The organism is Phaeovulum veldkampii DSM 11550, from assembly GCF_003034995.1.
Classification (GTDB): Bacteria; Pseudomonadota; Alphaproteobacteria; order Rhodobacterales; family Rhodobacteraceae; genus Phaeovulum; species Phaeovulum veldkampii.
In genome coordinates this window covers 1-53521 of sequence record NZ_PZKF01000013.1, presented here as the reverse complement: position 1 = coordinate 53521, position 53521 = coordinate 1, and the positions used below count along the sequence as shown (strand labels likewise).

Annotated in this window: 59 protein-coding genes, 1 tRNA gene and 2 pseudogenes (1 of these 62 cut by a window edge); 27 read left to right on the top strand and 35 right to left on the bottom strand. The window is 66.9% G+C overall.

From position 1 onward, the window contains the following. The 3 genes in view from fdhF to C5F46_RS07325 are tightly spaced (each overlapping or abutting the next) and all read right to left on the bottom strand, a layout consistent with a single transcriptional unit that may run on beyond the window. Positions 1-280, bottom strand: the 5' portion of a protein-coding gene (gene fdhF / locus C5F46_RS07335) for a formate dehydrogenase subunit alpha (protein WP_107324708.1). It extends 2561 nt beyond the left edge of the window; the window shows 280 of its 2841 coding nt (coding positions 1-280); the start codon lies at positions 278-280; its stop codon lies beyond the left edge, outside the window. Then, positions 277-1803 carry a formate dehydrogenase beta subunit gene (locus tag C5F46_RS07330; RefSeq protein WP_107324707.1) on the bottom strand — a complete coding sequence of 509 codons (1527 nt, stop codon included), beginning with the start codon at positions 1801-1803 and terminating at the stop codon, positions 277-279. Before C5F46_RS07330 ends, fdhF begins: the two co-directional genes overlap by 4 nt. Next, entirely contained in the window at positions 1800-2267 is a 468-nt protein-coding gene (locus C5F46_RS07325; protein ID WP_107324706.1) for a formate dehydrogenase subunit gamma, read from the bottom strand. The genes C5F46_RS07330 and C5F46_RS07325 overlap by 4 nt, the downstream gene beginning before the upstream one ends. Positions 2268-2436: 169 nt before the next feature. Between C5F46_RS07325 and C5F46_RS07320 the strand changes: the two genes are divergently transcribed. From C5F46_RS07320 to C5F46_RS07280, 8 genes are all read left to right on the top strand, one after another. Continuing rightward, positions 2437-3240, top strand: a complete 804-nt coding sequence (locus C5F46_RS07320) for a S49 family peptidase (protein ID WP_168796778.1) — start codon at positions 2437-2439, stop codon at positions 3238-3240. Positions 3241-3420: 180 nt separating this feature from the next. After that, the gene (locus tag C5F46_RS07310) at positions 3421-4383 is read left to right on the top strand and encodes a calcium/sodium antiporter (protein WP_107324703.1); all 963 of its coding nucleotides are present in this window, start codon (positions 3421-3423) and stop codon (positions 4381-4383) included. Then, positions 4380-5162 carry an SDR family oxidoreductase gene (locus C5F46_RS07305; protein ID WP_168796773.1) on the top strand — a complete coding sequence of 261 codons (783 nt, stop codon included), beginning with the start codon at positions 4380-4382 and terminating at the stop codon, positions 5160-5162. The genes C5F46_RS07310 and C5F46_RS07305 overlap by 4 nt, the downstream gene beginning before the upstream one ends. Before the next feature lie 310 nt (positions 5163-5472). Next, entirely contained in the window at positions 5473-7359 is a 1887-nt protein-coding gene (gene uvrC, locus C5F46_RS07300) for an excinuclease ABC subunit UvrC (protein ID WP_107324702.1), read from the top strand. A gap of 3 nt (positions 7360-7362) precedes the next feature. Next, positions 7363-7806, top strand: coding sequence for a GNAT family N-acetyltransferase (locus C5F46_RS07295; RefSeq protein ID WP_107324701.1), 444 nt, complete (start codon positions 7363-7365; stop codon positions 7804-7806). A gap of 79 nt (positions 7807-7885) precedes the next feature. Beyond that, positions 7886-8512 carry a CDP-diacylglycerol--glycerol-3-phosphate 3-phosphatidyltransferase gene (pgsA, locus tag C5F46_RS07290; protein WP_107324700.1) on the top strand — a complete coding sequence of 209 codons (627 nt, stop codon included), beginning with the start codon at positions 7886-7888 and terminating at the stop codon, positions 8510-8512. Continuing rightward, on the top strand, positions 8512-8757 hold the full coding sequence (moaD, locus tag C5F46_RS07285; protein WP_107324755.1) for a molybdopterin converting factor subunit 1: 246 nt from the start codon (positions 8512-8514) through the stop codon (positions 8755-8757). Before pgsA ends, moaD begins: the two co-directional genes overlap by 1 nt. Before the next feature lies 1 nt (position 8758). Beyond that, positions 8759-9211, top strand: coding sequence for a molybdenum cofactor biosynthesis protein MoaE (locus C5F46_RS07280; protein WP_107324699.1), 453 nt, complete (start codon positions 8759-8761; stop codon positions 9209-9211). A 75-nt stretch (positions 9212-9286) separates the two neighbouring features. On the opposite strand, the gene C5F46_RS07275 is transcribed toward C5F46_RS07280, so the two are convergent. From C5F46_RS07275 to ubiA, 3 genes are all read right to left on the bottom strand, one after another. Then, on the bottom strand, positions 9287-9616 hold the full coding sequence (locus C5F46_RS07275) for a hypothetical protein (protein ID WP_107324698.1): 330 nt from the start codon (positions 9614-9616) through the stop codon (positions 9287-9289). A 17-nt stretch (positions 9617-9633) separates the two neighbouring features. Then, positions 9634-11880: an OmpA family protein gene (locus C5F46_RS07270; protein WP_107324697.1), complete on the bottom strand. Its 2247-nt coding sequence runs from the start codon at positions 11878-11880 to the stop codon at positions 9634-9636. Between the two features lie 61 nt (positions 11881-11941). Further along, on the bottom strand, positions 11942-12913 hold the full coding sequence (gene ubiA, locus C5F46_RS07265) for a 4-hydroxybenzoate octaprenyltransferase (protein WP_107324696.1): 972 nt from the start codon (positions 12911-12913) through the stop codon (positions 11942-11944). Positions 12914-12925: 12 nt separating this feature from the next. On the opposite strand from ubiA, the gene C5F46_RS07260 reads away from it, so the two are divergent. Genes C5F46_RS07260 through C5F46_RS07250 form a run of 3 tightly spaced genes read left to right on the top strand, consistent with a single transcriptional unit; the run spans position 12926 to position 15573 of the window. After that, positions 12926-13651 carry a 16S rRNA (uracil(1498)-N(3))-methyltransferase gene (locus C5F46_RS07260; protein ID WP_107324695.1) on the top strand — a complete coding sequence of 242 codons (726 nt, stop codon included), beginning with the start codon at positions 12926-12928 and terminating at the stop codon, positions 13649-13651. Continuing rightward, positions 13648-14172, top strand: a complete 525-nt coding sequence (locus tag C5F46_RS07255) for a hypothetical protein (protein ID WP_235820112.1) — start codon at positions 13648-13650, stop codon at positions 14170-14172. The genes C5F46_RS07260 and C5F46_RS07255 overlap by 4 nt, the downstream gene beginning before the upstream one ends. 54 nt (positions 14173-14226) lie before the next feature. Next, positions 14227-15573 carry a glutamate--cysteine ligase gene (locus C5F46_RS07250; protein ID WP_107324694.1) on the top strand — a complete coding sequence of 449 codons (1347 nt, stop codon included), beginning with the start codon at positions 14227-14229 and terminating at the stop codon, positions 15571-15573. 87 nt (positions 15574-15660) lie between these two features. Here C5F46_RS07250 and plsY read toward each other — a convergent pair whose 3' ends face one another. The 4 genes from plsY to C5F46_RS07230 are packed head-to-tail and all read right to left on the bottom strand — an operon-like array spanning position 15661 to position 18993. Then, positions 15661-16269 carry a glycerol-3-phosphate 1-O-acyltransferase PlsY gene (gene plsY / locus C5F46_RS07245; RefSeq protein WP_107324693.1) on the bottom strand — a complete coding sequence of 203 codons (609 nt, stop codon included), beginning with the start codon at positions 16267-16269 and terminating at the stop codon, positions 15661-15663. A 12-nt stretch (positions 16270-16281) separates the two neighbouring features. After that, the gene (gene pyrC, locus C5F46_RS07240; RefSeq protein WP_107324692.1) at positions 16282-17550 is read right to left on the bottom strand and encodes a dihydroorotase; all 1269 of its coding nucleotides are present in this window, start codon (positions 17548-17550) and stop codon (positions 16282-16284) included. Beyond that, complete coding sequence (locus tag C5F46_RS07235; protein ID WP_107324691.1) at positions 17547-18035, bottom strand: hypothetical protein; 489 nt, start codon at positions 18033-18035, stop codon at positions 17547-17549. Before C5F46_RS07235 ends, pyrC begins: the two co-directional genes overlap by 4 nt. After that, entirely contained in the window at positions 18028-18993 is a 966-nt protein-coding gene (locus C5F46_RS07230) for an aspartate carbamoyltransferase catalytic subunit (RefSeq protein WP_107324690.1), read from the bottom strand. The genes C5F46_RS07235 and C5F46_RS07230 overlap by 8 nt, the downstream gene beginning before the upstream one ends. 103 nt (positions 18994-19096) lie before the next feature. On the opposite strand from C5F46_RS07230, the gene C5F46_RS07225 reads away from it, so the two are divergent. The 3 genes from C5F46_RS07225 (at position 19097) to C5F46_RS07215 (ending at position 24859) form a co-directional block, all read left to right on the top strand. Beyond that, positions 19097-19891: a uracil-DNA glycosylase gene (locus C5F46_RS07225; protein ID WP_107324689.1), complete on the top strand. Its 795-nt coding sequence runs from the start codon at positions 19097-19099 to the stop codon at positions 19889-19891. Between the two features lie 138 nt (positions 19892-20029). Further along, a complete protein-coding gene (locus C5F46_RS07220) occupies positions 20030-21502 on the top strand; it encodes an efflux RND transporter periplasmic adaptor subunit (protein WP_107324688.1) in 1473 nt (490 codons plus the stop codon). A 3-nt stretch (positions 21503-21505) separates the two neighbouring features. Continuing rightward, positions 21506-24859: an efflux RND transporter permease subunit gene (locus C5F46_RS07215; protein WP_107324687.1), complete on the top strand. Its 3354-nt coding sequence runs from the start codon at positions 21506-21508 to the stop codon at positions 24857-24859. Here C5F46_RS07215 and C5F46_RS07210 read toward each other — a convergent pair. Next, positions 24840-25643, bottom strand: a complete 804-nt coding sequence (locus tag C5F46_RS07210) for a protein-disulfide reductase DsbD domain-containing protein (RefSeq protein ID WP_107324686.1) — start codon at positions 25641-25643, stop codon at positions 24840-24842. The two genes, C5F46_RS07215 and C5F46_RS07210, sit on opposite strands and share 20 nt — an antisense overlap. Positions 25644-25781: 138 nt before the next feature. On the opposite strand from C5F46_RS07210, the gene C5F46_RS07205 reads away from it, so the two are divergent. Further along, positions 25782-26336, top strand: coding sequence for a YqgE/AlgH family protein (locus C5F46_RS07205; RefSeq protein ID WP_107324685.1), 555 nt, complete (start codon positions 25782-25784; stop codon positions 26334-26336). Between the two features lie 3 nt (positions 26337-26339). On the opposite strand, the gene C5F46_RS07200 is transcribed toward C5F46_RS07205, so the two are convergent. Then, on the bottom strand, positions 26340-27296 hold the full coding sequence (locus tag C5F46_RS07200) for an L-threonylcarbamoyladenylate synthase (RefSeq protein ID WP_107324684.1): 957 nt from the start codon (positions 27294-27296) through the stop codon (positions 26340-26342). 116 nt (positions 27297-27412) lie between these two features. On the opposite strand from C5F46_RS07200, the gene C5F46_RS07195 reads away from it, so the two are divergent. The 3 genes from C5F46_RS07195 (at position 27413) to C5F46_RS07185 (ending at position 30936) form a co-directional block, all read left to right on the top strand. Then, the gene (locus C5F46_RS07195) at positions 27413-29104 is read left to right on the top strand and encodes an acyl-CoA dehydrogenase (RefSeq protein WP_107324683.1); all 1692 of its coding nucleotides are present in this window, start codon (positions 27413-27415) and stop codon (positions 29102-29104) included. After that, positions 29101-30132, top strand: a complete 1032-nt coding sequence (locus C5F46_RS07190) for an MBL fold metallo-hydrolase (RefSeq protein WP_407947326.1) — start codon at positions 29101-29103, stop codon at positions 30130-30132. Before C5F46_RS07195 ends, C5F46_RS07190 begins: the two co-directional genes overlap by 4 nt. Positions 30133-30288: 156 nt before the next feature. Continuing rightward, positions 30289-30936 (top strand): hypothetical protein, encoded by a 648-nt coding sequence (locus C5F46_RS07185; RefSeq protein WP_235820111.1) that lies wholly within the window; start codon positions 30289-30291, stop codon positions 30934-30936. On the opposite strand, the gene C5F46_RS07180 is transcribed toward C5F46_RS07185, so the two are convergent. Together C5F46_RS07180 and C5F46_RS07175 are read right to left on the bottom strand one after the other, a co-directional pair. After that, the gene (locus C5F46_RS07180) at positions 30923-31252 is read right to left on the bottom strand and encodes an AzlD domain-containing protein (RefSeq protein WP_107324682.1); all 330 of its coding nucleotides are present in this window, start codon (positions 31250-31252) and stop codon (positions 30923-30925) included. The two genes, C5F46_RS07185 and C5F46_RS07180, sit on opposite strands and share 14 nt — an antisense overlap. Further along, entirely contained in the window at positions 31249-31959 is a 711-nt protein-coding gene (locus C5F46_RS07175) for an AzlC family ABC transporter permease (RefSeq protein WP_107324681.1), read from the bottom strand. The genes C5F46_RS07180 and C5F46_RS07175 overlap by 4 nt, the downstream gene beginning before the upstream one ends. 81 nt (positions 31960-32040) lie before the next feature. Here C5F46_RS07175 and mobA point away from each other — a divergent pair, with 81 nt between their 5' ends. Both mobA and C5F46_RS07165 read left to right on the top strand, forming a co-directional pair. Continuing rightward, on the top strand, positions 32041-32625 hold the full coding sequence (mobA, locus tag C5F46_RS07170; RefSeq protein ID WP_107324680.1) for a molybdenum cofactor guanylyltransferase MobA: 585 nt from the start codon (positions 32041-32043) through the stop codon (positions 32623-32625). Further along, positions 32619-33200 (top strand): GNAT family N-acetyltransferase, encoded by a 582-nt coding sequence (locus C5F46_RS07165; RefSeq protein WP_235820110.1) that lies wholly within the window; start codon positions 32619-32621, stop codon positions 33198-33200. Before mobA ends, C5F46_RS07165 begins: the two co-directional genes overlap by 7 nt. On the opposite strand, the gene C5F46_RS07160 is transcribed toward C5F46_RS07165, so the two are convergent. Further along, positions 33197-34189, bottom strand: a complete 993-nt coding sequence (locus C5F46_RS07160; RefSeq protein ID WP_107324679.1) for an adenosine kinase — start codon at positions 34187-34189, stop codon at positions 33197-33199. The two genes, C5F46_RS07165 and C5F46_RS07160, sit on opposite strands and share 4 nt — an antisense overlap. Further along, positions 34186-34830: an endonuclease III gene (gene nth / locus C5F46_RS07155; RefSeq protein WP_107324678.1), complete on the bottom strand. Its 645-nt coding sequence runs from the start codon at positions 34828-34830 to the stop codon at positions 34186-34188. The genes C5F46_RS07160 and nth overlap by 4 nt, the downstream gene beginning before the upstream one ends. A 120-nt stretch (positions 34831-34950) precedes the next feature. Here nth and C5F46_RS07150 point away from each other — a divergent pair, with 120 nt between their 5' ends. The 3 genes from C5F46_RS07150 to C5F46_RS07140 all read left to right on the top strand — a co-directional run bounded on the left by C5F46_RS07150 (position 34951) and on the right by C5F46_RS07140 (position 37457). Further along, positions 34951-35796, top strand: coding sequence for a methylated-DNA--[protein]-cysteine S-methyltransferase (locus C5F46_RS07150; RefSeq protein WP_107324677.1), 846 nt, complete (start codon positions 34951-34953; stop codon positions 35794-35796). Between the two features lie 107 nt (positions 35797-35903). After that, positions 35904-36578: an OmpA family protein gene (locus C5F46_RS07145; RefSeq protein WP_107324676.1), complete on the top strand. Its 675-nt coding sequence runs from the start codon at positions 35904-35906 to the stop codon at positions 36576-36578. A gap of 108 nt (positions 36579-36686) precedes the next feature. Continuing rightward, a complete protein-coding gene (locus tag C5F46_RS07140) occupies positions 36687-37457 on the top strand; it encodes a FadR/GntR family transcriptional regulator (RefSeq protein ID WP_107324675.1) in 771 nt (256 codons plus the stop codon). A 49-nt stretch (positions 37458-37506) separates the two neighbouring features. On the opposite strand, the gene C5F46_RS07135 is transcribed toward C5F46_RS07140, so the two are convergent. The 5 genes from C5F46_RS07135 to C5F46_RS07115 all read right to left on the bottom strand — a co-directional run bounded on the left by C5F46_RS07135 (position 37507) and on the right by C5F46_RS07115 (position 40076). Next, entirely contained in the window at positions 37507-38061 is a 555-nt protein-coding gene (locus tag C5F46_RS07135; RefSeq protein ID WP_107324674.1) for a F0F1 ATP synthase subunit B, read from the bottom strand. A gap of 4 nt (positions 38062-38065) precedes the next feature. Further along, positions 38066-38620 carry a F0F1 ATP synthase subunit B' gene (locus C5F46_RS07130; RefSeq protein ID WP_107324673.1) on the bottom strand — a complete coding sequence of 185 codons (555 nt, stop codon included), beginning with the start codon at positions 38618-38620 and terminating at the stop codon, positions 38066-38068. A gap of 74 nt (positions 38621-38694) precedes the next feature. Next, positions 38695-38931 (bottom strand): F0F1 ATP synthase subunit C, encoded by a 237-nt coding sequence (locus C5F46_RS07125; protein WP_107324672.1) that lies wholly within the window; start codon positions 38929-38931, stop codon positions 38695-38697. 51 nt (positions 38932-38982) lie between these two features. Continuing rightward, on the bottom strand, positions 38983-39690 hold the full coding sequence (locus C5F46_RS07120) for a F0F1 ATP synthase subunit A (RefSeq protein WP_107324671.1): 708 nt from the start codon (positions 39688-39690) through the stop codon (positions 38983-38985). Between the two features lie 44 nt (positions 39691-39734). Beyond that, positions 39735-40076 (bottom strand): AtpZ/AtpI family protein, encoded by a 342-nt coding sequence (locus tag C5F46_RS07115; RefSeq protein WP_107324670.1) that lies wholly within the window; start codon positions 40074-40076, stop codon positions 39735-39737. A gap of 227 nt (positions 40077-40303) precedes the next feature. Between C5F46_RS07115 and C5F46_RS07110 the strand changes: the two genes are divergently transcribed. Continuing rightward, positions 40304-40666 (top strand): ArsR/SmtB family transcription factor, encoded by a 363-nt coding sequence (locus C5F46_RS07110; RefSeq protein ID WP_107324751.1) that lies wholly within the window; start codon positions 40304-40306, stop codon positions 40664-40666. A 61-nt stretch (positions 40667-40727) separates the two neighbouring features. On the opposite strand, the gene C5F46_RS07105 is transcribed toward C5F46_RS07110, so the two are convergent. After that, positions 40728-41786, bottom strand: coding sequence for a quinone-dependent dihydroorotate dehydrogenase (locus C5F46_RS07105; RefSeq protein WP_107324669.1), 1059 nt, complete (start codon positions 41784-41786; stop codon positions 40728-40730). Beyond that, positions 41783-42121: a DUF952 domain-containing protein gene (locus tag C5F46_RS07100; protein ID WP_107324668.1), complete on the bottom strand. Its 339-nt coding sequence runs from the start codon at positions 42119-42121 to the stop codon at positions 41783-41785. The genes C5F46_RS07105 and C5F46_RS07100 overlap by 4 nt, the downstream gene beginning before the upstream one ends. 118 nt (positions 42122-42239) lie before the next feature. Between C5F46_RS07100 and C5F46_RS07095 the strand changes: the two genes are divergently transcribed. Then, positions 42240-43841 (top strand): bifunctional metallophosphatase/5'-nucleotidase, encoded by a 1602-nt coding sequence (locus C5F46_RS07095; RefSeq protein ID WP_107324667.1) that lies wholly within the window; start codon positions 42240-42242, stop codon positions 43839-43841. A 3-nt stretch (positions 43842-43844) separates the two neighbouring features. Here C5F46_RS07095 and C5F46_RS07090 read toward each other — a convergent pair whose 3' ends face one another. The 10 genes from C5F46_RS07090 to C5F46_RS07045 all read right to left on the bottom strand — a co-directional run bounded on the left by C5F46_RS07090 (position 43845) and on the right by C5F46_RS07045 (position 51850). Further along, a complete protein-coding gene (locus C5F46_RS07090; protein WP_107324666.1) occupies positions 43845-44681 on the bottom strand; it encodes a ChuX/HutX family heme-like substrate-binding protein in 837 nt (278 codons plus the stop codon). A gap of 56 nt (positions 44682-44737) precedes the next feature. After that, on the bottom strand, positions 44738-44959 hold the full coding sequence (locus C5F46_RS07085; protein ID WP_107324665.1) for a FeoB-associated Cys-rich membrane protein: 222 nt from the start codon (positions 44957-44959) through the stop codon (positions 44738-44740). Further along, positions 44956-47487, bottom strand: coding sequence for a ferrous iron transport protein B (gene feoB / locus C5F46_RS07080; protein WP_107324664.1), 2532 nt, complete (start codon positions 47485-47487; stop codon positions 44956-44958). The genes C5F46_RS07085 and feoB overlap by 4 nt, the downstream gene beginning before the upstream one ends. Then, positions 47474-47884 (bottom strand): FeoA family protein, encoded by a 411-nt coding sequence (locus C5F46_RS16875; protein WP_210202995.1) that lies wholly within the window; start codon positions 47882-47884, stop codon positions 47474-47476. Before C5F46_RS16875 ends, feoB begins: the two co-directional genes overlap by 14 nt. Before the next feature lie 63 nt (positions 47885-47947). After that, on the bottom strand, positions 47948-48733 hold the full coding sequence (locus C5F46_RS07070) for a DUF4198 domain-containing protein (RefSeq protein WP_107324663.1): 786 nt from the start codon (positions 48731-48733) through the stop codon (positions 47948-47950). Positions 48734-48743: 10 nt separating this feature from the next. Further along, the gene (locus C5F46_RS07065) at positions 48744-49079 is read right to left on the bottom strand and encodes a hypothetical protein (protein WP_201161550.1); all 336 of its coding nucleotides are present in this window, start codon (positions 49077-49079) and stop codon (positions 48744-48746) included. Between the two features lie 245 nt (positions 49080-49324). Beyond that, entirely contained in the window at positions 49325-49828 is a 504-nt protein-coding gene (locus C5F46_RS07060) for a rhodanese-like domain-containing protein (protein WP_107324662.1), read from the bottom strand. A gap of 67 nt (positions 49829-49895) precedes the next feature. Further along, complete coding sequence (locus tag C5F46_RS07055; RefSeq protein ID WP_107324661.1) at positions 49896-50369, bottom strand: DUF2948 family protein; 474 nt, start codon at positions 50367-50369, stop codon at positions 49896-49898. Continuing rightward, positions 50366-51634 carry a UDP-N-acetylglucosamine 1-carboxyvinyltransferase gene (murA, locus tag C5F46_RS07050; RefSeq protein WP_107324660.1) on the bottom strand — a complete coding sequence of 423 codons (1269 nt, stop codon included), beginning with the start codon at positions 51632-51634 and terminating at the stop codon, positions 50366-50368. The genes C5F46_RS07055 and murA overlap by 4 nt, the downstream gene beginning before the upstream one ends. A gap of 9 nt (positions 51635-51643) precedes the next feature. Then, positions 51644-51850 carry a hypothetical protein gene (locus C5F46_RS07045; RefSeq protein ID WP_107324659.1) on the bottom strand — a complete coding sequence of 69 codons (207 nt, stop codon included), beginning with the start codon at positions 51848-51850 and terminating at the stop codon, positions 51644-51646. Between the two features lie 101 nt (positions 51851-51951). On the opposite strand from C5F46_RS07045, the gene C5F46_RS07040 reads away from it, so the two are divergent. Both C5F46_RS07040 and C5F46_RS16870 read left to right on the top strand, forming a co-directional pair. Beyond that, a tRNA-Thr gene (locus C5F46_RS07040) sits at positions 51952-52026 on the top strand. 263 nt (positions 52027-52289) lie between these two features. Further along, positions 52290-52598, top strand: a complete 309-nt coding sequence (locus C5F46_RS16870; protein ID WP_201161551.1) for a hypothetical protein — start codon at positions 52290-52292, stop codon at positions 52596-52598. On the opposite strand, the pseudogene C5F46_RS17060 reads toward C5F46_RS16870, so the two are convergent. Further along, positions 52565-52804: pseudogene (locus C5F46_RS17060) on the bottom strand (DUF2793 domain-containing protein); the annotation flags it as partial. The gene C5F46_RS16870 and the pseudogene C5F46_RS17060 sit on opposite strands and share 34 nt — an antisense overlap. Before the next feature lie 57 nt (positions 52805-52861). Continuing rightward, a pseudogene (locus tag C5F46_RS07025) lies at positions 52862-53365 on the bottom strand (transposase); the annotation flags it as partial. Between the last annotated feature and the right edge of the window lie 156 nt (positions 53366-53521).

Here is a 53521-nt window from a genome sequence, read left to right as displayed (position 1 = left end):
TCTGGGTTCGCACCACCATACCGGGGGTGACGGGCGTGGTGCACGAGGCGGGCGTGCCCCGCATCCCCTCGATTTCCACCAGACACAGCCGACAGGCGCCGACCGCCTCCAACATGTCGGTGGCGCAGAGTTTGGGGATCGCGATCCCCGCCTCGGCCGCGGCGCGCAAGACCGAGGTGCCTGCGGGCACAGTCACGGGCAGGCCGTCGATGGTCAGGCTGACCGGGGCGCCGGTGGCTGCGGGGGTGCCCTTGTCGGTCGGCAGGATGAAATCCCTCACGCTGCGGCCTCCGTGTTCAGGCCGAAATCGGCCGGGAAATGGGTCAGCGCCGACAAGACCGGATAGGGCGCAAAGCCCCCCAGCGCACAGAGCGAGCCAAGCCGCATCGTCTGGCACAGATCGCGCAGCAGTGGCAGCGCGGCAGCCTCGCCTGCGGCTATCCGGTCCAGCGTTTCTACCGCGCGGACGGCGCCGATTCGGCAGGGGGTGCATTTGCCGCAGGATTCGACGGCGCAAAATTCCATCGCAAAGCGGGCATAGGCGGCCATGTCGGCGGTGTCATCCAGCACGACAAAGCCGGCATGGCCCACCAGCCCCTCTTTCGCGCCGAATTCCTCGTAGCACAGCGGCGTGTCAAACAGCGCGGGCGGGAACCACGCGCCCAGCGGGCCGCCCACCTGCACCGCCTTGACCGGGCGCCCGCTGGCAGTTCCGCCGCCGATCTCGGTTACGATCTCGCCCAGCGTGATGCCAAAGGCGGTTTCGAACAGCCCGCCGTGGCGCACGTTGCCGGCTATTTGCAACGGCATCGTGCCGCGCGACCGGCCGATGCCGAAATCGCGGTAAAAAGCCGCCCCGCGTGACAGGATGATCGGGATGGTGGCAAGGCTGAGCACGTTGTTCACCACCGTCGGGCAGCCGAACAGGCCCTGCAACGCGGGCAGCGGGGGCTTGGCGCGCACGGTGCCGCGCCGCCCCTCGATCGCATTCAGCAGCGCGGTTTCCTCGCCGCAGACATAGGCCCCGGCGCCCACGCGAATCTCGATGTCAAACGCTTGGCCGGTGTCCAGAACCGACCGCCCCAGAACCCCCGCATCGCGGGCGATGGCCACCGCAGCGGTCATGGTGGTGATGGCGTCGGGGTATTCCGACCGGATGAAGCAATAGCCCTGCGCAGCGCCGGTGGCGAGGGCCGCAATCGTCATCCCCTCGATCAGGCAGAACGGGTCGCCCTCCATCAGCATCCGGTCGGCAAAGGTGCCGCTGTCGCCCTCGTCGGCGTTGCAGACGATGTATTTTCGCGGCCCTGGCGCGCGCGCGACGGTGGCCCATTTCACTCCGGTCGGAAAGCCCGCCCCGCCGCGCCCGCGCAGGCCGCTATCGGTGACTTCGGTCACGATATCGGGCGGGCTCAGCCCCAGCGCGCGACGCAGCCCTGCAAGCCCGCCCTGTGTCTCATACTCGGCCAGGTCAAGCGGGTCGATCAGCCCGACACGGGCAAAGGTCAGCCGGGTCTGACGTTTGAAAAAGGGGATCTCCTCGGTCAGGCCCAGTGCCTTGGGGTGGGTTTCAGGGCTGTCGAACAACGCCGGCACATCCTCGGGTGTCAGCGGGCCAAAGGCCGTGCGCCCGGCGCTGGTATAGATCTCTGCCAGCGGTTCCAGCCAGATCATGCCACGGCTGCCTGTGCGGACCAGATCAAGCCGCACCCCGCGACGGGCGGCCTCGGAGATCAGGGCTGTCGCAACGGCATCGGCGCCAAGGGCGCGGGCCGCGGCATCGCGGGGCAGCCAGACCTTCATGGCAACAGGCCCGCCAGCAGCCTCTCCAGCCGCTCGGGGTCAAGTTTGGCGTGCAACTCGCCATTCACCATCGCTCCCGGCCCACAGGCACACAGGCCCAGGCAATAGGACGGCTCCAGCGTCACCGCGCCGTCGGGCGTGGTTTCATGCCAGTCCACCCCCAGCCGCGCCTTGGCGGCTTCGATCAGCGCCTGCCCGCCGCGGGCCTGGCAGGCTTCTGACCGGCACAGCTTCAGCACATGGCGCCCTGCGGGGGTGGCGCGAAAATCGGGGTAAAAGGTCACGAGGCCCCGCAATTCGGCCTGCGTCAGCCCCAGCGCGGGCGCGATCAGCGCCATCGCCGCCTCGGGGATGTGGCCAAAGGCGTGCTGAACCGCATGCAGGACCGGCAGCGCCGCCCCCTCGCCCCCCGCGTGATCGCGCAAGATCACCTCCACCTGCGTGGCCAGCGCCGTATCTGTCATGGATGCCCTCCCAAGCTGGGAAAAGGCTACGCCCGAAGTCGCGCCCTTGCAACGCCCGCGCCCGACCTTGCGCGGCGGCTTTGCGACCGGGCCGGGCGCGCCCTGCTGCGGATTTTTCCAGTCGCCGCTTGTTCCGGCGCAGGACGCAGCCTAGATCGAGGACATGGACATCAAACACCTCATTCCCTTTGTCAGCAAACCCGCAAGCGTGGCGCTGATCCGGCTGGAGGGCGCCATTGGCGCTGTTCGGCCCGGTTCTGCCGGCCTGTCGGATGCGGCGCTGGCGCCGCTGATCGAACGCGCGTTCAGGCCGGGCCGCCATGCGGCGGTGGCGCTGATCGTCAATTCGCCGGGCGGTTCGCCGGTGCAATCCTCGCTGATCGCGGCACGGGTGCGGCGGCTGGCCGAGGAACACGGCACCCCGGTGCATGCATTTGTCGAGGATGTGGCCGCCTCAGGCGGCTATTGGCTGGCCACCGCCGCCGATGACATCTGGGCCGATGTCACCTCGGTTGTCGGCTCGATCGGCGTGATTTCGGCAGGGTTCGGCTTTGCCGGGCTGATCGAACGCTATGGGATCGAGCGGCGGGTGCATACCGCGGGCACGTCAAAAAGCTTCATGGACCCGTTCCGCCCCGAAAAACCCGAGGATGTGGAGCGTCTGCACCGCCTGTTGGAGCCGATGCACGCGGCCTTCAAGGCCCATGTCCGCGCCCGGCGCGGCGCAAAGTTGGCCGGGGGGCGCGATCTGTTCACCGGCGATGTCTGGCTGGGGGCCGAGGCGACCGATCTGGGGCTGATCGACGGGCTGGCCCATCCGGTGCCCAAGCTCAAGGCGCTGTATGGTGACAAGGTGAAACTGGTGCCCTATGGCCTTCGCAAATCGTGGTTTCGCCGCCTTGGCGCCAGCGCCGCGGGTGCGCTGATCGAGGCTGCCGACGAGCGCGCGCTTTGGGCGCGTTACGGGCTGTGACATGTTGCTGAAGATTGTTTCGCTGTTTCTTGTGGTGATGGCTGTTCTGGCGATCTTCGGGAAATTGCGTCTGCCGCCGCTTGTTGGCATGACCCGGCGCGGGAAATGCCCTGACTGCGGGCGCCCGATGATTGGGCGCGGGCCATGCAGCTGTGGTGGCCCTGACAGGAGAAATCGATCTTGACATCGGATCTGCTTCACATCGTCGGCGGGCTGGCTCTGCTGGTCGTCGCCGGCGATTTTCTGGTGCGCGGCGCTGTCGGCTTGGCGCGGCGGCTGGGGATACCTGCGCTGATCGTGGGCCTGACGGTGGTGGCCTTCGGCACCTCGGCGCCCGAATTGATGGTGTCGGTTGCGGCCGCGCTGGAAGGGCAGGCAGGCATTGCGCTGGGCAATGTGGTGGGCTCGAACACGGCCAACATCCTGCTGGTGCTGGGCCTGCCGGCGCTGATCGCCACGATTCGCACTGACCAAGATGATCTGCGCAAAAGCTATCTGGTGATGCTGGCTACCGCGGTGCTGTTCATCGTGATTTCTTTTCTTGGACCGATCGGGTGGCCCCATGCGCTGGTGCTTCTGGCGGGGTTGGCGCTGATGCTGGGCGATCAGATCCGCGACGCGCTGGCCCATCGCGCGGCGCAAAGTGCCGCCGCGACCGGATCTGATGTGCCGGTGTTCGAGGACCAGATGCCCTGGGCCAAGATCCTGATCTTTCTGGCTCTGGGGCTGGTGGGGCTGCCGATCGGCGCCGATCTGCTGGTGGACGGTGCCAGCAATATCGCCCGCGCCTTTGGCGTCAGCGAAACGGTGATCGGGCTGACGCTGGTGGCGGTCGGAACCTCGCTGCCCGAGCTGTCTGCTTCGGTGATGGCGGCGATCAAGGGGCGGGCCGATGTGGCGATGGGCAATGTGCTCGGTTCCAACGTGTTCAACCTGCTGGGAATCATTGGTGTTGCGGGGCTGATCAGCCCCATGGCGGTGCCCGCGCAGATGCTGCGCTTTGACCTGTGGGTGATGCTGGGGATCACGCTGTTGTTGGGGCCGATCATCTTTCGGCGCTGGTCGATTGGGCGGGCGACCGGGCTGGCCTTTGTGGCGCTTTATGCCTTGTATGTTGGCGTTCTGATGGTGGGTTTTACATGATGCAGCGTGCGGCCCTTGTCACCGGTGGCGCGCGGCGGCTGGGCCGGGAGATGGCGCTGTATCTGGCGGGGCGCGGGCATGACGTGGCCATACACTATGCCAGTTCCGACGTGGAGGCCGAGGCCGTGGCCGCCGAGGCCCGCGCGCTGGGGGTGCAAGCGGTTACCGTGCAGGCCGATCTGCTGGACGAGGCGCAGACCGCAACGCTGGTGGCGCGCGCCGCCGCGGCGCTGGGCCATCCGCTGACGGTGCTGGTCAATAACGCCTCGATCTTTGAATACGACACGATCCACACCGCCACCCGCACCAGTTGGGATCGGCACATTGAATCGAACCTTCGGGCGCCATTCGTGCTGACGCAGGCCTTTGCCGCGCAGGCGCCCAAGGCCGCCCATCACGGGGGCGAACCGGTGGCGCGCGCGCTGGTGGTCAACCTGATCGACCAGCGGGTGCTGAAGCTGACCCCCGAATTCATGACCTATACGCTGGCCAAGATGGGGCTGTGGGCGCTGACGCGCACCGCGGCACAGGCGCTGGCGCCCGATATCCGGGTCAATGCCATCGGCCCCGGCCCGACGCTGCAAGGCGCGCGCCAAAGCGCAGAGCATTTCGCCCGCCAGCGCGCAGCCACGGTGCTGCAACGTGGTGCCGACCCCGAGGGGATTTGCGCGGCGCTGGGCTATTTTCTGGATGCGCCTGCAGTGACCGGGCAGATGCTGTGTGTCGATGGCGGCCAGCATCTGGGCTGGCAGACGCCCGATGTTCTGGGGCCGGAATAGCGCCGAAACCGAAGTTGACGCAGCGCCGCGGGGTTGACTTGTCCACCCGGCGCAGAGCTGTTACCGAATCGTTATGAATCTGCCAATAGATTCAGGGCCTTGCTCAAAGTAACTTTTATTCCCTTTTCATTTCAGTATCTTGTGGGACTGCCTTTTTTTTGGGCAAGCCGCTGAACACCCCTCGAATCCACGGAAATTCGGCTCTCCTGCAAACTTTCCAACAGAGTTATCCACAAAAACCGTGGACAGCTTTTCTCTTGCCTTTGTGCGCTCCACAGTGCAGCCGGAAAGACGGAATCGAAGTATCGCCATGCATGAAAATCCTGACCCCGAAACGCCCGCCACAGCCGCTGCGCTGACCGGCCATGCGCTGATCCAGAACTATGTGAAAACGCTTGACGGTTCGCCCGGCGTTTACCGGATGCTGGATGCCGAGGCGCGGGTGCTTTACGTCGGCAAGGCGCGTAACCTGCGCGCTCGGGTGTCGAACTATGCCCGCCCCTCGGGGCATTCGGGGCGCATTGCGCGGATGATCCGCGAAACCGCCAGCATGATGTTTCTGACCACGCGCACCGAAACCGAGGCGCTGCTGCTGGAACAGAACCTGATCAAGCAGTTGAAGCCGCGCTACAACGTGCTGTTGCGCGACGACAAATCGTTTCCCAACATTCTGGTCGCCAAGGGGCACGCTTTCCCCCAGATCAAGAAGCATCGCGGGGCAAAAACCGAAACAGGCGACTATTACGGCCCCTTTGCCAGCGCGGGCGCGGTGAACCGCACGCTGAACCAGTTGCAGCGGGTTTTTCTGCTGCGCACCTGTTCGGATTCGGTCTTTGAAAGCCGCACCCGGCCCTGCCTGCTGTTTCAGATCAAGCGGTGCGCGGGCCCCTGTGTGGGCAAGGTCACGGTCGCCGACTATGCCGCGCTGGTCAGCGATGCCGAGCGGTTCCTGCAAGGCAAATCGACCCGCGTGCAAGAGGATCTGGCGGCCGAGATGGCCGCGGCCAGCGCCGCGATGGAATTTGAACGCGCCGCTGCGCTGCGCGACCGTATCCGCGCGTTGACGCAGGTGCAAAGCGCGCAGGGCATCAACCCCCGCGGCGTGGCCGAGGCCGATGTGGTGGCGCTGCACATGGAGGGTGGGGCGGCCTGTGTGCAGGTATTCTTTATCCGCGCGAACCAAAGCTGGGGCAACCGCGACTATTACCCCAAGACCGGCTCGGGCGCCGAAGAGGCCGAGGTGCTGGAGGCGTTTCTGGCCCAGTTCTACGATGACAAGACGCCGCCGCGGCTGATCCTGCTGTCGCATCCGATCGAGGATGAAGACCTGATGGTGCAGCTTTTGTCGGACCGCGCCGGGCGCAAGGTAGAGATCGCGGTGCCGCAGCGGGGCGAAAAGGCCGAACTGGTGGAAAATGCCGCCCGCAACGCCCGCGAAAGCCTTGCCCGCAAGATGAGCGAAAGCGTCGCGCAGGCGCGGTTGCTGGAGGGGCTGGCCGAAGCCTTCGGGCTGGAGGCCGCGCCGCGACGGATCGAAATTTACGACAATAGCCACATTCAGGGCACCAATGCCGTGGGCGGCATGGTGGTGGCCGGGCCCGAGGGCTTTGTCAAAAGCCAGTATCGCAAGTTCAACATCCGCGGCGATGAACTGACACCCGGCGACGATTTCGGGATGATGAAAGAGGTGCTGACGCGCCGCTTTGCCCGCCTGCTGAAAGAAGACCCCGACCGCGAAACCGGCGCCTGGCCTGACCTGTTGCTGATCGACGGCGGCGCGGGGCAGGTGTCTGCGGTGGCGCAGATCATGGACGAGATGGGCGTCGAGGATATCCCGATGATCGGCGTGGCCAAGGGGGTGGACCGTGACGCCGGCAAGGAGGAATTTTACCGCCCCGGCGCGCCACCCTTTGCGCTGCGGATGAACGACCCGGTTCTGTATTTCATCCAGCGCCTGCGCGACGAGGCGCACCGCTGGGCAATCGGCGCGCATCGGGCGCGCCGCACCAAGGCGATCAGCGCCACGCCGCTGGACGAAATCCCCGGCGTGGGGGCCACGCGCAAACGCGCGCTGCTGGCGCATTTCGGATCGGCCAAGGCGGTGGCGCGGGCCGGGCTGACCGATCTTCAGGCCGTGCCCGGCATTTCGGAGGCGATGGCGCAGACGATCTACGATTTCTTCAACGCGAAAGGCTGAGCCATGCCTCTGATCCGTCCGCCCCGCCCCGAGGACCGCCCCGCGTGGGAACGGCTTTATGCCGGCTATGCCGCCTTTTACCGGGTTGACCAGACGCCCGAGATGCGCGCCCGTGTCTGGGGCTGGGTCATCGACCCGGCGCATGAGGTCGAGGCGCGGCTGGCCGTGGCGCCCGACGGTGCGCTGCTGGGGCTTGCGCATTTCCGGCCCTTTGCGCGCCCCCTGTCGGCCAGCACCGGCGGGTTTCTGGATGACCTGTTCGTGGCGCCCGAGGCGCGGGGGCAGGGCGTGGCGCGTGCGCTGATCGAGGCCTTGCGCGCCGAGACCGCCGCCCGCGGCTGGAGCGTGCTGCGCTGGATCACCGCTGATGACAATGTGCCTGCCCGCGTGCTTTATGACAGCCTTGCGCAGGCCACGCGCTGGCTCACCTACGATGCCCGCCCCTGACCGCCGCCCGCCCGGCCCACATCGTCGCGCCGGGCTTCGCCCTCTTTCCCTTCGGCCCATCCCCCGCTAGGGTGCGCGCATGAAATGGACGCTGCCAAATATCCTGACCGTCCTGCGCCTGCTCGCCGCGCCCGGCGTTGCGGTGATGTTCTTGTATTTCCAACGACCCTGGGCCGACTGGTTTGCGCTGGCGCTGTTCATCGGGGCGGCCGTCACCGACTGGTTCGATGGCTATCTCGCCCGGCTTTGGAAACAGGAAAGCCGCTTTGGCGCCGCGATGGACCCGATCGCAGACAAGGCGATGGTTGTGATCGCGCTGGTGGTGATCACCGGCTATTCGGGCATGAACCCCTGGCTGATCCTGCCCGTCACCGTGATCCTGTTCCGCGAGGTGTTCGTGTCGGGCCTGCGTGAGTTTCTGGGGGCCGAGGCGGGCAAGCTGAAGGTCACCAAGCTGGCGAAATGGAAGACCACGGCGCAGATGGTGGCGATCTCGGTGCTGTTTCTGGGCACCGGGCTTGATTATCTGGAAACCGGCCGCGCGCCGCGCGCGGGCGAGGGCGATCTGCCCACCGGCCTGTCACCTGCCGATCTGGCCAACCATGCGGGCCTTGCCCTGATCTGGATCGCAGCGGCGCTGACGCTGGTGACGGGGTGGGACTATTTCCGCAAGTCGCTGCCCTATCTGAGGGGGGCGCCGCAGTGATCACGGTGCTGTATTTCGCCTGGGTCCGCGAACGCACCGGCGTTGCGACCGAGCAGGTGGACACGGCTGCCCCCACCGTCGCCGCGCTGGTGGATGAACTGATCGCGCGCGAGCCGCGCTATGCCGCAGCGTTCGCCGACCTGTCGGCGGTCCGCGTGGCGGTGGATCAGGTGCTTGCCGATTTCGACGCGCCTCTCGCGGGTGTGCGCGAGGTGGCGTTCTTTCCGCCAATGACCGGGGGCTAGGGTGCGCGTCACCGTGCAATCTGCCCCGTTCGACCCGGCCGCATTTCTGGCGGGCTTTGGTGCAGGCCGGGCCGATGTGGGCGCGGTGGTCAGTTTTACCGGCCTTGTGCGCGATGACAGCGGCCAGATGCAGGCGCTGGAGATCGAGCATTACCCCGGCATGACCGAAAGCGCAATTTCCGCCATCATCAGCCAGGCAATGGCCCGCTGGGCGCTGGCCGATGCCCGTGTGATCCACCGCTTTGGCCGACTCGCAGTGGGCGAGCCGATCATGGCGGTGGCCACCGCCGCCCGGCACCGGGCTGCGGCCTTTGCCGCGGCCGAGTTTCTGATGGATTACCTCAAATCCCGCGCGCCTTTCTGGAAAAAGGAAATCGGCCCCGCGGGCGCAGCCTGGGTCGTCGCCAAAGAGGGCGACGAGGCGGCGCTGGGCCGCTGGCGTTCAGAACCGTAGGTTGCTGCCGTTCCGCCGGTGCGGCGGGTGTGATCGGGGGCATCTGCCCGGCAAGGCGCAGGCCCGATGCCCAAGTCAGTCGCGGGCATTCATCCGCTCGATATAGGCGCGCAGTTCCTCGATCTCGTGGCGGGCATCGCGCAGCCCGTCCATCGCGGCGCGCAGTTCAGCCTCGGTCTGGCTGATCTGGCTGACCAGTTCGGTCTCACGGTTTTCCATGAAGCTCAGCGCCTCGTCGCGGGCTTCTTCGGCTTCGTGCAGAGCTTGCGCCATCTGCTCCAGTTCGCCCATGTCGGCGCGGGTCACCCGCGTCAGCCGGTGCAGCAGCCACGAGGCGAACCAGCCCAGACTGAAGGCCACAAACAGCACGACGGCGGTGACGAGGATGAATTGTTCTCGGTTCATGTCGGTGTCCTGCCGGTTCAGTTCTGGGGGGTGGGGCGCGGGGTAGGGCGGGGCGTATCGGGGCCGGGTTTTGCCACCTCGACCGTCCGCGCAGGGACCAGCACGGGCGGCGGAGCAGCCAGTTCCGGCGCCGGGGCCGGGTTGGCCGGGTCACGCGCAGGCAACGCCTCGGCGGGGGCCGTTTCGGTGGCGGCAGGGGCGTCTTGCGTGGCGTCGACGGGGCCGGTGGTCGGCGCCTCGGGGGGCGGGGCCGCTTCGGGCCGGGGCGTTTCTGCCGAAGGCCCTGCCGTGGCAGGGGTCTCGGGTGTGGTGGCGGGCCGGGCGGGCGGGCGCAGCAGATCGGGGGGGGCGGGCTGCTCGGGTGCCACGACGGATTCTTCGGCCTGCGCCGGCGGAACCGGCTCTGTGCTGTTCGGCGTGTCCGGCCCTGCCGAGGGGGGCGTCACAGGCGCCTCGGGTTCACCCAGCAACGCAAACTCGATCCGCCGGTTCGCCTCGCGGCCGGCCTCGGTGCCGTTGTCGTCGATCGGGGTGGTTTCGCCAAAGCCCTGTGCGGTCAGGTTGCCCGTCAGCACCCGGCGCGCCTCCAGCGCTGCGATCACCGCCTGCGCCCGGTCCTGTGACAGCACAAGGTTCATCTCTTCACGGCCCTGGCTGTCGGTATGGCCACCCACCTGCATTGGATAGTCGGTGCATTTTTTCATGATATCGGCCAATCCGTCGAGCGCGCCCGCTGCTTCGGCGGTAATCACCGCCGAGCCCGGCTCGAAGGTAATCTTGGCCACGGCCAGGGCTGCGTTCAGGTCGGCCACGCATTCGGGGCCGGTGGGCAGGCCCAGCACCGGATCAAGCCGCCTGTCATAGCGCACCGACAGATCCAGCCGTGCGCCTTCGCCCAGCCGGGCGGTCAGGATGCGGGCTACCGTGTCCGACCCCTGCGGGTCTCCGCTGACGCCCTCCAGCCGCACCAGATCAGGCTGCACCACGACCCGGCCCTGCGCCATCTGGTCCAGCGCCTCAAGCGCGGCCAGCACCCGCACCGGCCAGCCTGCGGGCAGCCCCGGATCAAGCCGGGTCGCCCCATAGACCGATTTGTCGCCAAAGCGGGCGCGGGCAAAGCTTTCGACCGCTTCGCGCTGGCGATCATCGCTCAGACGGCCGCGCAACTGAATCTGGCCATGCGGGGTCAGTGTGGCCGAAAACTCGGGCGGGCCCGACGCGGCGCTGACCGGCTTTGGCGTCAGCACGGCCTTTAGCGAAAACACCTCGGGCAGGTTCGATTCCAACTCGCCCACGACCCTGTCATACACATCCTGCGGCACGGTTTCGGCGGCGATCAGCGAAATGTCGGCATCCGAAAAGGTGATCGACCCGGCGCCCAACTGTTTCATCGCATCCAGCCCCATCACGACCGCGTCGGCCCATGCCGGGCTGGGCACGCCCATGCCCACGGTGCAATTGGGGGTGCCGGTGATGCCTGCCACGCGGGCGGCCGCCAGAATCCGGGTCCGCGCGCGGTTGGTGTCGGCGGAACAGGCGTCGAACCGCGCGCCGCGCGCGTCGATCAGAAAGCGCAGGGTGAAGGGCGTGATCACCGGGCGCGGCGCCGAGATGTCCAGCGCCAGATCCAGCCGCGCCGGTTTGCGCCGTTTCAGGTCGGCCTCGATCCGGGCCTTTTCGGCGGCGCTGTCGGTGATCGCCGTCACCGCCACCCGCGTGGCCGAGATTGATATCTTGGAGCGCGGCAGCGATTTCAGCACCGCCGTGCCAAAGGTCAGCGCGCTGTCCCAGCCTTCGGGCACCGGGTAATCGGCACTTTCCAGCATGTCGGTCACGGCAGCATCGCGGGCCAGCCGTTTGAGATCGCCCAGCAGCGCGTCGCGGTCGGTTTCCTTGGGCACCAGACCGATCAACGAAATGCCGTCGTCATTGCGCAGGATTTCCAGCGAAAATTCGGGCGGGGCGAGGGCCTCGGCGGTTTTCACCTCGGTCATGTCCACGATCCGGCTGGCCTCGACCAAGGTTCCCGCCACGGTCAGCGCGCGAAAGCGCCGCGCCTCGGTCGGGGCCTCGCCCGACAGAATCACTTGCACCCCGTCGGCATCCACCGTGACCCAGGATTGGCCTGCGGCCTCCAGCCCGATACGAACCGCCTTGCGCGAGGCTTGCTCGATCAGCGTGGCGGCGCCGCCTGCGATCACCGCAGACAGAACCAGCGCCAGCGCAAACGCGGTGCCGGTCACGATCTTGGGGCCAAGTTGCATCAGATGCCGCCTTCGGTGGTTTCGCCTGTCTCTGCTTAAGCGGCGCCCGCCGCCGGTTCAATCAGGCCAGCGCCGCGGCGGCAAGAAACAGCGCAGCCAGCAGCCCGGTATCACGGCTGGACCGGAACAGCCGCAGGCAGGTATCGGGATTGTCGATATCCAGATGCCGGATCTGCCACAGCATGTGCCAGCCGAAAATCCACGGCGCGGCCACCCCCAGAACCAGCTTCAGCGGATCGCCGGTGGGCAATATCGCCACCAGAACCGCGCCGGTCATCAACAAAACCGCGGTGATCAGAAACCGGGTCAGCCACAGCGGGGTCTGGTCGGCAAAAAGCCGCGCGGTTGATTTCACGCCGATCAGCGCGTCATCGTCCTTGTCTTGATGGGCATAGATCGTGTCGTAGAACAGCGTCCAGACGATGCCCGAGGCGTAAAGCAGCACCGGCGCAAGGCTAAGGTCGCCGCCATGCGCCGCCCAGGCCAGCAGCGCGCCCCAGTTGAAGGCAAGCCCCAGAAACGCCTGCGGCCACCAGGTGAACCGCTTGGCGAACGGGTAGATCGCCACCAACGCCAGCGACAGGATGCCCAGCCCGATGGCCGCCCAGTTGAAGGTGAACAGGATCACCGCGCCCGCCAGCGCCTGCGCCACCATGAAGGCCACCGCCTGTTTCACGCTGACCTGCCCCGACGGGATCGGGCGCGACCGGGTGCGCGCCACCGCGCCGTCAAAGTTGCGGTCGGTGATATCGTTCCAGGTGCAGCCAGCGCCGCGCATCAGAAACGCGCCGATGGTGCAGCCCGCCACGATCCACAGATCGAACAGCCGCGGCGCATCGGCGGCGGCGGCCAGCGCCACCCCCCAAAGGCAAGGGATCAGCAACAGCCAGGTGCCAATTGGCCGGTCAGCGCGGGCCAACCGCAGATAGGGCCGCCACGCGGCGGGGGCGTAACGGTCCACCCAGTTGTCGCGTGGCGCATCGGCCACAATTCCGGCTGCGGCGGGCTCTGGCGTTTTGGGGATCGGGGTCATAGATTGCCCTCCATGGCGACGGCACGGATCAGGCTTCATCTAGACCACCCGCTTGGGGCGGGGCAACCGCTTCCGCTGACGGCGGATCAGGCGCATTACCTGTTCGGGGTGATGCGGCTGGCGCCGGGCGATGCGCTGCTGGTGTTCAACGGGCGGCAGGGCGAGTGGCGCGCCACCGTCACCGCAGCGGGTAAGCGCGGCGGGGAACTGACGCCCGAGGTGCAGACCGCGCCACAGATGGACCCGCCCGACCTGTGGCTGATGTTCGCCCCGATCAAGAAGGCGCGCACCGATTTCATTGTCGAAAAGGCCGCGGAACTGGGCGCTGCGCGCATCCTGCCGGTGCAGACCGATTACACCAATGCCGAACGCATCCGGCAGGACCGGCTGCAAGCCCATGCGCTGGAGGCCGCCGAACAATGCGGCGGCACCTATGTGCCCGAGGTGGCCGACCTGATGCCGCTGGCGCGGCTGCTGGATGGCTGGGACGATGCGCGCCGCATCCTGTGGGCCGACGAATCGCGTCTGGGCCCGGCGCAGACACTGGCCGGGCTGCCGCCGGGGCCTTGGGCTGTTCTGATCGGCCCTGAGGGCGGCTTTTCCCCTGCCGAACGCGCGCGACTGGGGGCGGCGCCCTACGTCACCCCGGTCAGCCTGGGCCCGCGCATCCTGCGCGCCGATACTGCCGCCTGCGCCGCGCTGACGCTGTGGCAGACCGCCTTGGGCGACTGGAAATGAGCTTTTTCCGCCCCGAGGCGCTGGCATGGCTGTCGCGCTGGCGCGAGGTTGCGGGGGCTGTGGCGACCATCGGTGCGGGGGGGTGGCTTTTGACTCGCGGCGGCTGGCTGATGGAGGGGCTGGGCGCGGTGGCGGCGCTTGCGGGGCTGGGCTGGGCAGTGGTCGCGCTGCGCCGGATGCGCTTTGCCCGCCTGGGCAGCGGCGGGCCGGGCGTGGTGGAGGTGGTCGAAGGTCAGATCGCCTATTTTGGCCCCGGTGCGGGCGGGTTTGTCGCGCTGCGCGAACTGGTCGAGATCCGGGTGATCACGATCAACGGCGCGGCGCACTGGCGGCTGAAGCAGGCCGACGGCCAGGCGCTGCTGATCCCGGTGGGCGCCGCAGGGGCCGACCGGCTGTTTGACGCCTTCACCAGCCTGCCCGGCATCGACATGGCGCAGGTTTCCTCAGCGGCATTGCGCGGCCCCGCACAGGGAACGGTGCGCGCGCTGTGGCAAAGACCGGGTCACGCGGCCTTGACTTGAGCGGCGCCGCGCGCCACCTGTGGCGCTCAGGAAACTGCGACCGGAGGCCGCCCCATGTCCATTCCTCAAGCGGGCGGCGGCCCGATCGAGCGGTTTTCGCAACTGGCCGAGTATATGGCCGCGGGCGAAAAGCCGAAACACCAGTGGCGCATCGGCACCGAACACGAGAAATTCGGCTATCTGTCCGGCTCGCTTGCGCCGTTGCCCTATGACGGGCCGGCCAGCGTGCGGGCCGTGCTGGAGGGGTTGCGCGACCGCTTTGGCTGGACCGAGGTTCTGGAGCAGGGCCATATCATCGGGCTGACCCGCGATGGCGCCAATGTCAGCCTTGAACCGGGCGGGCAACTGGAACTGTCGGGCGCGCCGATGGAAACCCTGCATCAGGTGGCCGCCGAAACCGCCGCGCATCTGGTCGAGGTGCGAGCGGTGGCCGAGCCGATAGGCGTGGCCTTTGCGGGCCTTGGCGCCGCCCCCGTCTGGCGGCACGGCGATATGCCGGTGATGCCCAAGGGCCGCTATCGGCTGATGACCGATTACATGGGCCGCGTGGGCACCCACGGCACGCAGATGATGTATCGCACCTGCACGGTGCAGGTGAACCTCGATTACGCGTCCGAGGCCGACATGGTGGAAAAGCTGCGCGTGTCGCTGGCCTTGCAGCCGGTGGCAACGGCGCTGTTTGCCAGCTCGCCCTTTTTCGAGGGCAAGCCCAATGGCCACAAAAGCTGGCGCAGCCGCATCTGGCGCGATCTGGATGCCAGCCGCACCGGGATGCTGCCCTTTGCCTTTGATGAGGGCATGGGCTATCAGGCCTATGTGGACTGGGTGCTCGATGTGCCGATGTATTTCGTCTACCGCGACGGCCAATATATCAACGCGCTGGGCCAGTCTTTCCGGGATTTTCTGGATGGCAGGCTGCCCGCGCTGCCCGGCGAACAGCCCACCCTGTCGGACTGGGCCGATCACATGACGACCGTGTTCCCCGAGGCGCGGGTGAAGAAATACCTTGAAATGCGGGGCGCGGATGCGGGCGATCAGGCGCATCTGGATGCACTGCCAGCCTTTTGGGTCGGGCTGCTGTATGATCAGTCTGCGCTGGATGCCGCCTGGGATCTGGTCAGGCGCTGGGACCATGCCACCCGCGAGGGGCTGCGGGTTGCGGCCTCGGTTTCGGGGTTGCAGGGGCAGGCGGGCGGAGTGGCCCTGCTGCCGCTGGCGCGCGAAGTGCTGGAGATTGCCCATGCCGGGCTGAAGGCACGGGGCCTGGGCGAGGAGCGCTATCTGGACGTGCTGCACGCCAGCGCGGCGGCGGGCAAGGTGCAGGCCGACCGGCTGCTTGACCTTTATGCGGGTGACTGGGGCGGCGACATCAGCCGCGTTTATCAAGCCACCCGCTACTGAGGGGCGGCGCGGCGGGGGGCCGTCTGCCCCCCGGCCGCCTTTTCAAGGCGGCTCCCCCCGAGGATATTTCAGCCAAGTTGAAAAGCGTCAGGATTTCTTGCCGATCTTTGGTTCGGTTCCCGCAAGGATGCGGCCGATGTTGGCCTTGTGGCGCAGGAACACCAGCGCGGCGAGCGCCGCGGCCAGCAGGGCCGCATCGCCATGGCCCAGCGCCCAGGCCAGCGGCACCGCGGCCGAGGCGGCGACCAGCGCCGAAAGCGACGAGATGCGGGTGAGCGCGGCGGTCACAAGCCATGTGGCACAGGCCGCAGCCCCCAGCGGCCAGGCCAGCGCCAGCAGCGTGCCGAGGAAGGTGGCCACGCCCTTGCCCCCCCGGAACCCGAGCCAGACCGGGAACAGGTGACCCAGAAAGGCGGTGGCGCCCGCCAGTTGCGCGGCGTCTTCGGCAAACAGCGCCCGCGCGATCAGCACGGCGACTGCGCCCTTGGCGCCGTCGAGGATCAGTGTGGCCGCCGCCGCCGCCTTGTTGCCGGTGCGCAGCACGTTGGTCGCGCCGATGTTGCCCGAGCCGATCTGGCGCAGGTCGCCAAGCCCCAGTGCCTTGGTGATGACCACGCCGAAAGGGATCGACCCCAGCAGGTAGCCAAGCACCGCCACTGCCGCCAGAACGGCCAAACTGCTTTCGATCACAGGCATCGCATCCCTCCGTTACGCGGCATATACCTGCCTGCCCCCGACGAATGTGGCAAGCACCCGGCCCTCCATGCGTTGCCCGTCGAAGGGGGTATTCTTTGATTTGGAGTGCAGCGCGAAGCGGTCGAGCACGAAGGGCGCATCGGGGTCGAACAGCACCAGATCGGCCGGGGCGCCCTGTGAAAGCTGCCCTTGCGGCAGGCCAAGCCGCCGCGCGGGGTTCAGCGCCATGGCACGGAACAGTTGCGGCAGGCTCAGGGCGCCTGCGTGGAAGAGCCGCATCGCCGCGGGCAGGAAGGTTTCCAGCGCGACCGCGCCCGATGCGGCCTCTTCAAACGGCAGGCGCTTTGATTCCTCGTCCGCCGGGGTGTGCATCGAACTGATCACGTCGATCAGCCCCGAGGCCACCGCCGCAACCACCGCCTGCCGGTCATCCTCGGACCGCAGGGGCGGCGTCAGCTTGAAGAAGGTGCGGTAATCACCCACGTCAAATTCGTTCAGCGTCAGATGGTGGATCGAGACGCCCGCCGTCACGTCCCGCCCGTTGGCCTTGGCGCGTTCCAGCGCGGGCAGGGTGCGGGCGGTGGTGATCTGATCGGCGTGATAGCGCGCGCCGGTCATCTCGATCAGCGCCATGTCGCGGTCAAACCCCATCCGTTCGGCCAGCGGCGACACGCCGGGCAGGCCGCGAAGCGAGGCAAATTTGCCTGAGGTGACAGCGGCGCCCGCCGACAGGCCGGGGTCTTGGGGGTGGCCGATCACCAGCGCGCCAAGGCTGCGGGCGTAGGTCAGCGCACGCGACAGAACCTTGGTATTGGTCACCACATGGTCGCAATCGGTAAAGGCCACGGCGCCTGCGTCGAGCAGAAAGCCGATCTCGGTCATCTCGCGGCCCTCGCGGCCCTTGGTCAGCGCGGCCATGTGGCGGATACGGACGGGCGCGGCCTCGGCGGCGCGGCGGGTGACGAATTCCAGCGTTTCGGGGCTGTCGATCGCGGGCAGGGTGTCGGGGCGGGCGATGATCGTGGTCACGCCGCCCGCCGCCGCCGCCCGCCCTGCCGAGCGAAACGATTCGCGGTGCCGTTCGCCCGGCTCGCCGATTTTCACGCCAAGGTCCACGATGCCGGGCGCCAGGCATTTGCCGCCGCAGTCGATGATTTGCGCGCCGTCAGGGGCGGCGATGTCGCCCAAGGCCGCGATGGTCTCGCCCTCGATCAGCAGGCTGCCGATGGTTTCGGTCAGGGCCGCGGGGTCGATCAGGCGGGCGTTTTGCAGCAGGATCATTCGGTCACCACCTTGGCCCGGGCGTCGCGGGCATCGAGAATCTCGGTCAGCACGGCCTGACTGTCGGCCAGATGCTTGATCAGGTGTTTTGCGCCGTCTTTCGTGACCACCTGCACATCGCCCATCAGGCGGCGGACGGTTTCGATTTCCAGCAGCATCACCTGCCGACCCTGCGGGCCGATCAGGCGGCGGTCGGTCAACTGCCAGCGCCGGGCGAACGCTTCGGAGGCGAGGAAGGCGCCGCGCGCGAAAATCGCCGCGATCACACCGGCGCTGGCGATCAGGATCTGGTCGGCCTTGCCGAAGAACGGCAGAATCAGAATGCAGGCAGCCACGCCCACGCCCGACATGGCGGCGTGATCGGACCAGTATCGGCGCCGGTCAGCGGGGAAGACGGCCAGAACCGGCTCGCCCTCGGACAAGGGCAGCTCCGAGGCCGGGCCGGGGCGATAGTTCAGGACGGGGTCGCGTTCGATCCTAGGCATATGTTTCCCCCAACGCGGCGCGGCCGCGTTCGGCGCGCAGGTTCTGCGCCAGAAGGTCCATGCAGGCCATACGGACGGCGACGCCCATTTCCACCTGATCCTGAATCACGCTGCGGTTGATGTCATCGGCCAGTTCGCCGTCGATTTCGACCCCGCGGTTCATCGGGCCGGGGTGCATCACGATGGCGTCGGGTTTGGCATGGGTCAGTTTTTCGGCATCCAGTCCGTAGCGGTGGTAATATTCGCGTTCCGACGGGATGAAGCCGCCGTCCATCCGTTCTTTCTGAAGCCGCAGCATCATCACCACATCGGCGCCCTCAAGACCGGCCTGCATGTCGTCATAAACCTCGCAGCCAAAGTCGGCGACGCCTGCGGGCATCAACGTGGGCGGCCCGATCAGGCGCACGCGGTTTTCCATCTTGCCCAGCAGCAACAGGTTTGACCGCGCCACCCGGCTATGCGCGATGTCGCCGCAGATCGCCACCGTCAGCCGCTGGATCCGGCCCTTGGCGCGGCGGATCGTCAGCGCATCCAGCAGCGCCTGCGTGGGGTGTTCGTGCTTGCCGTCGCCCGCGTTCAGCACCGCGCAGTTGACCTTGGAGGCCAGCAGGTTCACCGCGCCCGATTGGGGATGGCGCACCACCAAAAGGTCAGGGTGCATCGCGTTCAGCGTCAGCGCGGTGTCGATCAGGGTCTCGCCCTTCTTCACAGATGACTGCGCGACCGACATGTTCATCACATCTGCGCCCAGCCGCTTGCCCGCCAGTTCGAAACTGGCCTGTGTGCGGGTGGAGTTTTCAAAGAACATGTTGATCTGGGTCAGCCCTGCCAACGCATCGGTGCGCTTTACCGTCCGGCGGTTCAACTCCACATAGCGGTCGGCCAGATCAAGAACGGTGCGAATCTCTTCGGGGGCGAGATGCTCGATCCCCAAAAGGTGTCTGGCGCGGAATGTCATCGCGGCCTCTCCACTCACGGTTTGGGCGCTTATGGCAAAGGGGGCAGGGGCTGGCAAGCGGCATCGGCTTGCCGTTGGTCGGGCAAGGGCCTAGCCTTGCGCCATGATCCACGCCGCTGCCCCCGACCTTGATCTGGCCACCGCGCTTGCCTTGTATGAGTGGCAGCGCGAGATGGGCGCCGATGAGGCGATGCTGGACGTGCCGCTGAACCGCTATGATCTGGACCCTGCGCCACGTGCCGCGGCGCCGGTTCCGGCGGATGCCCCCGCACCTGCCGCCGCGCCCGTGATCGCTGCCGACCCGGTGGCGGCGGCGCGCGCGGCTGCGGCCGCGGCGGGCGATCTGGCGGCGCTGGCCGCCGCTATGGCAGCCTTCGATCTCTGCGAGTTGAAAAAGGGCGCTCGGTCCTGTGTCTTTGCCGATGGCAACCCCGCCGCCCGCGTCATGGTGATCGGCGAGGCGCCGGGCCGCGAGGAGGACATCGCAGGCCGCCCCTTTGTGGGCCGCGCTGGCCAGTTGCTGGACCGGATGCTGGCGGCCATCGGCTTGTCGCGTCAGTCCACCGACCCGGCGCAGGCGGTTTACATCACCAACGTCTTGCCGTGGCGCCCGCCCGGCAACCGCGACCCCGACCCTGCCGAGATCGCCATGTTCCTGCCGTTTCTGGCCCGGCATGTGGACCTGGTGGCGCCAAAGCTGATCGTGCTGATGGGCAACACCCCCTGCGCCGCGGCGCTGGGCCAGCGCGGCATCCTGCGGCTGCGCGGAACCTGGGCCACGGCGTTTGGGCGACCCGCCCTGCCGATGACGCACCCGGCTTATCTGTTGCGCCAGCCCGCCGCCAAGCGCGAGGCCTGGGCTGACCTGCTGGCCTTGCGCGCGGCTCTGGAGGCCTGACATCCTCGTGATCGGCGACGGAAGCGGCGCCGTGGCACGTTGCACGGGGGCCGCTCTGGTTCTAGGCGGGAATGGCACTACATCCGAAAACAGCGGCAAGGCGGGGCTTTTGCCCGCAGTAGCGAAGGGCGAGGGCCGATGCGGTTTCTGACGCGCAGTCTGATGGGGCTTTTGGGGGTTGCGCTGACGCTGGCGCTGCTGGTGTTGGCGGGCTGGCAGATCATGTCGGCGGTGGAAACCCGGCGCGCTGCCGATGCCCCACCGATGATGGCGCGCGAACGGGTGTTTTCGGCCGATGTGCTGACCGTGCGGCTGGAAACGCTGACCCCGGAACTGACCGCCTTCGGCCAGATTGAAAGCCGCCGCAGGCTGGAACTGCGCGCTGCTGCCTCGGGAACGGTTCTTGATCTGGCCGAGGCGTTCGAAGATGGCGCGGCGGTGCGCCGGGGCGATCTGTTGATGCGCATCGACCCGGCCGAGGCAACGGCGGCGCGCGACAGCCAGCGCGCCGCATTGGCCGAGGCCGAAGCGGCCCTGGCCGAGGCGCGCCGCGCGTTGCTGATCGCGCGCGACGATCTGGCGGCGGCGGTGGAACAGGCGCGCCTGCGCGATCAGGCGATGGCGCGGCAGCAGAATCTGAATACCCTTGGCCTGGGCAAGGCGGCCGATACCGAAACCGCCGAACTGGCCGCCAGCGCCGCCGCGCAGGCCGTGCTGTCGCGCCGCTCGGCGCTGTCGCAGGCCGAGGCGGCGCTGGACCGGGCCGAAAATACGCTGGAGCGCGAAAAGATCGCCTTGACCGAGGCGGAACGCAAGCTGGCCGACACCGAACTGCGCGCCGAATTCGACGGGCAATTGTCGGGCGTATCGGCGGTGCGGGGCGGGCTGGTTTCGACCAATGAAAAGCTGGGTGAGCTGATCGACCCGGCGGCCCTTGAGGTGGCCTTCCGGGTGTCGAACGCGCAATATGCCCGGCTGCTGGATGCCAAGGGCGCGCTGGCCCCGGCGCGGGCCGAGGTGGCGCTGGATCTGGGCGGCACCGAGCTTGTGGCCGCCGCGCGGCTGATGCGGGTTGGCGCCGCGGTGGGCGAGGGGCTGACGGGGCGGCTTTTGTATGCGCAAATCGAGGCGGGCGCGGCAGGCTTTCGCGCAGGCGATTTCGTGACCGTGCGGCTGGCCGAGCCGGAACTGGCGCAGGTGGCGCTGTTGCCCGCCACGGCGGTTGATGCGGCGGGGCAGGTGCTGGTGCTGGGCGCCGATGACCGGCTGGAAGAAGCCGCGGTCGAGGTGCTGCGCCGTCAGGTCGATGATGTGATCGTGCGCGCCACGGCGTTGGCCGGGCGCGAGATCGTGGCCGAACGCACGCCGCTGCTGGGCGCGGGTCTGAAGCTGCGCCCGCTGCGCGGGGTGCAGGGCGGCGGCGGTGCGATCGCCGCGCCCGCGCCGGACCGCATCGCGCTCAGCCCCGAGCGGCGGGCGCAGCTGATTGCCTTCGTCGAGGCCAACCCGAACATGCCCGCCGAGGCCAAGGCCCGGATTCTGGCGCAACTGGCACAAGACGAAGTGCCCGCACAGGTGATCGAGCGGCTGGAACAGCGGATGGGGGGCTAGCCTATGGCTCGCATCGACATGACGGCACTGCCCCCCGCGCGCGGCCTGATCGCCACCTTTACCCGCCATCGCACGCTGGCCAATATCGTTCTGGTGGTGATGATCGTGGCGGGGCTGGCCGCCCTGCCGCGGATGCGCGCGCAGTTCTTTCCTGACAGCGTCGTGCAGGAAGTCTCGGTCTCGGTGATCTGGGAGGGGGCCGGCGCCGAAGACGTGGACCGCGCCATCGTGCAGGTGTTGGAGCCCTCGCTTCTGGTGGTGGAGGGGGTGGAAAGCACCACCTCGCGCGCCTCGGAGGGCAAGGCCCTGATCGAGTTGGAGTTCGAGCCGGGCTGGGACATGGGCCGGGCCGTCGATGATGTCGAGGCTGCGCTGAACCTTGCCGACGACCTGCCCGCCGATGCCGAGCCCCCCGAGGTCACGCGCGGGGTGTGGCGCGATACGGTGACCGATGTGGTCATCACCGGCCCGCTGCCGCTGGACCAATTGGGCCGGATGGCCGACGAACTGCTGGTGCGCCTTTATGCGGTGGGGGTGACGCGCACTGCGGTGCGGGGCATTGCCGCGCCCGAGGTGGTGGTCGAGGTGCCCTCGCTGCAACTGATCCGCCATGACCTGAGCATGGCCGAGATTGCCGCGGTGATCGCCGCCGAGGCCGCTACGGCGCCCGCAGGCGATGTGGCCGCCGGTCAGGCTCGGGTGCGAACGGGGCAGGAAAAGCGCAGCCCCGAACAACTGGCCGGGCTGGTGTTGCGGGCCAATGACGACGGCTCCAAGGTGACGCTGGGCGATGTCGCCACCATCCGCTCGGAGGGGGCGGATCGCGCGCGGGCCTATTTCGTCGGCACTGACCCGGCGGTGACGATCAACGTGGCGCGCAGCGATCAGGGCGACGCGATCAAGATTCAGCGGCAGGTCGAGGCGGTGATTGCCGAGATGAAGCTGAGCCTGCCCGAGGCGGTCACGATCGAATTGATCCGCACCCGGTCAGAGGCGATCAGCGCGCGGATCGACCTGCTGGTCAAGAACGCCGCGATGGGGCTGGTTTTGGTGGTGGGCCTGCTGTTTCTGTTCCTGAACGCGCGCACCGCCTTTTGGGTGGCGGCGGGGATTCCGGTGTCGATGCTGGCGGCGATTGCGGCGATGCATATGGCCGGGCTGACGCTGAACATGATCTCGATCTTTGCGCTGATCATCACGCTGGGGATCGTGGTCGATGATGCCATCGTGGTGGGCGAACACGCCGATTTCCGCGCCCGTCATCTGGGCGAGCCGCCGATGCTGGCTGCCGAAAACGGCGCCCGGCGGATGCTTGCCCCGGTCTTTGCCTCGACCATCACCACGATCATCGCCTTTGGCGGTCTTGCCGTGATCGGCGGGCAGATGGGCAACACGATCAAGGACATTCCTTTCACGGTGATCGCGGTTCTGGCGGCCTCGCTGGTCGAGTGCTTTTTGATCCTGCCCAACCACATGGGCCATGCGCTGATGCGCGCCGCGCGCGAGGAATGGTTCGACTGGCCCTCGCGGCAGGTCAACCGCGGTTTTGACTGGTTGCGGCACCGCGTGATGCGCCCGGTTACGCAACTCGTCATTCGCGCGCGCTATGTGGTGCTGGCGGCTGCGGTGGCGCTGTTGGCGTCGCAGGTCGGGCTGGTCATTTCGGGCAAGGTGCAGTGGCGGTTCTTCAACGCGCCCGAACAGGGCAGCGTCGTTGGCAATTTTGCCATGCTGCCGGGCGCCGAACGGGCCGATACGCTGGCCATGATGCGCGGCCTGCAAGAGGCGGTGACGCGTGTCGGCGCCGCCTATGAGGCCGAGCATGGCGTGAACCCGGTGGAATATGCCATCGCCGAGATCGGCGGCAATTCGGGCCGCCCGCTGGCGGGCGCCGACACCAAGGATGCCGACCTGCTGGGCGCAGTTTCCATCGAGCTGATCGACCCCGATCTGCGCCCCTTTTCATCGGCCGAATTCATTGCCCGGCTGCAAGACGAGGCGCCGCGCCACCCCGCGCTGGAGGAATTGTCGTTCCGCAGCTTCCGCATGGGGCCCAGCAGTGACGGGCTGTCGGTGCAATTGTCGGGTGCTGAATCGCGCACCCTGAAAGAGGCGGCAGAGGCGCTGAAGGCGGCGCTGGCTGCCTATCCCGAGATTTCGGCGGTCGAAGACAATCTGGCCTATGACAAGGAAGAACTGATCCTTGACCTGACACCGCAGGGTGCGGCCCTGGGCTTTACCATGGAGGGGCTGGCGCGCGAGTTGCGCCACCGCCTGAACGGGATCGAGGCCGCCACCTACCCCGACGGCACCCGCAGCGCCGCGATCCGGGTGGAACTGCCCGAGGGTGAACTGGCCGCCGATTTCACCGAACGGCTGCGCCTGCGCACCCCGTCGGGCGCCTGGGTGCCGCTGGCCGATATCGTGCAGGTCGATGTGAAGACGGGCTTTTCCACCATCCGCCGCGAAAACGGGCTGCGTCTGGTGGCGGTCACGGGCGATCTGTCCGAAGACAACGCCGAACGCGCCACGCAGATCACCGACGAACTGACCGGCACGATCCTGCCGCGCCTGTCGGAAGATTTCGGCGTGGCCTGGCAGCTTTCGGGCATGGCGGAACAGGAACGCGATTTCATGGCCGATGCCATGGTGGGGCTGGCGCTGTGCCTGATCGGCATCTTCATCGTGCTGGCCTGGATCTTTTCCAGTTGGACACGGCCGATTGTGGTGATGGCGGTCATTCCCTTCGGGCTGATCGGGGCGATCTGGGGGCACTGGTTCTGGGGTCTGCCGCTGTCGATGTTTGCGGTCGTGGGGCTGATCGGAATGGTGGGGATCATCATCAACGATGCGATCGTTCTGGTTTCGACCGTTGATGAATATGCCCAGACCCGCGGGCTGGTGCCCGCCATCGTCGATGCCGTCAGCGACCGTCTGCGCCCGGTGTTTCTGACCACGGCGACCACGGTTTTGGGGCTTGCGCCGATGCTCTATGAACGCTCCAGTGCGGCGCTGTTTCTGAAACCCACGGTCATCACGCTGGTCTATGGGCTGGGGTTTGGCATGGTTCTGGTGCTGATCGTGGTGCCTGCAATTCTGGCAGTGCAGCAGGATTTCGGGCGCCAGACGCGGGCCTTGCGGCGCGCGGTGCGGGTGCCGGGGCTGCGGATGGCGCTGGGGTCTGTGGCAATGGTTCTGGCGCTGGGCTTTGCCGCCACTTTGGGCCGGGCGATGCTGACGGGCGGCGGGATGGGCGCGGCTTTTGCGGTCTTTGCGGTCTTTGCGCTGGTGGCGGCGGTGGCGGCCAGGCTGATCGTGCCGCGGCTGCGGCGCCCGGCTATCCGGGGCAGCCGCTGATCTCGATGGCCTGACCGCCCTCGCCCAGAATGGTGATGACCAGATCGTCGGGGTTGACCGCAAACGGGCTTGCGCTGTCGGGCACCATGTCGGCCTCGGAAATCAGCCGTCCGCCGCGGCGATGCGTCACCGGGTCAGAAACCCAGACCGGCCGACCGCGCAATTCAATCAGCGCCACCTCGCCCACGCCCATCGGCGGCAGGTCGATTTCGGCGCGCACATGCATGCCGTCGGCAATCGGCGCCAGTGTGCAGCGGGCGGCGCCGGGGTGCGGTTCGGGCCGGGCCTTGAGCGCGGCGGCAATGATGGGGTCGGGTGCGCCCGGCCCGGTGATTTCGGCCGCCAGATCAAGCAGGACGGGCACGCAGATATGGTCGCAGATGCCCATTTCGACCGAGGCGGACAGGCGCACCGGGCGGGTCGGGTCGGCGGGAGTGATCTCCAGCGGCAGGATCATCTCGTGCCGGTAACCCACGGTGCGCATTCCGTTGGTTTCAAAGACCTGCGGGCGGGGCCAATGCACCGCCACCGATGCCACATTGTCAGACCCGGCCCAGTCGAACTGCGGCGGCACGCCCGCCTCGCCCGGTGCGCGCCAGTAGGTTTTCCAGCCCCCGGCCAGTTGCACATGCAGCGCCGACATGTGGCTGCCTGTCGCGGTCTGCCAACCGCTGCGCAGCCCGGCCGCGGTCATGCCCGGCGGCAGATCGTCGGCCGTGGCGGGCGTGGCCAAAAAGTGTAGCGCAACGAGGGTGGCGCACAGGGCGGGGTGAAAGATCTGCATGACATGGGCTTACCCCTGCGGGTGCCGCACTGCAAAGTCACAAACGCGCCAGCGGTGCGGGGCTGTGCGCTGATGCCACAGGCCGCCCCTTGCGCCGCAGTCACGGTCGCGCAATGGTAAGGTGAAAGGCAGGGTTGCATGGATCTGAGCGGAAAATTCCTGATCGCGATGCCCGGCATGGGCGACCCGCGCTTTGCTCATGCGGTCGTGATGCTGTGCGCTTATTCCGACACCGGCGCGATGGGGCTGATCGTGAACAAGCCCGCGCCGCAGTTGCGCTTTGCCGATCTGCTGGACCAGTTGGGCCTGCCGCAGCGCGCCGATGTGCCCGACCTGCCGGTGCAGTTTGGCGGGCCGATGGAAACCGGGCGCGGCTTTGTGCTGCATTCGGGTGAATGGTTCGGGGCCGAGGGCACGATGTGGCTTGGCCCCGATCTGGCGATGACCTCGACGCGCGATATTCTGGGCGATATCGCGGCGGGGCGCGGCCCGCGGCGGGCGCTGCTGGCGCTGGGTTATGCCGGGTGGGGGCCGGGTCAGCTTGACGCCGAGATTCTGGAAAACGGCTGGCTGACCGCCGAGGCTGACCCCGAACTGATCTTTGCCAAACCGAATGCCACGAAATGGGAGGCGGCGCTGCGTGCGCTGGGGGTGGACCCGATCAGCCTGTCGGCCACCGCCGGGCGGGCCTGACGCCTAGGGCCGGGGGGCTGCGGCCCGGCGCAGGCGGTCATTGATGGCGCGGCCAAGGCCGGTTTCGGGCACCGGCGCCACCGCGATGCGGCCCGCGGGGCCTGCCAGACGATCAGCCTCGCGCAGCGCATGAAACAGCGTCGCCGCAGCCTCAACCAGATCGCCCGCGGGCGACAGGTTCAGATCGGCGCCCGCGCAATCGGGGCCAAAGCCCAGCCAGACCTCGCCCGCCTCGGGCCGCGTGACGCCCAGCCGAACCGCCGCGCCGGGCGCATAATGCGAGGCCAGTTGCCCCGGCGCCGAGGGCTTTGCCGCATCGCCGCCGGCGGCAAGGGGCGCGCCAATCAACGCCTCGATCGCCTCGGCAGGCACCCCGCCGGGGCGCAGCAGGATGGGCGGGGACAGGGCTAGGATCGTCGATTCCACCCCCACTGCGCAGGCGCCGCCATCCAGAACAGCGGCGATCCGGCCTGCCAGCCCCTCGGCCACATGCGCCGCACGCGTCGGGCTGACCTTGCCCGAAGGGTTGGCCGAGGGCGCGGCCAGCGGCCCGCCAAAGGCACGCAGCAGCGCCTGCGCCACCGGATGTGCGGGCAGCCGGATCGCCACGGTTTTCAGCCCTGCGGTGACAAGGGCCGAAATCCCGGCCTCGGGCCGCAGCGGCAGCACCAACGTCAGCGGCCCCGGCCAGAAGGCCGCCGCCAGCCGTTCGGCCTGCGCATCGAACACCGCGATCTGGCGGGCGGTGTCCAGATCGGGGACATGCACGATCAGCGGGTTGAACCGGGGCCGCCCCTTGGCCTCAAATATCCGCGCCACCGCCATGTCAGAGCGCGCATCGCCGCCCAGCCCGTAGACCGTTTCCGTCGGAAAGGCGACAAGCTCCCCGGCGCCAAGGACCGCAGCGGCGCGGGCAAGCCCCGGCGCATCGGGCTGCAATATCTCTGTTTTCAGGGTCATCTCGGGCTGTGACGCGGCGTTGGGGTTGATGGGGCTTGACCTTGCGGTAATCTGCCCTGACCAGTCACGACATACGCGCCGGGTTCGCACTTGCCAAGGCGTTAGGGAGAGTTGCCATGCCGTATCGGTCGCCCGTGGGCGAGTTTCGTTTCATCCTGTCCCATGTCGTGCCGCTGGCCCCCGTCGCGGCCACCGAACGCTTTGCCGAGGCGCAGCCCGAAACCGTCGAGGCGATCCTGACCGAGGCGGGCCGTCTGTGCGACGAGGTGATGGCGCCGCTGAACCGCGCGGGTGATCTGCGCGGGGCGCGGCTGGAAAACGGCGTCGTGCGCGCAAGCCCCGGCTTTGCCGAGGGCTACCGCGCGATTGCCGAGGGCGGCTGGGTTGGCACTGCGGCCCCGGTGGCCTTTGGCGGCATGGGCCTGCCGCAGGCGATCAACATGGCGGTGAACGACATGATGTCGGGCGCCTGCCTTGCGCTGCAACTGAACCCGCTGCTGACCCAGGGCCAGATCGAGGCGCTGGAGCATCACGCCAGCCCCGAGATGCAGGCGCTGTATCTGCCAAAGCTGATTTCCGGGGAATGGTCGGGCACGATGAACCTGACCGAGCCGCAGGCAGGCAGTGATGTGGGCGCCTTGCGCAGCAAGGCCGACCCGAACGGCGACGGCACCTATGCGATCACCGGCCAGAAGATCTATATCAGTTGGGGTGACAGCGATGTCACCGCAAACGTCTGTCATCTGGTGCTGGCGCGGCTGCCCGATGCGGCGCCGGGCACCAAGGGGATCAGCCTGTTCATGGTGCCCAAATTCCTGCCGGATGCAAAGGGCAACCCCGGCAGGGCCAACAGCCTCAAGGTTGTCAGCCTGGAACACAAGATGGGCCTGCACGGGTCGCCTACCTGCGTGATGGCCTTTGAAGGGGCCACCGGCTGGCTTGTCGATGCGCCCGGCAAGGGGATGGCGGCGATGTTCACGATGATGAACAATGCCCGCCTTGCGGTGGGGGTGCAGGGCATCGGCGTGGCCGAGGCGGCCTGTCAAAAGGCGGTGGACTATGCCCGCGACCGCGCCCAGATGGGGCCGATCATCGGCCATGCCGACGTGCGGCGGATGCTGGCCACGATGAAGGCCGAGGTCTTTGCCGCACGGTCCATCGCGCTGGCCTGCGCCGTGGCGCTCGATATGTCCCGCGCGACGGGAGAGGCCGACTGGGCCGGGCGCGCGGCGTTTCTGACGCCGATCGCCAAGGCCTACGGCACCGAAACCGGCATTCGCGTGTCCGAGATGGGTGTGCAGGTGCATGGCGGCATGGGCTATGTGGAGGAAACCGGTGCCGCGCAATTCAGCCGCGATGTGCGTGTGACCGCGATCTATGAGGGCACCAACGGCATTCAGGCGATGGACCTTGTCGGCCGCAAGATGGCCGACGGCGGCGAGGCCGCGTTCCGGCTGTTGCAGGAAATCGAGGACGGGGCCGAGGGGGCGCGGGCCGCGCTGCCGCAGCTTGCCGGTGATGTGTGGTCGGCCGCCGAAACGCTGCGCGAGGCGACCGAATGGTTGCTGGGGCAGGGCAGCCAGGACCGTTTCGCCGGGGCGGTGCCCTACCTGATGGCCTTTGCCCGCGTGCTGGGGGCGCATTATCACCTCAAGGCCGCCGTGTCCGAGGGCGGCACTGGCCCGCGCACGGCGCTGGCTGCCGTTTACATCCGCCGGCTGCTGCCCGCCTATGCCGCCCATCTGGCCGAGGCGCGCGAGGGCGCGGCGGGCCTTTACGCGCTCAGCCCCGAGGATTTGGGGGCGTGATCGCCCCCGCCCCGATCCGCCACCCCTGGCCCGAGGCCCCGGCGCCCGGCGGCGCGGTCGAGGTTGCGCCCGGTGTGCTATGGCTGCGCCTGCCGCTGCCGATGGCGCTGGATCATGTCAACGCCTATGCGCTGGACGAGGGCGATGGCTGGACCGTGGTTGATCCAGGGCTGGACACTCGCAAATCGCGCGCGATCTGGGATGGGCTTCTGGCCGGGCCGTTGGCAGGCAAGCCGGTGACGCGGGTGGTTGTCACCCATTACCACCCCGACCATGTGGGCCTTGCCGGCTGGTTTCAGGCGCGCGGGGCCGAGGTGTGGATGTCGCGCACAAGCTGGCTGTGGGCGCGGATGCTGGTTCTGGACGAACACCCCTTGCCGGTGCCCGAGACGATGGCCTTCTGGCGCGCCGCAGGGATGGATGCGGCCCAGCTTGCCACCCGCGCCGCCGAACGGCCCTTCAACTTCTGCGATGTGGTCCACCCGTTGGCCTACGGTTTCCGCCGCCTTACCGAGGGACAGGAGATCACCATGGCCGGGCGCCGCTGGAGGCTGCGGATGGGTGACGGCCACGCCCCCGAACACGCGACGTTCTGGAGCCGGGAGGATGATCTGGTGATCGGCGGCGATCAGCTATTGCCAGGCATTTCGGCCAACCTTGGCGTTTACGCGTCAGAACCGCTGGCCGACCCGGTGGCCGACTGGCTGGCCAGTTGCGCGCGGCTGGCCGAATTCGCCGATGACCGGCATCTGGTGCTGCCCGGCCACAAGCTGCCGTTCACCGGCCTGCCGCTGCGGCTGCGGCAGATGATCCAGAACCACCACGGCGCGCTGGACCGGCTGCGCGATCATCTGGCAAGCCCGCGTACGGCGGTGGCGTGTTTTGCGCCGCTGTTCGCGCGCCCGATCGGCCTGCCCGACTATACGCTTGCGCTGGTCGAGGCGGTGGCGCATCTGAACCATCTGCTGTTGCGCGGCGAGGCGGCGCGCGAGATGCGCGACGGGGTCTGGTTCTGGCGGCGGGTGTGAGGCACGTATTTTCGCACGCGCGATCTGTTGCACGAACGAAACCCCGACTGCGTTCTTTGACCGGTCTCACGCCCTTGTGTTGCGACTGTCGTCTTTGTGGTGTTTGAACTGGCGCAAGCCACCCATGCTGACCCGGAGGTTTGCGCGATGCGCCGAATGCTGGTTTGTCTTCTGTTCCCGCTCGCTCTGGCTGCCTGCGGCGCCGAGCCGGTCTGGGCCCCTGATGCCGCAGTTTCTGCCGCCTCCTACTCCAGCGGCGAGCCGCCCTCGGTCACGCTGTTCACGGTGATCAGCACCCGCACCGGCGGCGGCGGCCATTCGGCGCTGATGATCGATGGCAGGCAGCGGGTGATGTTTGACCCGGCAGGCACCTGGTATCACCCCTATGTGCCGGAGCGGAACGATGTGCATTATGGCATCACCCCCCGGATGCGCGCCTTCTACATCGACTACCATGCCCGTGAGACGTTCTTTGTGCGCGAACAGCGCGTGCCGGTCAGCCTTGAGGTGGCAGAGATCATGCGCGCCCGCGCCGAGGCGAACGGGGCCGCGCCCAAGGCGTTCTGCGCCAATGCGGTGGGCGATGTGCTGCGCGCCACGCCGGGGTTTGAATCCATGCCGGGGGGCTTTTCGCCGCTGCGCATTTCCAAAGCCTTTGCCGAACTGCCGGGGGCGACGCTGAAGGATCACTATGACGGCGATCCCGACAACAATTCCGGTGTGCTGATGATCGAGGCGAAGAAGGCCGAGGAACTGGGCATCGTCGCGCCCAACGGCCACCGGCAGGGCTCTAGGGTAGAGTGAACAGGCCCAGGTAAAGCACCGCCAGCCCGCCGATGATGCCCGCAAGCGTGTTGCGGGTGATCAGCCCCGCGCCGACGGTGGCCACCGCCGCAAGCAGGCGCGGCAGGTCAAACTCGCCCCCGGTGCCCGAGGGCCAGATCACCAGCGGCGCCACAAGGCCCGGCAGCACCGCCACCGGCGTATAACGCAGATAGCGCAGCACCCATTCGGGCAGCGGTCGGTTGCCGATCATGCCCAGAAACGAAAACCGCAGCAGAAAGGTGCCGATCCCCAGCACCAGAATGATCGTCCAGATTTCGAGGGGGGTGAACGTCATGCCCGGCGCCTTTCGATCCACAGTTCGACCTGCGCGCCGGTCACCATGGCGGCGACAGCGGCGATCAGCAGTCCCACCCCCGCGGGCAGAAACGCCAGCGCCAGCGCCAGCCCGACCGACACCAGCGCCGCTGCCACATGGGCGGCACTGCGCAGCATCGGTGCGAGCATCGCCAGAAAGGTGATGGGCACCGCAAAATCCAGCGCGAATTCAGGCGGAATCGCCTGCCCCAGTGTGGCACCCGCCCAGGTCGAGACATACCATTGCGGGCAGACCGGGCTACAGGCCCCGGCGTAATAGGCCAGCTTTTCAGCAAGGCTGCGGTCTGGTTGACGCTCATAGTCCTGAATCGCCAGCGCATAGGATTGGTCGACCATGAAATAGGCCACCAGCGCCTTTTGCCAGCCCGGCGCCGCGCCCAGATGCGGGGTCAGGCTGGCCGAATACATCGCCATCCGCAGGTTGACCGCCAGAGAGGTGGCCAGCACCACCAGAACCGGCGCGTTGTCGGCCATCAGTTGCACCGCAGTAAACTGTGAGGCCCCGGCGATCACCAGCACCGAAAAGCCCATGATCTCGGCCAGATTCAACCCCGCTTCGGCGCCCGCCACGCCGAACAAAAGCCCGAACGGCACGATCACCAGCAAAAACGGCAAGCCATGGCGGAAGCCCTGCCAATAAGCGGCGGAAACAGATCGGTTGGACATGCGGCTTGGCTTTCGGCAGGGGATGGGCCAGTCATAGGTGATGGGCTGGCGGATGCAAGGCGGGGCGTAGCAGGTGGGGGCATGAAGATTGCGGGTCTGATCCTTGCGGGCGGGCAAAGCCGCCGGATGGGCGCCGACAAGGCGTTGCTGCGGCTGGCGGGGCAGCCGCTGCTGGCGCGCGTCGCGTCGCTGCTGGCGCCGCAGGTGGCGGTGCTGGCGCTGTCGGGCGGGTCCGCGCCTGCGCGGCTGGCAGGGTTCGGCTGGCCGGTGCTGCCCGATCCGCCGGGGCTGGCCGGGCAGGGGCCCTTGGCGGGAGTGCTGGCGGGGCTTGACTGGGCGGTGGCGCAGGGTGCCGTGGCGCTGGTCACGGTGCCGGTCGATACGCCCTTTCTGCCCGCCGATCTGGTGACGCGGCTGACCGATGTGGGCGGCGCGGCCTTTGCCGAAAGCCGGGGCCGCGATCACCCTACCGTGGCGCTGTGGCCGGTGACGGCCCGGTCGGCGCTGGTCGCCCGGCTGGATACGGGCGAACGGAGGCTGCGCGCCGCGCTGGATGGGGCGGCGCGGGTCAGCTTTGCGGGCACGCCCGATCCGTTCTTCAACCTCAACACGCCCGAGGATCTGGCAAGCGCCGAAGACTGGGTCAGGGAGGCCGCGCCTTGGTAAGCATCCGCCGCGGCCTTGCCCCTGATCAGCGCGCCGCCGCGGCCGCGCTGTACTGGCTGGCCTTCGGGGGCAAGCTGGGCCGGGTGATGGGCCCCGCGCCCCGCGCGCTGGCCTTTATCGAACGGGTGATCGCCGCCGATCATGTTCTGGTGGCGGTCGGCCCCCAGGGCACGCTGTTGGGCGTGGCCGGGTTTCGCACCTGGGAAGGGGCCTTTGTTGGCGGCGGGCTGGGCGATCTGGTCGCCGTCTATGGCCCCTTTGGCGGGCTGTGGCGCAGCGCCTGCCTGTCGGTTCTGGCGCGCGAGACGGTGGCACATGGCTTTATCGTCGATGGCATCGCGGTGCGCCCCGATCACCGCGGCGCAGGCATCGGCGCGGCCCTGATCGAGGCGCTGTGTACCGAGGCGCGGGCGCGCGGCCATGCCGAGATGCGGTTGGATGTGGTCGAGGAAAACATCCGCGCCCGCGCGCTGTATGAACGGCTGGGTTTTGCCGTCAGGCGGCGGATCTCCAGCCGCCTGACGCGCCTTTTGTTCGATTTCCACGGCACCTTTGTGATGGTGCGCAGGCTTTAGTTGATGATCAGCCCCTGGGCGCGGAACATCGCCTTCACGTCGGTTTCGGGGCGGGCGCCGAAATGGCCGATCACCTCGGCGGCGGCCAGTGTGCCCATCCGGCCCGCGACCTCAAGGCTTTGGCCTGTGGCGATGCCGTAGAGAAAGCCCGCGGCAAACTGATCGCCCGCGCCGGTCGCATCGACCGGCACCACGCGGCGCACCGGCACCTCGACCCGCTGGCCCTGGCCGATCACCACCACCTCGGCGCCCGAGCGCGTGCAGACCACCAGATCGCACTCAGCCGCGGCCTGTGCCAGGGCCGTTTCGACATCGGTTTGATACAGCGAAGCCCATTCGTGTTCGTTGCCGATTACAAAATCCATCTCGTCGCGCACCAGCCGGCGAAAGCTGTCGCGGTGGCGGTCCACGCAGAACGGGTCCGACAACGAGATGCCCGCGCGCCCGCCGCCCCGGCGGCAGCCCTGCGCGGCCTTGAGGAACGCGGCCTTGCCGTGATCCTTGTCGAACAGATAGCCCTCAAGAAAGACGATCCCGGTATTTTCTACCACATTCAGCGGCACGTCTTCGGTGCCCAGATCGGCCGAGACACCCAGATAGGTATTCATAGAGCGTTCCCCGTCAGGGGTGACAAAAATCATGCTGCGCGAGGTGGGCAGCTCGGCAGCCGCCACCGGCTGGTTCACGAAATCGGTGCCCTCGGCGGCCATGGAGGCGGCATAGAACCGGCCCAGTGCATCGTCGCGCACGCGCCCGATAAAGGCGGTGGTCAGGCCAAGGTTGCCCAGCCCCGCGATCGTATTGGCGACCGATCCGCCCGGCGCCTCTGTGCGCGCGCCCATCGCGTCATACAGCGCCTCGGCCCGATCCCTGTCGATCAGTTGCATGATGCCCTTGCCAATGCCCATCCGGTCCAGAAAGGCATCGTCCGACTGCGACAGAACATCGACGATGGCATTGCCGATGCCCACCACCTGATAGCGTTTCACGGGGTTTTCTCCTCATATAGGCAGATGTCGCGGATCAGGCAGTCGCCACAGCGCGGCTTGCGCGCGGTGCAGATGTAGCGGCCATGCAGGATCAGCCAGTGATGCGCGTGGCGCTGCCATTCGACGGGCACGTTGTCCTCGATGGCCCGCTCGACCGTTTCCACATCGCGGCCGGGGCAGATGCCGGTGCGGTTGCCGATGCGGAAGATATGGGTATCGACGGCCTGCGCGGGGTGGTGAAACCACATGTTCAGCACCACATTCGCCGTCTTGCGCCCAACCCCTGGCAGGCTTTGCAGCGCCGCGCGGCTGGAGGGCACCTGACCGCCGAACTGCTCGATCAGGATCTGGCTGAGCCGGATCACGTTTTTCGCCTTGTTGCGGAACAGGCCGATGGTCTTGATATGCGCGATCAGCCCCTCTTCGCCCAGGGCCAGCATCTTTGCGGGCGTGTCGGCAATGGCGAACAGCCCGCGCGTGGCCTTGTTCACGCCCGCGTCGGTGGCCTGCGCCGACAGGGCCACGGCAACCAGCAGGGTAAAGGCGTTGACATGCTCCAGCTCGCCCTTCGGTTCGGGCTCGACCGCGTGAAAGCGGCGGAAAACGTCCTGCATCTGGGCATAAGGCAACTGGCGTGTCATGACCCCCGGTATGCCCGCCCCGCCCCGCCCCGGCAAGGGGCGCGCGCATCTGCCGCGAATGCGCAGCTTTCGGGTCGCGGCGGCGGTGCAGCGGGCCTATTCTGCGGGCAGGAGGGCCCGATGGACGATCTGCAAGACCGCTATCACTACCGCGTCATTGCCCGCGCGCTGGAGGAGATCGACGCCGCCGGCCCCGGCCTGACGCTGGAGGCGCTGGCCGGGCGTCTGGGGATGAGCCCGGCGCATTTCCAGCGGCTGTTTACGGCTTGGGTTGGCGTGTCGCCGAAGCGCTATCAGCAATATCTGACGCTTGATCTGGCGCGCGAACTGATCGCCCGCCGCCTGCCGCTGGCCGAGGTGGCCGACCGCGCAGGGCTGTCGGGCAGCGGGCGGCTGCACGATCTGTTTCTGCGGTGGGAGGCGATGGCGCCGGGCGATGTGGCGCGCGGCGGCGCGGGGCTGGTGATCGGCTGGGGCTGGTTCCCGTCGCCCTTTGGCGAGGTGCTGGCGATGGGCACCGACCGCGGCCTGTGCGGCATGGCCTTTGCCGCCGAAATCGGGCGTGAGGCAGCCTTTGCCGATCTGGCGGTGCGCTGGCCGGCGGCCACGTTCCGCCATGCCCCCGCGGCGCTGGCACCCTGGGTGCAGGCGGCGCTGGGTGGGCGAGGCGAGGCGGCGTTGCACCTGATCGGCGCGCCGTTCCAGATCAAGGTCTGGGAGGCGCTGCTGGCGATTCCCTCGGGTCACGTCACGACCTATGGCGACATCGCTGCCGCCATAGGCTGCCCCCGTGCGGTGCGCGCCGTGGGCACGGCGGTGGGGCGCAACCCGGTGGCCTGGCTGATCCCTTGCCACCGCGCGCTGCGCAAAACCGGCGCCCTTGGCGGTTATCACTGGGGGCTGCCGGTCAAACGCGCGATGCTGGCCTGGGAGGCGGCGCGCGCCGATGCCATCGCGCCGAAGTGATGGGCGGAAACCTGCCCGCCGGAGGCACGGCATCGCACATTGCGACGATCCTCTGATATAGTCAGTGAGACGCTCCTTTCGGGGCGCAATTGGCATGAGGCGGAATCATGAAGAAACGTATGACACTTGTTCTGGCCACCACGGGCCTGTTCGCCCTGACGGCCTGCACCGATCCTTACGCAACCGGCACCCCGACCGGAACCAGCCCGAACAGCAACACTCAAAGCGGCGCCATCACTGGCGCGCTGTTGGGCGGCGTGTTTGGCGCGACCCGCAAGGGCGACGACAAATTGGCCAAGACGGCCGCCGGCGCGATTGTGGGTGGCATGATCGGCGGCGCGATCGGCGCACGGCTGGATCGGCAGGCCGCCGAACTGCAGCGCGATATCGGCACCGATGGCGTGACCATCGTCAACACCGGCAACGAACTGATCGTGACGATGCCGCAAGATGTTCTGTTCGCCACCGACAGTGCCACGGTGCGGTCTGATCTGCAGCGCGACCTTTACACGCTGGCGGGCAGCCTGAACCGCTATCCCGACACCCGCGTCGAGGTGATCGGGCACACCGACAACACCGGCTCGGCGGGCTACAACCAGGATCTGTCGCAGCGTCGTGCCAATTCGGTGGCCAATGTGCTGATCGGGGCGGGTGTGCCGTCCTATCGCGTCGTGTCTTATGGCCGTGGCGAAGATGCGCCGGTGGCCTCCAACCTGACGCCCGATGGTCGTGCCCAGAACCGTCGGGTGGAGTTTGTGATCCGTCCGACCTCGGGCACCTGACGCAGCCGACCGCAAGGCGTGAAACCAGAAGGCCGGGCTGTATCGCCCGGCCTTTTGCATTGTGCCCCGCCCCCGGTGGTCATAGTTTCTGACCAAAGCGGGGGTGCCATGCCGTTCCAGAAGATCGAAGCGGAAAAACTGTCTCAGGCGGTGGTGCGTCAGATCGAGGCGCTGATTTTGCAGGGTATCCTGCGGCCAGGTGAACGGCTGCCCTCGGAACGTGACCTGTCAGACCGGCTGGGTGTGTCGCGCCCCAGCCTGCGCGAGGCGGTGGCCGAGTTGCAGGCGGCGGGCCTGTTGACCACGCGGGCCGGGGCCGGGATCTATGTGGCCGATGTCATCGGCTCGGTCTTTTCGCCGGGGCTGTTGCGGCTTTTTGCGCGCCACGATACGGCAGTCTTCGACTATCTCGCCTTTCGCCGCGACATGGAGGGACTGGCCGCGGAACGAGCCGCCAGCATCGGGACCGACGCCGACCTGGCGGTCGTGGACCGCGTCTTTGGCCGGATGCAGGCCGCGCAGGACCGCCGCAACCCCACAGACGAAGCGGCGCTGGATGCCGAGTTTCACATGGCGATCATCGAGGCGGGGCACAATGTGATCATGCTGCACATGATGCGGGCGATGTTTGACCTGCTCAGCGAGGGGGTTTTTTACAACCGCTCGGTCATGTTCCGCCAGCGCACCACCCGCGCGGCCCTGCTGGATCAGCACCGCGCGATCAATGCAGGCTTGCAGGCCCGCGACCCGATCGCGGCCCGCGCCGCAGTCGAAGCACATCTGGATTATGTCAGGGCGGCGCTGACCGCGCAGAGGCAGGCCGACCGCAACGAAGCGCTGGCGCAGTTGTGGCTTCAGCACAAGGCGGACAAAGCATAAAAAAACCCGGCCTTGGGGCCGGGTTTTGCAGATCGTGCAGATATTGGCGTCAGTGCAGACGCGTCTCGACCTCGCCGATGGCGGTGTCGATCAGCCCGGCCTTGTCAGACGCGCTCATCTGGCGAGCCAGAACCTCGGCCGCAGCGGCAACCGCGACGGAGACGGCCCGATCCTTGACATCGCGCAGCGCGGCAGCTTCGGCCGACGCGATCTGCTCTTCCGCGGCTTTCAGGCGGCGAGCGATCGAGACCTTGAGTTCGGCCTTGACTTGCTCGGCCGCGGCAACCGCATCGCGCTTTGCAGCGGTAACGATCTGGTCGGCCTGTTCCTGCACGTCCCGGCTCTTGCGTTCATAGCCCGCAAGGATCGACTGGGCCTCGTCGCGCAGCGCGCGCGCCTCTTCCAGCTCGGCGCGGATATTCGCGGCGCGCTTGTCAAGCATCCCCAAGAGGATGCCCGGAACCTTGAAATAGATCAGCGCGCCGATGAAGACGAGAAAGCCGAGCGTGACCACAAAGTCGGTATTGCGCAGCGAGAAGAACGGACCCGAGGCCGCAAAGGCGGGCGAGGCGGCAAAGGCCAGCAGAAGCGAAAGCTTTTTCATCGCATCACCCTTTCAGTCGTGCCGAAACGGCGGCAGCGACAGAACCAGCGTCGGCCTTGCCCCCCAGCGCCGCGACGATGTCGGCGGCGGCTTCGCGGGCGACCGCATCCACAGCTTCCAGTGCACCGGCGCGAATTTCACCGATCCGCTTGGCCGACAGGGCGGCGCGGGCCTCGATCTGTGCGTCGGCTTCGGCGGTGGCGGCATCCAGTTCTTTCTGGATTTCGGCACGGGCCTGCGCCACGATCTTTTGTGCCTCCGACCGGGCATCCGCCAGCGCCTTGTCATAGGCGGCTTCGGCTTCCTTGGCCTTCAGCTTGAATTCCTCGGCTGCGATCAGATCGCCCGAGATGGCGCCCTGGCGATCCGCCAGAACCCCGCTGATGCGCGGCAGCGCGATGCGGGTCAGAATCCACCAGATTGCGCCCAGCGTGACCAGAAGCCAGAAAATCTGGTTCGGGAAAGTGGAGAAATCCAGTTGCGGCATGCCCGCGGATTCAGCCGCATGGGCCGCGCCCTGCGCCGCCCCGTTTGCCGCGTCGTGCGTTTCGTTTGCCATGTCGTCCCCCTGGACCCTTCAAGAAACCGGATGGGCCCCGCAAGGGCCCACCCGACCGCAAGGAAAAGGAAGGATCAGACGGCGAACATCAGCAGAAGCGCGACGAGGAACGAGAAGATCCCGAAGGCTTCGGCAAAGGCGATGCCGATGAACAGCATCGCGGTCTGGCCCGGAGCGGCCGAGGGGTTGCGCAGCGCGCCCGACAGGAAGTTCCCCGCCACGTTGCCCACGCCGATGGCCGCACCACCCATGCCCATGCAGGCAAGGCCAGCACCGATGTAGGCACCCATTTGAACGATATCGCCTTCCATGTTCGTCACTCCTTGAGGTTGGAATTGGCTGAGTAGGTTAAGACGTGCGCCTTAGTGGTGCGGATGCAGGGCATCGCGCAGATAGACGCAGGTCAGGATCGTGAAGACGTAAGCCTGGATAAAGGACACCAGCACTTCGAGGCCATACATCGCGCTGATCGCCACGATCGACAAAGGCGAGATCACGGCGACGGCGGCGAAAGCGGCAAACACCTTGATCACCGCATGGCCCGCCATGACGTTGCCGACAAGACGGATGGAATGGCTGAGCGGGCGCACAAAGTAGGAAATGACCTCAATCACCGCCAGCACCGGGCGCAGGCCCAAGGGGGCCGAGGAAACCCAGAACAGTTCAAGGAAATGCGCGCCATGTTTGATAAAGCCGATCGCCGTGACGGTGCAGAACACCAGCAGCGCCAGAACCGCCGTCACCGCAACATGCGAGGTGGTCGAGAACGACTTGGGCAGCAGGCCCAGAAAGTTCGCGAAGACGATGAACAGGAACAGCGTGAAGATATAGGGGAAGTATTTCAGCCCGTCCTTGCCGGTGACATCGACCACCATCTTGTGGACAAAGCCATAGGCGAGTTCGGCCACCGACTGGGTGCGGGTCGGCACCACAGCGCGACCGCGGGTGCCCCAGACCAGCAGCGCCACGATCGCCAGGACCGTCAGCGCCATCCACAGGGTGGCATTGGTGGGGGTATACCAGTGGATCGGACCCTCCCCGAAGAGCGGTTTCACGATGAACTGGTCCATCGGATGGAACACGAGCCCGCTGCTTGCTTCTTCCGTTGCCACGTCTATCTTCCCTCTTCCCCGGCAGAGTTGTCTGCCTGACGTTCCACGCTCATTTCCTTGGCGGTTCGCAGCATCACCCGCACACCCGCCGCGAGGCCAAGAAGGGTGAACAGCATCATGAACAGGGGCAATGTGCCAAACAGCGCATCCAGCCCGTATCCGATGCCGAAGCCTATCCCCAGCCCCGAAACCAGTTCTATCACCATTCGCCAGCCCATATTGGCCTTGGCAAAGGCTCCGTCCGTGCGTGTCTCAGGCTCCAGCGCCTTCTTCGCCTCTGACAGCCGTGCCTCAAGCTGCTTCAGCCGCTCGGGATCGGGTCCGTCAGATGGGTCGATGGGCATGGGTCGTGTCCCCGCACATAGTCGCAGGTTTCCTAAGCGGCACCGCCCCCTGAGTCAAGCGCCGATCCAGCCCGGATCGAATTGTATAAATCAAATCAAAACAGTGGCTTGTAGATAGGCCTTTTGGGGCTGTCGGGCGCCGGGGCCGGTTAAGGCGCGGATCCGGCGGCAAAGTCATATTCAACCGGATGGTTGACGATCTGTCGCGCCTGCCGCAACACTCGGCCATGACCGCGCGCTGCCCCCCCGATCTTGACGCCATCTTTGCCGCCCTTGCCGACCCGACGCGGCGGGCGATCCTGACCATGTTGCTGGAGGATGACATGGCGGTGACCGATGTGGCGGCGCCGTTTTCAATGTCGCTTGCAGCGATTTCCAAGCATCTGGGCATCCTGGCCGAAGCCGGGCTGATCGCGCAGGAAAAGCGCGGGCGGCTGAAATGGTGCAAGCTTGACCCCGATGCGATGCGCGCCGCCTCGGTCTGGATGCAGGGCTTCGGCCAGTTCGACCCGGTCGATCTGGACGCGTTCGAGCGGTTTCTGGAAACCGAACTGGCCGAACATGCCGATGAGCCCCCGCGCCTTGGCTGAAATATGTTTCGGGGGGTGATGGGATGCGGGCGCGAAGCGGGTAGACCGCCTCCTGACGCAGTCAGAGCCAGTCTGACCGCCCGGTTCCCACCGCATCGGCCACGCTGGCAAAGCCGTCACGCGCCAGTAGCGCGTCCAGCCCCTGCGCGATCTCGGCTGCAAGCCCCAGCCCGCCATAGACCAGTGCGGTATAGAGCTGCACCGCCGCCGCGCCCGCGCGGATCTTGGCGTAGGCCTGTTCGGCACTGGCCACGCCGCCCACACCGATCAGCGGCAGCCGCCCCTCGACCAGCACCGACAGCTGCGCCAGAACGCGGGTCGATTTCTCGAACAGCGGCTGGCCTGACAGCCCTCCGCCCTGCCCGGCATGGGCGCTGCGCAAGCCATCGCGCGACAGGGTGGTGTTGGTGGCGATGATCCCGTCGACCCCGGCGCCCAGCGCAACCTCGGCCACGTCGTCCAGTTCGGCGGGCGAAAGATCGGGGGCGATCTTCAGAAACACCGGCACCGGGCGATCAAGGCCCGCGCGCGCGGCCATCACTCCCGCCAGAAGACCCGCCAGCGCCGCCTTGCCCTGAAGGTCGCGCAGCCGCTCGGTATTGGGCGACGAGACGTTGACGGTGGCGAAATCCACCTGCGCGCCGGCTGCGCGCAGCACGGCGGCGAAATCGGCGGCGCGGTCGGTGCTGTCCTTGTTGGCGCCCAGGTTCAGGCCCACCGGCACGCCACTGGGGCGCCCTGCCAGCCGCGCTGCGATCACCGTGACGCCTTCGTTGTTGAAGCCGAAACGGTTGATCGCCGCGCGATCCTCGGCCAGCCGGAACAGCCGGGGCTTCGGGTTTCCGGGCTGCGGCCGGGGCGTCGCCGCGCCAACCTCCAGAAAGCCGAAGCCCGCGCGCATCAGTGCCGGAACCGCCTCGGCGTTCTTGTCAAAGCCTGCGGCAAGCCCGACCGGGTTGGGCAGGTCCAGCCCCGCGACCCGGCAGGCCAGCCGCGGCGATGTGACCGGGCCGGGGCAGGGCACCAGCCCCGCGCGCAATGCGCGCAGCGACAAGTCATGCGCCAGTTCCGGGTCCATCCGGTGCAATGCGGCAAGGCCCAGACGGTCAATCAGCCTCATACCAATGCCTCGGGAAAGATGTGGCCGGTGGCGCCCAGAGGCAGCGAGCGGTCCCAGACCACCTCAGAGAGCCGCAGCGGGCGGTAAAGGTGCGGGAACAGCGCCCCGCCGCGAGAGGGTTCCCAGCGCAGGGCAGGTCCCAGCGCCTCGGCCTCGAAGGCCACCAGCACCAGATCGCTTTCGGTGGCGAAATGGCGCGCGGCGGTTTCCACCACCTGCGCCGCGGTGGAAAAATGGATGAACCCGTCGGCAAGGTCCACCGGCGCCCCGGAGGTTTCGCCTGCGGCGCGGAAGGCATCCCATTCGGGGCGGCGGAAAATCTTGTAGATCAGCATGGCCCCCTGATGCCTTGTGCTCCGGGATTGGTCAATCCCGTGCTTGGACAGGCAACCTTTGACAGATTGCGCCCCCGGCCGCACAGTGGGGCGATCTGTCACGTCTGTGGAGGGTGTCATGTCTGCGCGCTTTTTGTCTTCGGTCGCTGTTTTGGCGATCTGTGCCGGTCCGGCTGCGGCCGAATACCGGCTGCATGTTCTGCATATCAACGACATGCACAGCCGGATCGAAGCGATCAACAAGTTCGACAGCACCTGTGATGCGGAAACCGAGGCCAAGGGCGAATGCTTTGGCGGCATCGCCCGACTGGCGACCAAGATCACCGACTTGCGCGACAGCCTGACGGCTGCGGGCGAAAACGTGATCGTTCTGGATGCGGGCGACCAGTTTCAGGGCAGTCTGTATTACACCACCTACAAGGGCGCCGAGGTGGCCGAGTTCATGAATGCCATCGGGTTCGACGCGATGGCGGTGGGCAACCACGAATTCGACGACGGCCCCGAGGGGCTGGAGGGGCTGATCGGCAAGGTGAATTTTCCGATCGTGTCGGGCAACCTCGATCTGTCGCGCTCGGCCCTGCTGAAGGGCAAGGTTGCCGATCATACGGTTATCGAGGTGGGGGGCGAAAAGATCGGCATCGTCTCGGCCTTGGCGACCGATACGGTCGATACCGCCAGCCCCGGCCCCGACGTGATCTTTCAGGATGAAATCGACGCGCTGTCTGCCGACGTGGCCACGCTGGAGGCCGAAGGGGTGACCAAGATCATCGCCCTGACCCATGTGGGCTATAAAAAGGATCAGGACATTGCGGCGGCGGTGCCGGGGCTGGATGCCGTGGTGGGCGGGCATTCGCACACCTATCTTTCGGCCTCCGATCCCGACCGGGAGGGGGCCTATCCGACCTGGGTCGATACCGGTAATGGCAGCATGGTGCCGGTGGTGCAGGCCTATGCCTATTCGAAATACCTCGGCCATCTGGAACTGATCTTTGACGATGCGGGCACGTTGATCCATGCCGGGGGGGATACGATCCTGCTGGATGCCTCGGTCACACCCGACCCGCAGATTGCGGCGCGGGTCAGGGAAATGGGTGCCCCGATCGAGGCGCTGAAAACCAAGGTGGTGGCGGCGGCCTCGGCCGATATCGACGGCAGCCGCAACAGTTGCCGTGCGGTGGAATGCCAGATGGGCAACCTGGTGGCCGAGGCGATGCTGGACCGGGTCAAGGATCAGGGCGTGACAATCGCAATCCAGAACGGCGGCGGCCTGCGGGCCTCGATCGAGGCGGGCGAGGTGACGATGGGCGAGGTGTTGACGGTGCTGCCGTTCCAGAACACGCTGTCTACCTTTCAGGCCACCGGCGAAACCATTGTGAAGGCGCTGGAAAACGGCGTCAGCCAGTATGACGAGGCCGCGGGCCGGTTTGCTCAGGTGGCGGGGCTGAAATACAGCTTTGATCCCGCGGCGCCGGTTGGGGCGCGGGTGTCCGATGTGCTGGTCGCCGACGGCGGAGCCTGGGTGCCGATCGAGCCGGGCAGGGTCTATGGCGTTGTCACCAACAACTATGTGCGGATGGGCGGTGATGGCTACCGCATGTTCGCAGCCGACGGGATGAATGCCTATGACTTCGGCCCCGATCTGGCCGATGTGACTGCCGAATACATGGCCAGGCTGGGCGCCTATGCGCCCTTCACCGACGGCCGCATCATGCGCAAGTAAGCCTCAGCCCTCGGCGGCCAGCAGGTCGGCCCAACCGGGGGCGAGGCCCCCCATCTCGATGATCAGCGCACCATCTTTGCCGGTGGCGCGCACTGTTTCGCCGTCGGCCCGCACCGCGGCGATATGGTCGGACCGCAGGTGCAGCTCCAGCCCCGGATCAAGCACGTTCATCCACGGCCCATAGGGCACCACCTTGTGGATCAGCCCTGCGAAGCTGCCGGTGCAGCCGCGGTTGCCGACCCGGAAACTGACCGGCACGCCCGCCTCGGCGGCGGCCTTCATCAGCCGTTCCGCTGCACCTGCGGGCAGTTCCCGGCCAATGGCCGGTGCCGCCACGGGGGCCGGGCGTGGGCAGGCCGGAGGCAGCGCGTCAGACTGCTCGGGCAGGGCGAGGGCGGCTACCATTGCGGCCCATCCGGTCGCGTCCTGACCTTCCATCAGAAACACCTTGTGGACCGAATCCCCCGCCGCATCAAAGACCTGAAGGCTGTGACGGGTGCCGCCCGACACCTCGCGTGCCATCGCAAAGCCCTGCACCCAATGTTCGGGCCGGATTTCCAGCGCCACGCGGTTGTCAGAACCGCCATAGCGGCCGGTCTTTTCAATCACGCAACTGTCGTTGCGGGTCAGCCCCATCAGATCGCCGAAAGCCGCCAGCGGCGGCAGCAACCGGTCGGGTGCGGCCACGATCCGGGTGATTTCGGTGTCGTCGTGCCGGCCCACATGGGCGGCCAGCAGGTCGGCCTCGGTGATGCCGTGATGGGTGGCAAAGTCGCGTTCGCGCGCGGTGGTGTTTTCGGCGCGCGCGGCGCGGATTTCGGCGGGGCTGGGGCGGGGCATGACGGTCCTTTCCTTCGATGCCCGGACTTTAGGCAGCTTTGCCCGAAGGGCAAGCCTCAGCGGTTGCCCTCGGGCGGGTCGCGCAGGGCAGGGGGCACCATCATGCAGGGCCCCTCTCCCGCGCAGCCCGAACAGCCGGGGCAGCCTGATTTGCGGTGATAGACCCGACGAACCAGAAAGATCAGCGCCGCCAGCACGACCAGCCCGATCAGGACATATTCGGGGGTGCTGATCCCGGCCTCGGCCGCCAGATCGAGGGTGGGGGTGGTTGGGGTCATTGCCGGTCCTCCATCTGCGGGCGAATTTGTGGCCCGCGGGCGGGGCTGCGGCGCAGCGTGGGCTTGGGCAGCCCCACCACCAGCAACAGCCCCAGTGCTGTAACATAGACAGCCGTCATCATCTGCAACCCGGTCAGGTCAAGCATCGTGCCCAGCGTGAACACCGCACTGGCCACCGCCAGCCCGAGGATCGTGGGAAACACGATCGAAAAGGCCATCCAGCGATAGCTGTCGGTCTGAATCCTGACCATGATCACGGTGGCAAGGCAGGGCGGATACAGGGCGAAAAACAGCATGATCGCCACCGCCGTCAGCGCGGTATAGCCCTGATCCGCACGCTCGGCGCCCATGCGCTGTTCCAGCGTGGTATTCTCGCCCTCGTCTTGTTCGAACAGCACGCCCAGCGTGGCCACACTGCTTTCGCGCGCCGCGAATGACGCCAGAAGCGCCACATTGATCTTCCAGTCGAAATCGGCAAATTGCGTCACCGGTTCCAGCCCGCGGCCGATCTGGCCCAGCAGGCTGGTTTCGATCTTTTCCTGCCTGATCTCTCGGCGCAGCGTCTTGCGGGCGTCGGCCAGTTGTTTCAGCGCACGGCCCGCCGCGCGGGTATCGGCATCGCCGCCGCGGGCGAGGAAAGGCGCAAATTCGGGATGCGCGCCCAGATATTTTGCATCGACCTTGTCTGAGGCCACCTGACCTTGGGCGTTCAGCTTGGCGGCCCGGTAATCGGTATAGACATTGACCAGTTCGACCAGACGGGCCGGATCATCGACCACGGTGCGATGCGGGTTTTCGCCCATCGCGGCATAGAACTGTGTGATCGCCGTTTCGGCGCGAGTCTGATACTGCGCCTGCCGGTCGGGGGCGACGCCGGGGAATTGCAGCAGGAAGTAAATCACCACCGCAATTGCCAGAACAGTGGTGCCGACCTTCTGGATATACATCCAGGTCCGGTCCAGCGCGCGGCGCAGAACACCTGAAACGGTGGGCAGATGGTAATGCGGCAGTTCCATGACAAAGGGCGCGGTTTCTTCCTTGCGCAGCACCGACACGGTCAACAGTTTGGCTACCAGTAGCGCCGCGATGACGGTGATGGTGGACAGATAGAACAGCATCAGCCCCTTGGACTGCGGGAAGTAGATGTTGATCAACAGTGTGTAGAGCGGAATTTTCGCCATGCAGTTCATGAACGGCACGGTCAGGATGGTGGCCATCCGTGCCCGGTGGTCGGGGATACCCTTGGTCGCCATCACGCCGGGCACCGCGCAACCGCCCGCAAAGACGCCCGCCAGAATGAACGGCAGGGTCGATTGCCCGTGCAGGCCAAAGCGATGCAGAACCCGGTCAAGGATAAAGGCGATCCGCGCCATGTAGCCCGAATCCTCCAGCATCGCGATCAGCGCGAACAGGATCAGGAAGATCGGCACATAGTTCAGCAGCGTATTGGCCGAATCCACCAGCCAAAGCCCCAGCGCGCGGCTCTGCGGGTCATACAGAAAGCCCGCGTCAGGCAGCAGGTCGGCGGCAAGGTTGCGCAGGCCCGCCAGAAAGGGCCATGTGACCTTGGTCAGTTCATAGCCCTGCACGATCGACAATTGATAGATCACCCAGATCGAGGCGGTCAGGAACAGCGGCGCCAGCCAGCGGTTCAGCAGGAACCGGTCGATGCGTTCGGACAGCGGCACATGGCCCGCCTTGGTATCGGTGATGCAGGTCGCCACGATCTCGCCGGCGAGTTGGTCGCGTGCGGCGCTGATCGTGTCACCCGCGCTGCGGCCGTGCCGCGCCTCATGTGCCGCGCGGGCCTGTTGCGCGCGTGCCAGCAGGTCTGGGGTATCGGGCAGGCGGTCGGTCAGCAGACGCTCGGCCTCGGCGTCTTGCTCCAGCAGTTTCACCGCCAGCCAGCGCGCGGACAAGCCTGCCAGCGCTGGCTGGTCGGCGAGGGCTGCTTGAATCTCGGCCACAGCGGGCTCCAGCAGGCCATAATTCAAGCTGGCCCCGCCCCGGCGCGGGGCTGCGGCGGCGCCCAGGATGGCGGCGCGCAGCGCCTCGGCGCCCTCGCCCTTGCGGCCGATCACCGGCACCACCGGCACGCACAGCCGGGTTTCCAACGCGGCCAGATCAATCTCCAGCCCGCGCCGGGCGGCCATGTCCATCATGTTCAGCACGATGATGGTGGGAAAGCCCAGTTCCAGAAGCTGAAAGGTCAGGTAAAGCCCGCGCCGCAGGTTCGAGGCGTCAAGCACATTGACGACCACATCGGGGGCTTCGGCCAGCAGATAGCTGCGGGCCACGCGCTCCTCCAGCGAAAAGGCGGTCAGCGAATAGGTGCCGGGCAGGTCCACCACCTCGACGCGGGTCGCCCCGTCGCGGTAGCTGCCGGTCTTTTTGTCAACGGTCACGCCGGGATAGTTGGCGACATGCTGCGCCATGCCGGTCAGCAGGTTGAACAGCGTGGACTTGCCGGCGTTTTGCTGGCCCGCAAGGGCCACGTGCAAGGTCGCGGGGCGGTCAGGCGTGTTCAATCTCGACCTCCACCTGTGCCGCCTCGCGGCGGCGCAGCACGATGAAGGTGTCGCCCACCCGGACCTCGATCGGGTCGCGCAGCGGGGCGGCCCGGATCACGGTAATCTCGCGGTCGGGCTGCATTCCCAGATCCAGCAGCCGCTGGCGCACCGCGCCGCAGCCGCACAGCCGGCGGATGCGACAGGTGGTGCCGGGGCGGGTGTCGTTCAGGCTGTGACCGGCGTGGCAGGTGCCACAGCCGGGCATCGGGCGGGGGGCGCCGCCCTGCGACAGATGCGGATCGTCAAGGCACAGATGCTGCGGCGTACAGGCGCCATGCCCCCCGCCCCGCCGCGCCCGCCAGCCACGCCCCCAGCCGCCACCCCAGCCCCGTTCAGCAAAAAATCCGCGCTTCATGTCACTCTCCTGCCGTGGGGCCGGGTTGGCCGAGGGGCGCCCCTTGCGGGGCTGCCCCGGTTCTCAGTTAAGATCGTAGGCGCGGACCCAGATGACCGCATCCTGACTCAGTTCCTTGCCCTCGTGTTCGGTGTCGGGGCCGACGCCCAGCGCGGCAAAACCCCAGAAACCCGCGCGCGGGATGCCGAAGGTAAAGACGCCGTCGGCATCGGTCACCGCCACGATCGCCCCGCCCGGCATGGGCGACACCGTGGCAGGGCCTGCCGTGTTGGTGGCCATGTCCGGCGCGGCGGCCAGATATTCGATCTCGATTTCTGCCCCAGCCACCGGTTGCCCATCGGACAGCAACTGCCCCGAGAAGGTAGACCCCGCGATGATGTTCGTGGGCTTGTTCAGCGGCACGATTTCCACGGGCAGGCCAAGCGCCTGATCCCAGCCAGTCGGGATGCCGCCCTTGTTCAGGTAGGTCTTGGTGATCTGTTGGATGAATATATCCTCTGACGCCTCATAATAGGGCGCGGGGATCAGGCCCAGAAGATAGTCGCCGTTGCGCTTGACCGGGACCACCGCCTCAAAGCCCAGCGCCTCGTTGCCTGCACCCTTGAAGGTGAAAGGGGTCAGCGCGCCGGTCAGGTCGGTCTTTTCGCCCTTGAAGACGTAAAAGAACGACTCGGGCTGACCCATGTCCATGGCATGACCGTTTTCCATCGGGTGCCAAAAGATCAGCTTGAAGGGCAGATCGGCGGGCTTTTCCAGATTGCTGTCCGGGTTGTAGATCAATTGAAAATGCGCCGCCGCGGGGGTGGCCAGCATCAATGCGATCAGCGCGGCAAGGGGGAAACGAGTCATCCTGGCCCCCTTATTGCGCGATGTCAGTGGAGGGGATCACGATCTGATGGCCCTCGCCACCCTCGAACACCACCGAATAGGGGCCTTCGGGCGCGGTAAATTCAAATTCGCTGTTGCTATCCATCTTGCCGTCAACAATCGCGTTGCCGGTGCCGTCAACAACTTTCATCGCAATGCCCGCAGCCGAGGCGCCATCGGAAAAGCCGCCCTCGCACAGAACGGTTCCGTCGCCATTGCCGTAGCAAGCGCACAGCGGGGTATGGGCAAAGGACGCGCTGCACAAGCTTGCAGCCATGATCGGGGCCAGGGTCAGGGTGCGGAATGCCAGGGGAAGGGTCGGTTTCATGCGGTCCTCGTCGGTTAGGGCAGGTCTGCCCGGTCACTTGCGCGCGACGCCCTGGCTGTAGGCTTGGACCGTGCCGCAACAGGGTCAATGTGACTTACCCGACTTATTTGATCAAGAAACGCCTGCCGCGACATTCTGACCCGCCGCGCCCAAAGCAGGGAAAACCGGAACATTGCGCCGACAGATTGCAAGAAAAAACCGCGGGCAAGGGAAAGCTGCCCGCGGTTTGTGCAAAACGCGAAGGGTCAGTGGCAGCCGCAGCCGCCCCCGCCGCCATGGCTGCCGCCATGACCGCCCCCGCCACAGCAGCCGCCTCCGGCATGGTCGTGATCATGGTCATGATCATGGTCGTCGCCGTGATCATGGCCGCAGCCGCAGCCCGTTTCGGCCACGAAAGAGGCCGGATCGCCCGTCACCGGAAAACCCTTTTCCAGCCATTTGGCCATCCCCTTGGACATGTTGGCGACGCGGTCATAGCCCTGATGCATCAGGAACCATGTCGCGATCCTGCTGCGTTCGCCCATGGTGCATGCCATCACCACATCGCGGTCTTCGGGGATTTCGGGCCAGCGCACCTGAAACTCGCTCATGGGGATGTTCAGCACCTCGCATTCGGCAAAGGCCAGTTCGGCCACCTCGTCGCGTTCGCGCACATCAACCAGAAGCGCCCCATCAAACAGCCGCCCCAGCGCCGAGCGCGGGCACAGCTCTTCTGCCTCGGGCAGATCCTGCTCTACGGTTTCCGTCATATCCCCAAGCCTTCCCCAAATTGCACCCGGCCAACTGGCGCGGGCTTTCCCGTATACTTACAGCATTTCAGCCCGGATGGACGGGCCTTTTACCCGACACCGCCCGGTAGGGGCGTGTCACATCGCGCAGGTCGATGCCCAGACATTCGACCGAGGCTGCGATCGCGCCATCGCCCGCCAGCGTGATCACCACGCGCCCGGTGCCGTCGCTGCCCGGCTCCCACGCCAGATCGAGGATCGACAGCACCGTGTCGGCGTCGCGCCGGTCCAGCCCGAGGCTGGCCACGCCGGTCACATCCGACACGACCAGCAGCGCGCGCACCCGTTCATAGGGGCGCCCCTCCTCTTCGGCCCGGTCTTCCCAGCGAAAGCGGTTCAGCAACAGCGCCAGCCTGCGCCCGCGCCGGTCATAGCGGATCTCGGTGACAGAAAGCACCGCATCCTGAACAAGAGCCGCCAGAACCGTCACGTCTTCGGGCGTCTGGGCGCGCAGCGCCAGCGGCGCCTCGGCGGCATCCTCGAAGCGCGCATCGCGGGTCATTGTTCCGATACCCTTTCGATCGTGGCGCCCACCGCCGACAGCTTTTCCTCGACCCGTTCATAGCCGCGGTCAAGGTGATAGACGCGGCGCACGATGGTTTCGCCCTCTGCCGCCAGCCCCGCCAGAATCAGCGAGACGCTGGCGCGCAGGTCGGTGGCCATCACCGGCGCCCCGCGCAGCCGGGCCACGCCGTGAACCTTGGCCACGCCGCCATGCACGTCGATCTGCGCGCCCATGCGCATCAGTTCGGGGGCGTGCATGAAGCGGTTTTCAAAGATACGCTCTTCCAGCACCGAGGTGCCCTCGGCGGTGCACAACAGCGCCATCATCTGCGCCTGCAGGTCGGTCGGAAAGCCGGGGAACGGTTCGGTGATGACATCGACGGCATTCACCCGCCCGTTGCGGCGGGCGACCTTGAGGCCGGTGGCGGTTTCCTCAACCGAGATTCCCGCCGCGTCGAGTTTTTCGCAAAAGGCGCCAACCAGTTCGATGCGCCCGCCCAGACATTCCACCTCGCCGCCGCAGATCGCGGGGGCCAGCATGTAGGTGCCCAGTTCGATCCGGTCGGTCACGACCGGGTGGGTGGCGCCATGCAGCCGGTCAATGCCCTGAATGGTGATTGTGCCGGTGCCCTCGCCCTCGATCTGCGCGCCCATCGCCCGCAGGCAGCGCGCCAGATCAACGATTTCCGGCTCCCGCGCGGCGTTTTGCAGCACCGTGGTGCCCCGTGCCAGCGTGGCCGCCATCAGCGCATTTTCGGTGGCACCGACCGAGACGATCGGAAAATCGACGACCGCCCCCTTCAGCCCGCCCGGCGCCTTGGCATGCACATAGCCGTCACGGAGTTCCAGTTCTGCCCCCATCGCCTCCAGCGCCTTGAGGTGCAGGTCAACGGGCCGCGCGCCAATGGCGCAGCCCCCCGGCAGCGAAACCACCGCGTGATGATCGCGCGCCAGCATCGGCCCCAACACCAGAATCGAGGCGCGCATCTTGCGCACGATGTCATAATCGGCGCGATGGTTGGTGATCGCATGGGACGACAGCGCCAGCACCTGCCCGCCTTGCAGGCTGGCCACCTCGGCGCCCAGGCTGCCCAGAAGCTGGGTCATGGTGCGGATATCCGACAGTCGCGGCGCATTGGTCAGCGTCAGCGGCTCGTCCGACAGAAGCGTGGCGGGCATCAGCGCCAGGCAGGCGTTCTTGGCGCCCGCGATCGGGATTTGCCCCCGAAGCTCCGAGCCGCCTCTGACGATGATCGAATCCATATGCCTGCCCTATTCCTTGCCCGTAACCCCGCCGGTGGCGTCCGGCCCGTTTGTCTCGTCTTTCGCATCGTCCGCCGCCCCTGCCGCGCGCGCCTGCACGGCCCGCGCCAGCGCCTTGCGCCGCGCCAGATTGGCCCGCAACGCCTCTGCAAGCCGCGCCTCGCGACTGTCGGGCGCTGCGGTCCTGTAGTCTTTTGGGGTGGGGGTCCGGTCCATGCCGCCTTCTGTAGCGCGGTTGCGCAAAAGCGTCCAGATTGCGCTTGCACGGTCCGAAGTTTGCGTCTAAATCCCCGCCACGGTCGCAAGGCCGGTTCGGCGCTGTGGTAGCTCAGTGGTAGAGCACTCCCTTGGTAAGGGAGAGGTCGAGAGTTCAATCCTCTCTCACAGCACCATTTCACTCTTCAGACCCGAAAATCCCCCTAAGAACTTGAAGGGGAATGAGAATTCTGGAGTTTCATACACTCCATTTTGGCTGTATCCATCGCCAGTTGGTCGAGATGGGGCATGACTGCATCGTCGTGGCCCCTTTGTTGATCCCGGTGAAGGCGGGCGACCGGGTGAAGGCCGACCGCCGCGATGCGGTGATGTTGGCAAAGCGGCGTCGGGCTGGAGAACTGACGGCGGTCTGGGTGCCGGATGCGGCGCTCTGCAGGCGATGCGCGATCTGGTCCGGGCACGAGCGACAGCGGTCCGGGTCGCGGGCAAGGCGCGCCCGCATCTGCAGGGGTTTTTGCTGCGGCACAGTCGGGTCTATCCCGGGAAGAAGGGGTGGACAAAGGCCTTCAGGCGCTGGCTCACGACGGTGCGGTTCACGCATCCCGCCCAGCAGATCGTGCTGCAGGATTACATCCATGCGGTGACCGACGCCGAGGCCCGGGTCGAGCGCTTGACCGGCCGGATCGCCGAGCTGCTGCCCATCTGGAGCCTGGCACCGGTGGTCGTGGCGCCGGTGCCCATGCCATAGGTGGCGGTCGTCGTTGCCGTGCCGATGCTGGCTGAGGCAGCCGACACCGTGCCCGTGCCCGAGGCCGTCAGCGTTCTGGAGAACGTCTTGTTGCCGGAGAAGGTCTGTGTGCCTGTCAGGATCGCCAACTCGCTGGAGGTGTTGGGCTGCGTGAAGGTCCGGGTCGTGCCGGTGGTGATCCCGGACAGCGAAAACAGCGCCTTCTTCGGGGAGTGTCTGAACCTCTGTGTATCTGATCGGGCCCACGCGGTTTTCAGATACGGTCAGGCGTCGAAGCGCCCGGCGAACATTATGGCCAGCTGATTGCGGGCCGCAACCCATTCCCGGACGGCGCGGCCGCCCTTTTCGAAGTTGCGGATGGCCAGGAAGATCAGCTTCGTGGCGGCCTCCTCGGTCGGGAACGAGCCCTTGGTCTTCAGCGTTTTCCGCAGCACCCGGTTCAGCGACTCCACGGCGTTGGTCGTATAGATGATCTTCCGGATCGCGGCGCTGAAGGCATAGAACGGGGTGACCTCGGCCCATGCCCGGCGTCAGGCCGGGGCGATGGATGGGTATTTCCCGCCCCATTTATCTTCGAACGCGTCCAGTTGGCGGGCGGCCTCCTCGGCGGTCGGGGCCTCGTAAATCGGGCGCAGATCGGCGGCCGCGGCCTTGCGGTCCTTCCAACTGCAGAAATTCATCGAATGCCGGATCAGGTGAACCGAGCCATGGGAACGCCACTGGTCCGAGTGACCATGGCGAGGGCAGGTCTGGACCGTCGTCTCGGGAAGTCACGCGGCATGCCTGCTTCCTGCTCCTTGAGCATCCCGATAATCTGCGCCTCGGTGACACGGCTCTTTCGCATTCGTCTGCTCCTTCAAGGTTGGGCCGTCGTCGACCTCATCAGGCGCTTGCCATGTGCACCCACCGCTGCCATATCCTAG

Excerpts from the sequence above, each read along its gene's own strand:
- C5F46_RS07205 (WP_107324685.1), top strand. The coding sequence starts at position 25,782 with ATGGATCTGAGCGGAAAATTCCTGATCGCGATGCCCGGCATGGGCGAC.
- C5F46_RS07135 (WP_107324674.1), bottom strand. The coding sequence starts at position 38,061 with ATGAAAAAGCTTTCGCTTCTGCTGGCCTTTGCCGCCTCGCCCGCCTTT.
- C5F46_RS07215 (WP_107324687.1), top strand. The coding sequence starts at position 21,506 with ATGGCTCGCATCGACATGACGGCACTGCCCCCCGCGCGCGGCCTGATC.
- C5F46_RS07150 (WP_107324677.1), top strand. The coding sequence starts at position 34,951 with ATGGACGATCTGCAAGACCGCTATCACTACCGCGTCATTGCCCGCGCG.
- nth (WP_107324678.1), bottom strand. The coding sequence starts at position 34,830 with ATGACACGCCAGTTGCCTTATGCCCAGATGCAGGACGTTTTCCGCCGC.
- C5F46_RS07115 (WP_107324670.1), bottom strand. The coding sequence starts at position 40,076 with ATGCCCATCGACCCATCTGACGGACCCGATCCCGAGCGGCTGAAGCAG.
- C5F46_RS07275 (WP_107324698.1), bottom strand. The coding sequence starts at position 9,616 with ATGAACCGAGAACAATTCATCCTCGTCACCGCCGTCGTGCTGTTTGTG.
- C5F46_RS07200 (WP_107324684.1), bottom strand. The coding sequence starts at position 27,296 with ATGACCCTGAAAACAGAGATATTGCAGCCCGATGCGCCGGGGCTTGCC.
- C5F46_RS07255 (WP_235820112.1), top strand. The coding sequence starts at position 13,648 with ATGAGCTTTTTCCGCCCCGAGGCGCTGGCATGGCTGTCGCGCTGGCGC.
- pyrC (WP_107324692.1), bottom strand. The coding sequence starts at position 17,550 with ATGATCCTGCTGCAAAACGCCCGCCTGATCGACCCCGCGGCCCTGACC.
- C5F46_RS07195 (WP_107324683.1), top strand. The coding sequence starts at position 27,413 with ATGCCGTATCGGTCGCCCGTGGGCGAGTTTCGTTTCATCCTGTCCCAT.
- C5F46_RS07305 (WP_168796773.1), top strand. The coding sequence starts at position 4,380 with ATGATGCAGCGTGCGGCCCTTGTCACCGGTGGCGCGCGGCGGCTGGGC.
- C5F46_RS07185 (WP_235820111.1), top strand. The coding sequence starts at position 30,289 with ATGCTGGTTTGTCTTCTGTTCCCGCTCGCTCTGGCTGCCTGCGGCGCC.
- pgsA (WP_107324700.1), top strand. The coding sequence starts at position 7,886 with ATGAAATGGACGCTGCCAAATATCCTGACCGTCCTGCGCCTGCTCGCC.
- ubiA (WP_107324696.1), bottom strand. The coding sequence starts at position 12,913 with ATGACCCCGATCCCCAAAACGCCAGAGCCCGCCGCAGCCGGAATTGTG.
- C5F46_RS07045 (WP_107324659.1), bottom strand. The coding sequence starts at position 51,850 with ATGGACCGGACCCCCACCCCAAAAGACTACAGGACCGCAGCGCCCGAC.
- C5F46_RS07270 (WP_107324697.1), bottom strand. The coding sequence starts at position 11,880 with ATGCAACTTGGCCCCAAGATCGTGACCGGCACCGCGTTTGCGCTGGCG.
- plsY (WP_107324693.1), bottom strand. The coding sequence starts at position 16,269 with ATGCCTGTGATCGAAAGCAGTTTGGCCGTTCTGGCGGCAGTGGCGGTG.
- C5F46_RS07085 (WP_107324665.1), bottom strand. The coding sequence starts at position 44,959 with ATGACCCCAACCACCCCCACCCTCGATCTGGCGGCCGAGGCCGGGATC.
- C5F46_RS07260 (WP_107324695.1), top strand. The coding sequence starts at position 12,926 with ATGGCGACGGCACGGATCAGGCTTCATCTAGACCACCCGCTTGGGGCG.
- C5F46_RS07250 (WP_107324694.1), top strand. The coding sequence starts at position 14,227 with ATGTCCATTCCTCAAGCGGGCGGCGGCCCGATCGAGCGGTTTTCGCAA.
- C5F46_RS07100 (WP_107324668.1), bottom strand. The coding sequence starts at position 42,121 with ATGCTGATCTACAAGATTTTCCGCCGCCCCGAATGGGATGCCTTCCGC.
- C5F46_RS07295 (WP_107324701.1), top strand. The coding sequence starts at position 7,363 with ATGCCTCTGATCCGTCCGCCCCGCCCCGAGGACCGCCCCGCGTGGGAA.
- C5F46_RS07140 (WP_107324675.1), top strand. The coding sequence starts at position 36,687 with ATGCCGTTCCAGAAGATCGAAGCGGAAAAACTGTCTCAGGCGGTGGTG.
- C5F46_RS07095 (WP_107324667.1), top strand. The coding sequence starts at position 42,240 with ATGTCTGCGCGCTTTTTGTCTTCGGTCGCTGTTTTGGCGATCTGTGCC.
- C5F46_RS07325 (WP_107324706.1), bottom strand. The coding sequence starts at position 2,267 with ATGACAGATACGGCGCTGGCCACGCAGGTGGAGGTGATCTTGCGCGAT.
- C5F46_RS07225 (WP_107324689.1), top strand. The coding sequence starts at position 19,097 with ATGATCCACGCCGCTGCCCCCGACCTTGATCTGGCCACCGCGCTTGCC.
- C5F46_RS07125 (WP_107324672.1), bottom strand. The coding sequence starts at position 38,931 with ATGGAAGGCGATATCGTTCAAATGGGTGCCTACATCGGTGCTGGCCTT.
- C5F46_RS07175 (WP_107324681.1), bottom strand. The coding sequence starts at position 31,959 with ATGTCCAACCGATCTGTTTCCGCCGCTTATTGGCAGGGCTTCCGCCAT.
- C5F46_RS07220 (WP_107324688.1), top strand. The coding sequence starts at position 20,030 with ATGCGGTTTCTGACGCGCAGTCTGATGGGGCTTTTGGGGGTTGCGCTG.
- C5F46_RS07130 (WP_107324673.1), bottom strand. The coding sequence starts at position 38,620 with ATGGCAAACGAAACGCACGACGCGGCAAACGGGGCGGCGCAGGGCGCG.
- C5F46_RS07110 (WP_107324751.1), top strand. The coding sequence starts at position 40,304 with ATGACCGCGCGCTGCCCCCCCGATCTTGACGCCATCTTTGCCGCCCTT.
- C5F46_RS07145 (WP_107324676.1), top strand. The coding sequence starts at position 35,904 with ATGAAGAAACGTATGACACTTGTTCTGGCCACCACGGGCCTGTTCGCC.
- mobA (WP_107324680.1), top strand. The coding sequence starts at position 32,041 with ATGAAGATTGCGGGTCTGATCCTTGCGGGCGGGCAAAGCCGCCGGATG.
- C5F46_RS07120 (WP_107324671.1), bottom strand. The coding sequence starts at position 39,690 with ATGGACCAGTTCATCGTGAAACCGCTCTTCGGGGAGGGTCCGATCCAC.
- C5F46_RS07235 (WP_107324691.1), bottom strand. The coding sequence starts at position 18,035 with ATGCCTAGGATCGAACGCGACCCCGTCCTGAACTATCGCCCCGGCCCG.
- murA (WP_107324660.1), bottom strand. The coding sequence starts at position 51,634 with ATGGATTCGATCATCGTCAGAGGCGGCTCGGAGCTTCGGGGGCAAATC.
- C5F46_RS07060 (WP_107324662.1), bottom strand. The coding sequence starts at position 49,828 with ATGACGGAAACCGTAGAGCAGGATCTGCCCGAGGCAGAAGAGCTGTGC.
- uvrC (WP_107324702.1), top strand. The coding sequence starts at position 5,473 with ATGCATGAAAATCCTGACCCCGAAACGCCCGCCACAGCCGCTGCGCTG.
- C5F46_RS07180 (WP_107324682.1), bottom strand. The coding sequence starts at position 31,252 with ATGACGTTCACCCCCCTCGAAATCTGGACGATCATTCTGGTGCTGGGG.
- C5F46_RS16875 (WP_210202995.1), bottom strand. The coding sequence starts at position 47,884 with ATGAAGCGCGGATTTTTTGCTGAACGGGGCTGGGGTGGCGGCTGGGGG.
- C5F46_RS07055 (WP_107324661.1), bottom strand. The coding sequence starts at position 50,369 with ATGACCCGCGATGCGCGCTTCGAGGATGCCGCCGAGGCGCCGCTGGCG.
- C5F46_RS07065 (WP_201161550.1), bottom strand. The coding sequence starts at position 49,079 with ATGAAACCGACCCTTCCCCTGGCATTCCGCACCCTGACCCTGGCCCCG.
- C5F46_RS07090 (WP_107324666.1), bottom strand. The coding sequence starts at position 44,681 with ATGCCCCGCCCCAGCCCCGCCGAAATCCGCGCCGCGCGCGCCGAAAAC.
- C5F46_RS07230 (WP_107324690.1), bottom strand. The coding sequence starts at position 18,993 with ATGACATTCCGCGCCAGACACCTTTTGGGGATCGAGCATCTCGCCCCC.
- C5F46_RS16870 (WP_201161551.1), top strand. The coding sequence starts at position 52,290 with ATGCGCGATCTGGTCCGGGCACGAGCGACAGCGGTCCGGGTCGCGGGC.
- C5F46_RS07330 (WP_107324707.1), bottom strand. The coding sequence starts at position 1,803 with ATGAAGGTCTGGCTGCCCCGCGATGCCGCGGCCCGCGCCCTTGGCGCC.
- C5F46_RS07105 (WP_107324669.1), bottom strand. The coding sequence starts at position 41,786 with ATGAGGCTGATTGACCGTCTGGGCCTTGCCGCATTGCACCGGATGGAC.
- C5F46_RS07070 (WP_107324663.1), bottom strand. The coding sequence starts at position 48,733 with ATGACTCGTTTCCCCCTTGCCGCGCTGATCGCATTGATGCTGGCCACC.
- C5F46_RS07210 (WP_107324686.1), bottom strand. The coding sequence starts at position 25,643 with ATGCAGATCTTTCACCCCGCCCTGTGCGCCACCCTCGTTGCGCTACAC.